Annotated in this window: 34 protein-coding genes and 1 riboswitch; of the genes, 24 read left to right on the forward strand and 10 right to left on the reverse strand. The window is 72.4% G+C overall.

Going from position 1 to position 44,729, the window contains the following annotated elements; translation table 11 throughout:
- Positions 1-241: 241 nt before the first annotated feature.
- The 5 genes from ACIP98_RS23480 (at position 242) to ACIP98_RS23500 (ending at position 6,500) form a co-directional block, all read left to right on the forward strand.
- Positions 242-1,219: a GNAT family N-acetyltransferase gene (locus ACIP98_RS23480; RefSeq protein WP_401977777.1), complete on the forward strand. Its 978-nt coding sequence runs from the start codon at positions 242-244 to the stop codon at positions 1,217-1,219.
- Between the two features lie 206 nt (positions 1,220-1,425).
- The gene (gene rlmN / locus ACIP98_RS23485; protein ID WP_319659698.1) at positions 1,426-2,532 is read left to right on the forward strand and encodes a 23S rRNA (adenine(2503)-C(2))-methyltransferase RlmN; all 1,107 of its coding nucleotides are present in this window, start codon (positions 1,426-1,428) and stop codon (positions 2,530-2,532) included.
- A gap of 73 nt (positions 2,533-2,605) precedes the next feature.
- Positions 2,606-2,710: riboswitch (TPP riboswitch) on the forward strand.
- Positions 2,702-3,781, forward strand: coding sequence for a thiamine ABC transporter substrate binding subunit (locus ACIP98_RS23490; RefSeq protein ID WP_401977778.1), 1,080 nt, complete (start codon positions 2,702-2,704; stop codon positions 3,779-3,781). It overlaps the preceding riboswitch by 9 nt.
- A 14-nt stretch (positions 3,782-3,795) precedes the next feature.
- On the forward strand, positions 3,796-5,472 hold the full coding sequence (locus ACIP98_RS23495) for an ABC transporter permease (protein ID WP_401977779.1): 1,677 nt from the start codon (positions 3,796-3,798) through the stop codon (positions 5,470-5,472).
- Positions 5,472-6,500, forward strand: a complete 1,029-nt coding sequence (locus ACIP98_RS23500) for an ABC transporter ATP-binding protein (protein ID WP_401977781.1) — start codon at positions 5,472-5,474, stop codon at positions 6,498-6,500. The genes ACIP98_RS23495 and ACIP98_RS23500 overlap by 1 nt, the downstream gene beginning before the upstream one ends.
- A gap of 178 nt (positions 6,501-6,678) precedes the next feature.
- Here the strand turns inward: ACIP98_RS23500 and ACIP98_RS23505 are convergent, their stop codons facing one another.
- From ACIP98_RS23505 to ACIP98_RS23525, 5 genes are all read right to left on the reverse strand, one after another.
- Positions 6,679-7,806 carry an LOG family protein gene (locus ACIP98_RS23505; RefSeq protein ID WP_401977783.1) on the reverse strand — a complete coding sequence of 376 codons (1,128 nt, stop codon included), beginning with the start codon at positions 7,804-7,806 and terminating at the stop codon, positions 6,679-6,681.
- A 130-nt stretch (positions 7,807-7,936) separates the two neighbouring features.
- Positions 7,937-9,091: a hypothetical protein gene (locus tag ACIP98_RS23510; RefSeq protein ID WP_401977785.1), complete on the reverse strand. Its 1,155-nt coding sequence runs from the start codon at positions 9,089-9,091 to the stop codon at positions 7,937-7,939.
- Positions 9,073-9,798: an ATP-binding cassette domain-containing protein gene (locus ACIP98_RS23515; RefSeq protein WP_319659693.1), complete on the reverse strand. Its 726-nt coding sequence runs from the start codon at positions 9,796-9,798 to the stop codon at positions 9,073-9,075. The genes ACIP98_RS23510 and ACIP98_RS23515 overlap by 19 nt, the downstream gene beginning before the upstream one ends.
- A 222-nt stretch (positions 9,799-10,020) precedes the next feature.
- Positions 10,021-11,382 carry an aspartate aminotransferase family protein gene (locus tag ACIP98_RS23520; protein ID WP_401977787.1) on the reverse strand — a complete coding sequence of 454 codons (1,362 nt, stop codon included), beginning with the start codon at positions 11,380-11,382 and terminating at the stop codon, positions 10,021-10,023.
- Positions 11,383-11,384: 2 nt separating this feature from the next.
- Complete coding sequence (locus tag ACIP98_RS23525) at positions 11,385-11,873, reverse strand: Lrp/AsnC family transcriptional regulator (RefSeq protein WP_319659691.1); 489 nt, start codon at positions 11,871-11,873, stop codon at positions 11,385-11,387.
- Between the two features lie 178 nt (positions 11,874-12,051).
- Between ACIP98_RS23525 and ACIP98_RS23530 the strand changes: the two genes are divergently transcribed.
- Together ACIP98_RS23530 and ACIP98_RS23535 are read left to right on the forward strand one after the other, a co-directional pair.
- Positions 12,052-13,503: a gamma-aminobutyraldehyde dehydrogenase gene (locus tag ACIP98_RS23530; protein WP_401977789.1), complete on the forward strand. Its 1,452-nt coding sequence runs from the start codon at positions 12,052-12,054 to the stop codon at positions 13,501-13,503.
- A gap of 84 nt (positions 13,504-13,587) precedes the next feature.
- Entirely contained in the window at positions 13,588-14,112 is a 525-nt protein-coding gene (locus tag ACIP98_RS23535; RefSeq protein WP_319659689.1) for a hypothetical protein, read from the forward strand.
- Between the two features lie 28 nt (positions 14,113-14,140).
- Here the strand turns inward: ACIP98_RS23535 and ACIP98_RS23540 are convergent, their stop codons facing one another.
- Both ACIP98_RS23540 and ACIP98_RS23545 read right to left on the reverse strand, forming a co-directional pair.
- Complete coding sequence (locus ACIP98_RS23540; RefSeq protein WP_401977791.1) at positions 14,141-14,824, reverse strand: glycerophosphodiester phosphodiesterase; 684 nt, start codon at positions 14,822-14,824, stop codon at positions 14,141-14,143.
- Entirely contained in the window at positions 14,812-15,846 is a 1,035-nt protein-coding gene (locus ACIP98_RS23545) for an adenosine deaminase (RefSeq protein WP_319659687.1), read from the reverse strand. The genes ACIP98_RS23540 and ACIP98_RS23545 overlap by 13 nt, the downstream gene beginning before the upstream one ends.
- 113 nt (positions 15,847-15,959) lie before the next feature.
- Here ACIP98_RS23545 and ACIP98_RS23550 point away from each other — a divergent pair, with 113 nt between their 5' ends.
- On the forward strand, positions 15,960-17,546 hold the full coding sequence (locus ACIP98_RS23550; protein ID WP_401977793.1) for a hypothetical protein: 1,587 nt from the start codon (positions 15,960-15,962) through the stop codon (positions 17,544-17,546).
- A 1-nt stretch (position 17,547) separates the two neighbouring features.
- On the opposite strand, the gene ACIP98_RS23555 is transcribed toward ACIP98_RS23550, so the two are convergent.
- On the reverse strand, positions 17,548-19,242 hold the full coding sequence (locus ACIP98_RS23555) for a PucR family transcriptional regulator (protein ID WP_401977795.1): 1,695 nt from the start codon (positions 19,240-19,242) through the stop codon (positions 17,548-17,550).
- A 312-nt stretch (positions 19,243-19,554) separates the two neighbouring features.
- Here ACIP98_RS23555 and ACIP98_RS23560 point away from each other — a divergent pair, with 312 nt between their 5' ends.
- The 9 genes from ACIP98_RS23560 (at position 19,555) to ACIP98_RS23600 (ending at position 29,810) form a co-directional block, all read left to right on the forward strand.
- Positions 19,555-21,072 carry a gamma-aminobutyraldehyde dehydrogenase gene (locus ACIP98_RS23560; protein ID WP_319659684.1) on the forward strand — a complete coding sequence of 506 codons (1,518 nt, stop codon included), beginning with the start codon at positions 19,555-19,557 and terminating at the stop codon, positions 21,070-21,072.
- A gap of 81 nt (positions 21,073-21,153) precedes the next feature.
- A complete protein-coding gene (locus ACIP98_RS23565) occupies positions 21,154-22,383 on the forward strand; it encodes a spermidine/putrescine ABC transporter substrate-binding protein (RefSeq protein ID WP_319659683.1) in 1,230 nt (409 codons plus the stop codon).
- Positions 22,384-22,411: 28 nt separating this feature from the next.
- Complete coding sequence (locus ACIP98_RS23570) at positions 22,412-23,593, forward strand: ABC transporter ATP-binding protein (protein ID WP_319659682.1); 1,182 nt, start codon at positions 22,412-22,414, stop codon at positions 23,591-23,593.
- Positions 23,593-24,528, forward strand: a complete 936-nt coding sequence (locus ACIP98_RS23575; RefSeq protein WP_319659681.1) for an ABC transporter permease — start codon at positions 23,593-23,595, stop codon at positions 24,526-24,528. Before ACIP98_RS23570 ends, ACIP98_RS23575 begins: the two co-directional genes overlap by 1 nt.
- On the forward strand, positions 24,528-25,328 hold the full coding sequence (locus tag ACIP98_RS23580) for an ABC transporter permease (RefSeq protein WP_319659680.1): 801 nt from the start codon (positions 24,528-24,530) through the stop codon (positions 25,326-25,328). The genes ACIP98_RS23575 and ACIP98_RS23580 overlap by 1 nt, the downstream gene beginning before the upstream one ends.
- A 55-nt stretch (positions 25,329-25,383) precedes the next feature.
- Complete coding sequence (locus ACIP98_RS23585; protein ID WP_401977798.1) at positions 25,384-26,778, forward strand: NAD(P)/FAD-dependent oxidoreductase; 1,395 nt, start codon at positions 25,384-25,386, stop codon at positions 26,776-26,778.
- Between the two features lie 158 nt (positions 26,779-26,936).
- Positions 26,937-27,407 carry a hypothetical protein gene (locus tag ACIP98_RS23590; RefSeq protein WP_401977799.1) on the forward strand — a complete coding sequence of 157 codons (471 nt, stop codon included), beginning with the start codon at positions 26,937-26,939 and terminating at the stop codon, positions 27,405-27,407.
- 103 nt (positions 27,408-27,510) lie between these two features.
- A complete protein-coding gene (locus tag ACIP98_RS23595; protein WP_319659677.1) occupies positions 27,511-28,203 on the forward strand; it encodes a hypothetical protein in 693 nt (230 codons plus the stop codon).
- Positions 28,204-28,304: 101 nt separating this feature from the next.
- A complete protein-coding gene (locus tag ACIP98_RS23600; RefSeq protein ID WP_401977801.1) occupies positions 28,305-29,810 on the forward strand; it encodes a CoA-acylating methylmalonate-semialdehyde dehydrogenase in 1,506 nt (501 codons plus the stop codon).
- Here ACIP98_RS23600 and ACIP98_RS23605 read toward each other — a convergent pair.
- Both ACIP98_RS23605 and gabT read right to left on the reverse strand, forming a co-directional pair.
- A complete protein-coding gene (locus ACIP98_RS23605) occupies positions 29,782-30,402 on the reverse strand; it encodes a phosphatase PAP2 family protein (RefSeq protein WP_401977802.1) in 621 nt (206 codons plus the stop codon). The genes ACIP98_RS23600 and ACIP98_RS23605 overlap by 29 nt on opposite strands.
- 355 nt (positions 30,403-30,757) lie before the next feature.
- Positions 30,758-32,089, reverse strand: a complete 1,332-nt coding sequence (gene gabT, locus ACIP98_RS23610; RefSeq protein WP_401977804.1) for a 4-aminobutyrate--2-oxoglutarate transaminase — start codon at positions 32,087-32,089, stop codon at positions 30,758-30,760.
- A 191-nt stretch (positions 32,090-32,280) separates the two neighbouring features.
- Between gabT and ACIP98_RS23615 the strand changes: the two genes are divergently transcribed.
- The 7 genes from ACIP98_RS23615 to ACIP98_RS23645 form a co-directional block, all read left to right on the forward strand.
- Positions 32,281-34,632 (forward strand): ATP-binding protein, encoded by a 2,352-nt coding sequence (locus tag ACIP98_RS23615; RefSeq protein ID WP_401977806.1) that lies wholly within the window; start codon positions 32,281-32,283, stop codon positions 34,630-34,632.
- A gap of 1,094 nt (positions 34,633-35,726) precedes the next feature.
- The gene (locus ACIP98_RS23620; RefSeq protein ID WP_319665383.1) at positions 35,727-37,265 is read left to right on the forward strand and encodes a PucR family transcriptional regulator; all 1,539 of its coding nucleotides are present in this window, start codon (positions 35,727-35,729) and stop codon (positions 37,263-37,265) included.
- Between the two features lie 88 nt (positions 37,266-37,353).
- Positions 37,354-38,799: an aldehyde dehydrogenase family protein gene (locus tag ACIP98_RS23625; RefSeq protein WP_401977808.1), complete on the forward strand. Its 1,446-nt coding sequence runs from the start codon at positions 37,354-37,356 to the stop codon at positions 38,797-38,799.
- A gap of 499 nt (positions 38,800-39,298) precedes the next feature.
- On the forward strand, positions 39,299-41,236 hold the full coding sequence (locus tag ACIP98_RS23630; RefSeq protein WP_319665381.1) for an acyl-CoA dehydrogenase family protein: 1,938 nt from the start codon (positions 39,299-39,301) through the stop codon (positions 41,234-41,236).
- A gap of 77 nt (positions 41,237-41,313) precedes the next feature.
- A complete protein-coding gene (gene dxr / locus ACIP98_RS23635) occupies positions 41,314-42,591 on the forward strand; it encodes a 1-deoxy-D-xylulose-5-phosphate reductoisomerase (protein ID WP_319665380.1) in 1,278 nt (425 codons plus the stop codon).
- Positions 42,588-43,913 carry a site-2 protease family protein gene (locus ACIP98_RS23640; RefSeq protein WP_319665379.1) on the forward strand — a complete coding sequence of 442 codons (1,326 nt, stop codon included), beginning with the start codon at positions 42,588-42,590 and terminating at the stop codon, positions 43,911-43,913. Before dxr ends, ACIP98_RS23640 begins: the two co-directional genes overlap by 4 nt.
- A gap of 101 nt (positions 43,914-44,014) precedes the next feature.
- On the forward strand, positions 44,015-44,729 hold a 715-nt coding region (locus ACIP98_RS23645), incomplete at its 3' end, for a flavodoxin-dependent (E)-4-hydroxy-3-methylbut-2-enyl-diphosphate synthase (RefSeq protein WP_401977810.1).

Genomic DNA, 44,729 nt, shown 5'->3' on the forward strand with positions numbered 1-44,729 from the left:
AATCGAAGTACATGCGAGCATATGGCGGGCCGCCCGGCGGGCCGCGACCGGGCCGGTACGGGTCCGAACGCCGCCCGGTCCTGGCATGCATCACGGCTCTGCCGTGCCCGGCCCGACGACGGCGGTGAGGGCCGTCGCGTCGCCGGCCGGAGCAGGGTCCCGGGAGTGTGCCACCGCGCCTCCGGTCCTCGTCACGAAAACCGAGCGACACCGTGCGGTGGGTGTCACTACCGTCGGCCGGATGGACGAGGAATCCACCAACCTGACGTGGCGACCGCTCACCATCGGGGACGCGAAGGCGTCGGCCGACCTCCTCAAGGCCATGGAGGCCGCAGACAGGACCGGCGAGCACTACGACGAGGAGGACACTCTCCAGGAACTGGTGGATCCCTACGCGGACCTGGAGCGCGCGAGCCTCGCCGCCTTCGACGGCGACGTGATGGTCGGCTACACGAAGGCCGTGTACAAGCCGACCGCCGAGGGGACACACCGGGTCATGGTCGACGGCGGGGTGCACCCGGACTACCGTCGCCAGGGCATCGGCACCGTGTTGCTGAAGGCCGGGACGGCGGGCGCGAAGGCGTTGCACGCGCTGCATCACCCGACGCTGAAGCTCGTGGTGGAGGCCCAGCAGTGCGAGCACATCCCCGGCGCGGCCGAGCTCTTCCGCTCCCAGGGGTTCGCGCCGGCCCGCTACTACCAGTCCATGGAGCACCCGCTGCGCGGCGAGATCCCGGACACGGCGATCCCCGACGGGCTGCGGGTCGAGCCGTGGTCGGAGCAGAACGACGAGGAGTTCCGGATGATCCGGAACGAGGCGTTCAAGGACCACTGGGGTACCGTCCCGGTGCCCGCGGACGCCTGGAAAAACAAGATCACCAACCACAGCTTCCGGCCCGAGGTCAGCTTCCTGCTCCGGGACGTGGCGAACGGAGCCCCGGCGGGCATGCTGGTGACCATGTCGTGGGACGCCGACACAGCGGCCACCGGCGTGCGCGAGGCCTACTTCATGCTCATCGGGACGCTCCGGGAGTACCGCAGACGCGGCGTCGCCGGCGGGCTGATCGGTCACGCGCTGCGCCGCGCCGCCGACCAGGGCTACGGGAAGGCGAGCCTGAGCGTGGACTCGGCGAATCCCAGCGGGGCGTTCGGGATCTACGAGAAGGCCGGGTTCGAGCCCAAGGACCGGTACGTACGGTGGGCGCTCGACGTCCGGTGACCGGGAAGGCTCGGTGTCGCCGGGATTGTCGCCCGTCGGCCTCCGGCGACACGTCTTCCGGCGCGCCGCACGCAGTCACCAGGTGAAGGCCGGACTCGACGTCCGGACGAGGCGCCGCCCCGGCGGAGGAGGGACGCCCGAGGGTGACGGGGGCCTCACCAGGCCGAACCGGGCGGCCCCAAACGATCTGCGACACTGGACGCACCATGCCTGCACCCGGAGAACTCACCTTCGTCGCGCCGCGCGCCGCCAAGAAGCCGCCGCGGCACCTTGCCGACCTCACGCCCGACGAGCGGCGGGAGGTGGTCGCGGAGCTGGGGGAGAAGCCGTTCCGGGCCAAGCAGCTGTCGCAGCACTACTTCGCGCGGTACACGGACGATCCGGCCGCGTGGACGGACATTCCGGCGGCGGCGCGCGGGAAGCTGGCGGAAGGGCTGCTGCCGGACCTGATGTCGGTCGTGCGGCACAGCAGCACGGACAACGACACGACGCGCAAGACGCTGTGGCGGCTGTTCGACGGGACGCTGGTCGAGTCGGTGCTGATGCGCTACCCGGACCGCGTGACGATGTGCATCAGCTCCCAGGCCGGTTGCGGCATGAACTGCCCGTTCTGCGCGACCGGGCAGGCCGGGCTGGACCGGAACCTGTCCACCGGCGAGATCGTGCACCAGATCGTGGCGGGCATGCGCGCGCTGCGCGACGGGGAGATCCCGGGCGGGCCGGCGCGGCTGTCGAACATCGTCTTCATGGGCATGGGCGAGCCGCTGGCGAACTACAAGCGGGTGGTGGGTGCCATCCGCCGGCTGACCGACCCCGAGCCGGACGGGCTGGGGCTGTCGCAGCGCGGCATCACCGTCTCCACGGTCGGCCTGGTGCCGGCGATGCTCCGGTTCGCGGACGAGGGCTTCAAGTGCCGTCTCGCGGTGTCGCTGCACGCGCCCGACGACGAGCTCCGCGACACCCTGGTGCCGGTGAACACGCGCTGGAAGGTGCGTGAGGTGCTGGACGCCGCATGGCACTACGCGGACGTGTCCGGGCGGCGCGTCTCCATCGAGTACGCGCTGATCCGGGACATCAACGACCAGGCCTGGCGCGCCGATCTGCTGGGCCGGCTGCTCAAGGGCAAGCGCGTGCACGTCAACCTGATCCCGCTCAACCCGACGCCGGGCTCGAAGTGGACGGCGTCGCGGCCCGAGGACGAGCGGGCGTTCGTCGCGGCGCTGGAGGCGCACGGCGTGCCGGTGACCGTGCGGGACACCCGGGGTCAGGAGATCGACGGGGCCTGCGGGCAGCTGGCGGCTTCCGAGCGCTGAGAGGCGCTTGCTAGGGTGGCGGTCGATTGCGGCGGTTTGCCGTGAACGGCCCTGAACGGTCGGTCGACAAGAGAACATCCGACAGGGGAGCGCACACAGCGCTGAGAGTGCGGCACGGCCGCAGACCCTCGAACCTGATCCGGGTCATACCGGCGTAGGGAGTCACTTGATGAGCACCATCCGTCGGCGTGCCGCCGGCACCGCCCTCGTCGTCGCGCTGGGCGCGGCGTCCCTCGCGGCCTGCGGCGGAGGCGACGATGACGCCTCCCGCGGCGGTTCCAAGACCGTCACTCTGGTCAGCCACGACTCCTTCGCCGCCTCGAAGGCCGTGCTGAAGGCCTTCACCCAGCAGACCGGTTACACGGTGAAGGTCCTGCGCGGCGGCGACGCGGGCGCGGCGGTCAACCAGGCCGTCCTCTCCAAGGGCAACCCGCAGGGCGACGTCTTCTTCGGCGTCGACAACACCCTGCTCTCCCGCGCCCTGGACAACGGCCTGTTCACGCCGTACGAGGCGAAGGACCTGGACAAGGTCCCCGCCGCCCTCCAGCTCGACGGCGCCGAGCACCGGGTCACGCCCGTCGACTTCGGCGACGTGTGCGTCAACTACGACCGCGCCTGGTTCGCCGCGCACAAGGTGCCCGTCCCGCAGACCTTCGACGACCTGGTCAAGCCGGCGTACAAGGACCTGCTGGTCACGGAGAACGCCGCGACCTCCTCCCCGGGGCTGGCCTTCCTGCTGGCGACCACCGCGAAGTACGGCGACGGGGGCTGGCAGGACTACTGGACCAAGCTCAAGGCCAACGGCGTCCAGGTCGTCGACGGCTGGGAGCAGGCCTACTACGACGACTTCTCGGGCGCCGGCGGCGGCAAGGGCGACAAGCCGCTGGTCGTGTCGTACGCGTCCAGCCCGCCCGCCGAGGTGCTCGCGCTCAAGGAGCAGCCCAAGGAGAGCCCGACCGGCGTGGCGACGGCCACCTGCTTCCGGCAGATCGAGTTCGCCGGGCTGCTGGACGGTGCGAAGAACACCGAGGGCGGCAAGGCGCTCGTCGACTTCCTGCTGAGCCGCACCTTCCAGGAGGACATGCCGCTCAGCATGTTCGTCAACCCCGTCCGGGACGATGCGAAGCTGCCCGAGGTCTTCACCAAGTACGCGCCGGTGATCAGCGGTTCCGCCACCGTCGAGCCGAAGAGGATCGCGGCGAACCGTGAGCAGTGGGTCAAGACGTGGTCCTCGCTCGTGCTGAAGTGACCGGAACGAGCCCGATGCGTACGGCCGCCCTGCGGCCGTACGCCGTGCGGCTCGGCCTGATGGCGCTGCCGGCCGCCTTCTTCGCGGTGTTCTTCGGCTATCCGGTCGCCGCCATCGTCACCCGCGGGCTCCGCGAGGGCGGCCGGTGGCGGCTCGGCCGGTTCGCCGACGTGCTGGGCGACCCCGACATCCTGCACGTGCTGTGGTTCACCTGCTGGCAGGCCGCGGCCTCGACCGCGCTCACCCTGGCGATCGCCCTGCCCGGCGCCTATGTGTTCGCGCGCTTCGACTTCCCAGGGCGGCAACTGCTGCGCGCGGTGGTGACCGTGCCCTTCGTACTGCCGACGGTGGTCGTCGGCTCGGCGTTCCTGGCGCTGCTGGGCCGGGGCGGGCTGCTGGACGAGCTGTGGGGGGTGCGCCTGGACACCACGGTGTGGGCGATCCTGCTGGCGCACGTCTTCTTCAACTACGCCGTGGTCGTACGGACCGTGGGCGGCCTGTGGTCGCAGCTCGACCCGCGGCAGGAGGAGGCCGCGCGGGTGCTGGGCGCCGGGCGGTCGGCGGCGTGGCGGCGCGTGACGCTGCCCGCGCTCGCGCCGTCCGTGGCGGCGGCCGCGGTCATGGTGTTCCTCTTCACCTTCACCTCCTTCGGGGTCGTGCAGATCCTCGGCGGGCCCACCTACTCCACCCTGGAGGTGGAGATCTACCGGGAGACCGCCCAGCTGCTGGACCTGCCGACGGCCGCCGTGCTGACGATCGTCCAGTTCGCCGCCGTCGTCGGGATCCTGGCCGTGCACGCCCGGACCGTACGCCGCCGCGAGAGCGCGCTGCGCCTGGTCGACCCGGCCGGAACGGCGCGGCGGCCGCGCGGCGCGGGCGAGTGGGCGCTGCTGACCGGGACGCTCGCAGTGGCCGCGCTGCTGATCCTGGTGCCGCTCGGCGTGCTGGTCGAACGGTCGCTGGACGGCCCCGACGGCTACGGCCTGGACTTCTACCGCGCGCTCGGCTCGGCGGGCGCGGGCGGCGGCACCTTCGGGGTCGCGCCGGTGGGCGCGGTGTGGAACTCACTGGAGTACGCCGCCGCGGCGACCGGGATCGCCCTGGTCATCGGCGGTCTGGCGGCGGCCGCGCTCACCCGGCGCGCCGGCCGGCTCGTCCGCGGCTTCGACGCACTGCTCATGCTGCCGCTGGGCACCTCCGCCGTCACCATCGGCTTCGGTTTCCTGATCACCCTCGACGAGCCCCCGCTGGACCTGCGGTCCTCGTGGATCCTGGTACCGCTCGCCCAGGCGCTGGTCGGTGTGCCCTTCGTGGTGCGCACCATGCTGCCGGTACTGCGTGCCGTGGACGAGCGGCTGCGCGAGGCGGCCGCGGTGCTCGGCGCGTCGCCGCTGCGCGCGTGGCGCGAGGTGGACCTGCCGCTCGTGCGGCGGTCCCTGCTGGTGGCGGCGGGCTTCGCTTTCGCCGTCTCCCTGGGCGAGTTCGGGGCGACGGTCTTCATCGCGCGGCCCGACAACCCCACACTGCCGGTCGCGGTGGCCCGGCTGCTGGGCCGGGCCGGCGAGCTCAACCACGGGCAGGCGATGGCGCTGAGCACCGTGCTGATGCTGGTGTGCGCGGGCGCGCTGCTGGCGCTGGAACGTATCCGCATTCAGGGCGTGCACGGCGCCGACGGTTCGGGGGAGTTCTGATGGCCCTGCTGCAACTGGACGGCGCCACGGTGCGCTTCGGCGGACGGGCCGCCCTGGACGCCGTGGACCTGGAGGTGGCCGAGCACGAGACGGTGTGCGTGCTGGGGCCCAGCGGCGGCGGCAAATCCACGATGCTGCGCGCCGTGGCCGGCCTGCAGCCGCTCGACGCCGGGCGCGTACTGCTCGGCGGCCGCGACCAGACGGGCGTACCGGTGCACCGGCGCGGGGTCGGCCTGATGTTCCAGGACCACCAGCTCTTCCCGCAGCACGACGTCGCGGGCAACGTCGGCTTCGGCCTGCGCATGCGCGGCGCGCGACGGGCCGAACGAGAGCGCGCCGTGGGGGAGTTGCTGGAGTTGGTCGGGCTCCCCGGCGCGCAGCGGCGCGCCGTGGCGTCCCTGTCCGGCGGTGAGCAGCAGCGGGTCGCGCTGGCCCGCGCGCTCGCGCCCGAGCCGCGACTGCTCATGCTGGACGAGCCGCTCGGTCAGCTCGACCGCGGGCTGCGTGAACGCCTCGTGGTCGAACTGCGCGAACTCTTCCGCCGGCTGGGCACGACCGTGCTCGCCGTCACCCACGACCAGGGCGAGGCCTTCGCGCTCGCCGACCGCGTCGTCGTCATGCGCGACGGGCGTGTCGAACAGGCCGGCACGCCGCTGGAGGTCTGGCGGCGGCCCGCGTCGGAGTTCGTGGCCCGCTTCCTCGGGTTCGGCAACGTGCCGGCCGCGACCGTCACCGGCGACGCCGCCGCCACCCCCTGGGGCGAGATCCCCGTCCCGCCCGGGTCACCGCAGGGGCCCGGCCGGCTCCTGGTGCGCCCCGCCGCGGTGCGGCTCGTACCCGCCGAACAGGGGCTGCCCTGCACGGTGGTCGCCCGCACCTTCCGCGGCGACCAGGTCACCCTCGTGCTGGAGCCCGCCGGCGGGCCGCGCCTGGAGGCCTCGTGCGCCCTGCGCGACGCGCCCGCCGAGGGGGAGACGGTCGGCGTCGCCTTCGCCGCCGACGAGGTCGTGGTCCTCGGGGCCTCCTGAGGTCCGGGCGGCGCCTCCGGTAGCACGCCCCCGCGTTCGCGCACCGGCCTGGCGGACGCCTCGGTCGGCGCACAGTGGTGGTCGTCTGCGGCGCCGTGAGCGCGTTCCGGCTGCCGACCCGGTCCACGTCCGACCGGGGAAGTCCCGGCCCCCGCACCGCGAGGGCCGGGACGCCGGTCTACTGGGCCGCGTCCGCCGACAGGCGTGCCAGCGCCCTGGGGGCGTCCTCGATGGAGTCCACCAGGGCGATGCGCGGCGCCATGCTGCGGCCCTCGGCGAGGGACTGGAGGAGGGGCCAGGCCGGGAGACGGGTCGTCCAGTGCTCCTCGTCGACCAGCACCATGGGGCGCGGGGCGCCGTTCGACTCGTAGTAGTTGGGCGTGGTGTTGTCGAAGATCTCCTGCACGGTGCCGGCCGCGCCCGGGAGGAAGACCACGCCCGCGGTGCAGCGGGCCAGCAGGCCGTCCTCGCGGGTGGCGTTGGCGAAGTACTTGGCGATGTGCGCGGCGAAGGCGTTCGGCGGCTCGTGACCGTAGAACCAGGTCGGCACGCCGACGGACGCGCCGCCACCGGGGTAGCGGTCGCGCACGGCGAAGACGGCGCGGGCCCAGTCGGTGATGGAGGGCCGGAAGGAGGGGACCTGCGCGAGCGTGTCCAGCGCGTCCTTGAGCATCGCGTCGTCGAAGGGAGCGGCGTACGCCCCGAGGTTGGCCGCCTCCATGGCGCCGGGGCCGCCGCCGGTGGCCACCGTCAGGCCCTCGCGGGCCAGCGCACGGCCGAGGCGGGCCGCGCCCGCGTAGGCGTCGGTGCCGCGGGCCATGGCGTGGCCGCCCATGACACCGACGACACGGGCCCCGGTGAGGAGTTCGTCGAAGGCGTCGGAGACGGCGTCGTCGTGGATGCTGCGGAGCATCGAGCCGAAGATGTCGCCTGTGGCGCGGGTGCGCAGGAACCACTGGTACGCGTGCGCGTCGGGCGTCGCGTCGTACCCGTCGGGGCCGGTCAGGCCCTCGTACAGGGCGTCCGGGGTGTAGAGCGAGCCCCGGTACGGGTCGAAGGGCAGCTCAGGGACGGGCGGGAAGACCAGGGCGCCCGTGGCGCGGACGTGCGCGGCGGCCTCCGGCTCCATAGGGCACCCCAGGAACACGGCCTCGGCGGTGTCCGCGGAGAGCAGGGCGAAGGTACGGGTCGTCAGATCGACCGACTGCACGCGGTGTCCGCGCAGGGAGCCCGACGCGGCGACGCGGTCGAACTCGTCCAGGGTCTCGATCTCGATGTCGCGGGGCGGCTGTTGCACGCCCGCCACGATAGCGAGCGCCCGCGGGCGGGTCCGTCGCGGGTCGCACGATCGGGGGATGAGGGGCGCCCGGTTCGAGGAGGGGAATCGGGCGCCCCGGTCCATCGCGGGGCCCGGACGGTGCCGGGCCCGGGGCCCACTACGGCAGCGGGAGGGCGCCGAGGTGGGAGACCAGCCAGGTGACCGGGGCCACCAGGACGAGCGCGGTGGTCGTACGCAGGGTGGCGGCGGACCGCAGCAGGGAGGCGGGCGCGCCGAGGCGGGTGAGGGCCGACGTCGAGGGGCGCCGGGCCCGCTTGGCGTCGACGGTCGCGGTGAGCGCGGTGGCGGCGGCCGCGACCGCGACCAGCGTGGCGCCGAGGACGGTCAGCGGGCCGAGCGGCTCGGCGCCCGCGTCGAGCCGGGCCGTCGTGGCCAGCCCGGCGGCGCACACCGCGCAGAGCACACCGAGGGGCCGTCCGACGCGGGGGGCCTCCTCCTGCAGGGCGCGCCCGGCGAGCAGGCGCAGCGCGGTCGGACGGCAGGAGGCCAGGAGGCGGCCGCACTCGTGGAGCAGACCCGGCATGGCCAGGACCAGGCCGATGGCGATGAGGATCCAGCCGCCCGCGACGGCCGGGGCGACCCCGCCGAGGCCGCCGGGCAGCGGGAAGAGGGTGCCGGTCGCGGTCCTGCGCGCGTCGTGGGCGGCGGTGATCTCGATGGCCAGGCCGATCGTGGTGAGCGCCGCACCCCAGGGCAGTCCGGTGGGCGGCGTGCGGACGACCGTCTCGTCGGTGGCCGCCGCGCGCGCCGCCCGCAGGCAGTACGCGGTCGCCACGGCGGAGACCACCGGCACCAGGGCGAGCAGCGTGAGCGCGCCCACCACCGGCAGCGGGCGGTCCGCGCCGAGCGGTCCGGCGGCGGCGCCGCTCAGTGGCGAGCCGGGCAGGTCGCCGCGCAGGTGGAGGAAGGCCAGCAGCGCGAGCAGGACTCCGAGCCCGGTGCTGAGCGCCGTGCTCGCCGCCCCCAGGAGGGGCAGCCCGTGCCGCCCGAGCCCGGCCGCGGACAGGCCGGCGTGCAGGCGCCCGCTGGGCTCCGTCCGCGCCACGAACACCGACAGGTGGACGGTGGCGGCGAACGGCACGGCGCACCACGCGAGCCGGATCAGCCCGCGGGCGGTGTCCCCGGTGTGGGTCAGGGCGTGGCCCAGGGTGGCGAGCAGCAGGAAACCGGTGCCCGCGGCCGCCGCCACGACCAGCAGCCGGCGTGCGAGGACGTCCGGCCGCGAGCCGAGCGCTACACGGAGGCTGAGCACGAGTCGGCGCCCTCCCGGTCCTGCTGCGGCATGCCCGCGACGGGGCGTCCGTCGATGAGGGTGACGACCCGGTCGGCGAGCGAGACGACCTCGGGTTCGTTGGACGCCAGGACGACCGTGATGCCGTGCGAGCGCGCGGCGCTGGTCAGCATGCGCAGCACCTGGGAGCGGTCGGCGCGGTGCAGCGGGGCGGTCGGTTCGTCCGCGAACACCACGGCGGGCCGGTTGACCAGGGCCCGGGCGATCGCCACGCGCTGGCGTTCGGCCTGGAGCAACTGGCCGGGGCGCTTGCGAGCGGCGCCGCCGATGTCGAGGCGGTCCAGCCAGTCCTGGGCGGCGGCGCGGGCGGTGCGGTAGGGGATGCCGGCCAGCAGCAGCGGCAGCGCGGCGTTCTCACGGACCGTCAGTTCGGGCAGCAGTTGCGGGGTGCTCTCGACCCAGCCGAACCGCTCGCGGCGCAGCCGTTCGCGCGCGGCGCTGCCGAGGGTGTGCACGGGTGCGCTGTTGAACCACACCTCGCCCTGCTCCGGCAGCAGTTCGCCGGACAGGCAGCGCAGCAGAGTCGTCTTCCCGGCGCCGTGCGGGCCGAGGATGCCGAGGATCTCGCCCTCCCGCACGCCCAGGGACACACCGAGCAGGGCGGGTGAGCGGTCGTGCGTGTGGCGCAGGCCGCGGGCCCACAGCACGTCGTTGTCGGGTGGGTTCACGTTGGCCTCTAACGAACGCGGGGAGTCCGGGTCACTGGGGCACGCTACGCGCCCGGGGCCCCCGCGCCGCGGTTGCCGTGGGGCATCCGGCGCGCGGCCACCCGTGCGGCCTAGCTGTTGTGACCCGGCGGGCTTGCGGCGAGAAGGCCGAAGGAGCCCCCGGCCGGTGTCCGCACACCGGCCGGGGGCTCCTTCGGAGGCGAACCGGCCCCCGGCGCGACGTCAGAGCTTGGTCCAGGCCTCCGTCAGCACCGTGCGCAGAACGCCCTCGATCTCGTCGAAGGTCGACTGGTCGGCGATCAGCGGCGGGGCCAGCTGGACGACCGGGTCACCGCGGTCGTCGGCGCGGCAGTAGAGGCCGTTCTCGAAGAGCGCCTTGCTGAGGAAGCCGTACAGGACGCGCTCGGTCTCCTCGTCGGTGAAGGTCTCCTTGGTGGCCTTGTCCTTGACCAGTTCGATGCCGTAGAAGAAGCCGTTGCCGCGGACGTCGCCGACGATCGGCAGGTCGTGGAGCTTCTCCAGGGTGGCGCGGAAGGCGCCCTCGTTGTCGAGCACGTGCTGGTTGAGCTGCTCGCGCTCGAAGATGTCGAAGTTGGCCAGCGCGACCGCGGACGACACCGGGTGGCCGCCGAAGGTGTAGCCGTGCAGGAAGGTGTTCTCACCCTTGTAGAAGGGCTCGGCGATGCGGTCGGAGATGATGCACGCGCCGATGGGGGAGTAGCCCGACGTCATGCCCTTGGCGCAGGTGATCATGTCCGGGACGTAGCCGAACTTGTCGCACGCGAACATGGTGCCGAGCCGCCCGAAGGCGCAGATGACCTCGTCGGAGACGAGCAGCACGTCGTACTGGTCGCAGATCTCGCGGACCCGCTGGAAGTAGCCGGGCGGCGGCGGGAAGCAGCCGCCGGCGTTCTGCACGGGCTCCAGGAAGACGGCCGCGACGGTGTCGGGGCCCTCGAAGAGGATCTGCTGCTCGATCTGGTCGGCCGCCCAGCGGCCGAAGGCCTCGGGGTCGTCGCCGAAGATCGGGGCGCGGTAGATGTTGGTGTTGGGCACCTTGAACGCGCCGGGGACCAGCGGCTCGAAGGGGGCCTTCAGGCCCGGCAGGCCCGTGATGGACAGGGCGCCCTGCGGGGTGCCGTGGTAGGCGACGGCGCGCGAGATGACCTTGTACTTGGTCGGCTTGCCCTTGAGCTTGAAGTACTGCTTGGCCAGCTTCCAGGCGGTCTCGACCGCCTCACCGCCGCCGGTGGTGAAGAAGACCTTGTTCAGGTCGCCGGGGGCGTAGTTCGCCAGCCGCTCGGCCAGCTCCACGGCCTTGGGGTGGGCGTAGCTCCAGACCGGGAAGAAGGCCAGCTCCTGGGCCTGCTTGTAGGCGGTCTCGGCGAGTTCGGCCCGGCCGTGACCGGCGTTGACCACGAACAGGCCCGCGAGCCCGTCGAGGTACCGCTTGCCCTTGTCGTCGTAGATGTACGTGCCCTCGCCGCGCACGATGGTCGGCACAGGGGCGTTCTCGTACGACGACATGCGGGTGAAGTGCATCCACAGGTGGTCGTACGCGGTCTTGGAAAGGTCCGCGCTCATGGCTATCTGGTTCCCCAGGTGTAGGTCTGCTTCCGGAGCTTGAGGTAGACGAAGCTCTCGGTGGACCGCACGCCGGGCAGCGTGCGGATCCGCTTGTTGATCATCTCCAGGAGATGGTCGTCGTCCTCGCAGACGATCTCGATCAGCAGATCGAAGGAGCCGGCGGTGACGACGACGTACTCGACCTCCGTCATCGAGGCGAGCGCGTCGGCGACGGGTTCGATGTCGCCGTCGACGTTGATGCCGACCATCGCCTGCCGCCGGAATCCCACGGTGAGCGGGTCGGTGACGGCGACGATCTGCATGACGCCCTGGTCGAGCAGCTTCTGGACGCGCTGCCGCACCGCCGCCTCGGACAGGCCAACGGCCTTGCCGATGGCGGCGTACGGACGCCTGCCGTCCTCCTGGAGCTGTTCGATGATCGCCTTGGAGACGGAGTCGATCACAAAGGCGCCGTTGGCGCCCCTGGGATCCGGAGTACGAGTGGCCACGGACCACACTGTGCATGAGAGGTCAGCAGTCGCGCAACCCCTGATCAATGAAATCCGCAGTTTTGGAGCTCTAAACGCGCGGAATCCATTGTCGCGGAGTTTCGGCTATGTCGAATACGGCAGTGGTGTGGGTACTCTGGGGGCGTCTCACACATCGGACAGGACAGGGAGAGGTGCAGTGAGCGAGCTCCGTATCTTGCGCAACTACATCAACGGAGAATTCCGCGACGCCGCAGACGGGCGCACCACGGACGTGGTGAACCCGGTCACCGGCGAGGCCTATGCGACCGCCCCGCTGTCCGGTGCCGCCGACGTCGACGCCGCCATGGCGGCGGCCGCGGCCGCCTTCCCGGTCTGGCGCGACAAGACGCCCTCCGAGCGCCAGAAGGCGCTGCTGAAGATCGCCGACGCCTTCGAGGCGCGCGCCGACGAGCTGGTGGCCGTCGAGAGCGAGAACACCGGCAAGCCGATCGGGCTGACCGCGAGCGAGGAAATCCCGCCGATGGTCGACCAGATCCGCTTCTTCGCAGGCGCCGCCCGCATGCTGGAGGGCCGCTCCGCCGGCGAGTACATGGACGGGATGACCTCCATCGTCCGCCGTGAGCCGGTCGGCGTCTGCGCCCAGGTGGCGCCGTGGAACTACCCGATGATGATGGCCGTGTGGAAGTTCGCCCCGGCGATCGCCGCGGGCAACACCGTCGTCCTGAAGCCCTCGGACACCACTCCCGCCTCGACCGTGCTGATCGCCGAGATCATCGGCGGCGTCCTCGCCGAACTGGACCTGCCCAAGGGCATCTTCAACGTCGTCTGCGGCGACCGCGACACCGGCCGGCTGATGGTCGAGCACGCCACCCCCGCCATGGCCTCCATCACCGGCTCCGTACGGGCCGGCATGCAGGTCGCGGCCAGCGCCGCCAAGGACGTCAAGCGGGTCCACCTGGAGCTGGGCGGCAAGGCCCCGGTCGTGGTCTTCCAGGACACCGACATCGCCAAGGCCGTCGAGGACATCGCCGTCGCCGGCTACTTCAACGCCGGCCAGGACTGCACCGCCGCCACCCGCGTGCTCGTCCACGAGTCCATCCACGACGAGTTCGTCGCCCAGCTCGCCAAGGCCGCCGCCGACACCAAGACCGGCGCCCCGGACGACGAGGACGTGCTCTACGGCCCGCTCAACAACGCCAACCAGCTCGCCCAGGTCACCGGCTTCATCGAGCGCCTGCCCGCGCACGCCAAGGTCGAGACCGGCGGCCACCGGGTCGGCGACAAGGGCTACTTCTACGCCCCGACCGTGGTGTCCGGCCTCAAGCAGGACGACGAGATCATCCAGAACGAGGTCTTCGGCCCGGTCATCACCGTCCAGTCCTTCACCGACGAGGACCAGGCCGTCACCTGGGCCAACGGCGTCGACTACGCGCTGGCGTCCTCGGTGTGGACCAAGGACCACGCACGCGCGATGCGCATGTCCAAGCGCCTCGACTTCGGCTGCGTGTGGATCAACACGCACATCCCGCTGGTCGCCGAGATGCCGCACGGCGGCTTCAAGAAGTCCGGCTACGGCAAGGACCTGTCGGGCTACGGCTTCGAGGACTACACCCGCGTCAAGCACGTCATGACCTCGCTGGACGGCTGACCCCGCCGCCCCCCGCGGGCACAGCGCCGGCCCCGGGCACCCCCTGTGCCCGGGGCCGTGGCATGTCCGCGTACGCTCCGGATCATGGAGGAACGAAGAGCGCTCGAACAGCGCATCCGCGGGTGGCTGGTCGTCTTTGTGGTGTGCCTGGTGCTGAGCGGTGTGACGGCGTTCCCGCTGGTCCACGAGGTGCGCTGGGTGGACGGATGGGGTCTGCCCGGGTTCGTGGGCGACTGGATCTCCCACGTGCGGGAAGGGGCGGACGCCACCGACGCCCAGTACCCGTTCCTGTTCTACGGAACGGACTGGCTCGCCTTCGCCCACCTGGTGATCGCCGTCGCCTTCTACGGTGTCTGGCGCGACGCGGTGCGCAACATCTGGATCGTGGAGTGGGCCATGATCGCGTGCGCCGGGGTCATCCCGCTCGCCGCGATCTGCATCCCGATCCGGGGCCTGCCGCTGTGGTGGATGCCGGTCGACATGGCGTTCGGCGTGTTCGGTGTCGTCCCGCTGCTGATCCTGCGCCGCATGATCAAGCGGCTGGAGGCGATGCCGGCGGCGACCGCCGCCCCGGCTGAGCCGGTGTCAGGCGCGGGCGCCGCGGCCTGAGGCGGCCGTGCCGGGCGCGCGCCCGCCGTCAGGGCCGGGCGGGAGGGGCCGGCCGGCCGCCGAGCTCGCCGAGCAGCACCTCGATGCGGTTGGAGGTGATGGCGTCCACGCCCAGCCGCTCCAGCCGGCGCATCGTACGCCGCAGGTCCGCCGTCCACGCCCCCACCAGCAGGCCCTCGCCGCGCGCCCAGGCCACCAGGGGGCTGCGCACCAGGCCGAAGCGCAGATTGATCCACCGCGGCCGCAACTCCGTGAGCAGCAGCGGGGGTACCGGTGCCGCGGTCTTCCAGGTCAGCGCGATCTCCGCGGCCGGGTCGCGGTCCCGGACCGCGAGCATCGCCGCGGCCTCGCCGCAGTAGTACGTCCGGTCCTCCGCCCCCGCGTCCCGCACCGCGGCCAGCACCGCGGGCGCCGACTCGGGCACGGTCATGTCGACCAGCGCCCGGCAGCCCTCCACGGCGCCCAGTGCCTCGTACAGCGTCGGGACCCCCGGCGGCAGGGCGGCCGACGGCAGCTCCGCGAGGGCGGCGTCCAGGCCCCACAGCCGCGTCAGGGTGGGATCGTGCAGCAGCACCGGCACGCCGTCACGGGTCACCCGCACGTCCACCTCCACCGCGTCCGCCCCCGCGCGCAGCGCGCTGCGCAGCGAGGGCAGGGTGTTCTCGCGGTGGCGGTACGGGTCGCCGCGATGGGCGACGGCTAGCGCTGCCATCCGGCCAGGTGTGCGTCGATCTCGGCGGACAGCCGGGCCTTGCCGTCGGTGTCGAGGAAGGACGCCTCGACGGCGTTCCTGGCCAGCGCGGCCACGCCCGCCTCGTCCAGCTCCAGCAGACGGGCGGCGACCGCGTATTCGGAGTTCAGGTCGGTGCCGAACATCGGCGGGTCGTCGCTGTTGATCGTGACCAGCACGCCCGCGGCGGCCATCTGCTTGATCGGGTGCTCGTCGAGCGTGGCCACCGCGCGGGTGGCGATGTTGGAGGTCGGGCAGACCTCCAGCGGGATGCGGTGCTCGGCCAAGTGCTCCAGCAGCCGCGGGTCCTGAGTGGCGCTGGTGCCGTGGCCGATCCGCTCGGCGCCCAGCTCGTTCAGCGCGTCCCAGATGGTCTGCGGGCCGGTGGTCTCGCCCGCGTGCGGCACGCTGTGCAGGCCGGCCGCGCGGGCACGGTCGAAGTACGGCTTGAACTGCGGGCGGGGCACGCCGATCTCCGGGCCGCCGAGGCCGAAGCTCACCAGGCCCTCCGGGCGCAGTTCGGTGGCGATGCGCGCGGTCTCCTCCGCGGAGGCCAGGCCGGCCTCGCCGGGGATGTCGAAGCACCAGCGCAGCACGATGCCGAGCTCCTTCTCGGCCGCCGTGCGCGCGTCCTCGATGGCCTCCACGAACGCCCGGTCCGGGATGCCGCGCCGCACCGAGCTGTACGGGGTCACGGTCAGCTCGGCGTAGCGGATGTTCTGCCGTGCCATGTCCCGGGCGACCTCGTACGTGAGCAGGCGCACGTCCTCCGCGTCGCGGATCAGGTCGACGACGGACAGGTAGACCTCGATGAAGTGCGCGAAGTCCCGGAAGCTGAAGTACTCGGCGAGTGCGGCGGGGTCGGAGGGCACCTTCGAATCCGGGTGCCGCGCTGCCAGCTCGGCGACGATGCGGGGCGAGGCGGAACCCACGTGGTGGACGTGGAGTTCGGCCTTCGGCAGCCCCGCGATGAAGGCGTCGAGGGCGGGCGCGGTGTCGGACATGCGGTGATCCTCCTGAGGCTCGGCGGCAACGGCCATGGTAGACGCGAAATTGTTGCGGTCCGCAGTCTTCGCAGGCCATAGCATTGCCCGACGTAGCCAGGAGGAAGCCAGCGATGTCCGACGACCGCGACACCCCGGGGCCCCACGACGCCTCCCCCGCCAGACCCCCCGTCCCGCCGCCGGACGACACCCCCGACGACCGCACCCGCGCCTTCCGCCGGTCCCCGGCGGACGCGCCCGAGGACGCGGCGGCCGCCGCTGCGGCTCCGGAAGGTGACGACGCGGTGGAGACCGTCCCCGCGGCCGCCGAACCGGTCGAGGACACGGCACCGGCCGACGCCGCCCCGGACGAGGACGTCCGTACCCGGACGTTCGGCACGGTGAAGCCCGACGCGCCGGTGGCGCCCGTACCGCCGCCCGCGCCGGAGCCGGTGACGGTGCCGGCGGACGGGGCCGGGTCCGTGGCGACGCCGGACGGGGACGTCCCTGTGCGGGAGTTCGGGGCGGTGCCGCCGCAGGTGCCGGAACCGGAGCGACCGGCGGACCACCGGGCCGCCGAGGTGGCGCGGGATCCGTGGGCGGCGCCGGTGTCCGGGTCCGGATACGGCGCCGCACCGCAGCCGCAGCCGCAGGGGAATCCGTGGGCGCCGCCGCAGCCGGCCCCGTGGGGGTATCCCGCGGCCGCCGTGCCGCCTCAGGCGCAGGCGGACTCCCCGGCGCCGGGGGACCCGTGGGTCCCGCCGCCCATACCGCAGGCGCCCGGTGTGGAGATGACGAAGCGGCCGGTGCCCGCCGACGCTCCGGCGCCGCAGCCGCAGACCCAGGCACCGACCCAGCCGTACCCGTACAGCCCGTGGGGTGCCGTTCCCCCGCAGGGGCAGCATCCGGGGTACCCCGGTTACCCGGGCTACCCCGGCTACCCCGGATACCCCGAGAACCCGGGCTACCCGGGACTCCCCCATTACCCCGGGGGCCCGTACGGGGCCTGGGGGCAGCCCGCGCCGCGCAACGGGTTCGGGGTCACCGCGATGGTGCTCGGCATCATCGGCACCATCCTCGGCATCGCGTGCTTCGGGGCGTTCCTCGGCCTTCCGATGGGGCTGGCCGCGCTCGCCTTCGGCATCGTGGGGCTGCGCATCGCGGGCCGCGGCGAGGCGACCAACCGCGGCCAGGCGCTCACCGGCCTGATCCTCGGCATCCTGTCCGTGGTGGTCTCCGGCGCGATGATCGCGCTGGTGGTCGGCGGGATCAACGGCGGCTGGTTCGACCCGGCGGACGACGAGCTCATCAGTGCGGACGGCGCCGAGTACGGCATGCCGGCGGACGCCGAGAGCCCCGTGACCTACGACGACGGCGTGGTGGTGACCGTCTCCGCCGCGCGGGTGGCCGACGACGTGCCCGCGGGGGCGGCCTCCGACGGCACCGCGGTGACGTTCACCGTGACCGTGGAGAACACCGGCGACGGGACCGCCGACACATCCGAATCCGAGGCCAACGCCTATGCCGAGGAGGAGGACGAGGACACCCTGGAGGACGTCTCGCAGAGCGGCCTGCTGCCAGGGGAACTGCGCTCCGGTGCGACGTCGTCGTCCGAGGTCACCGTGATCGTGCCGGACGACGACCCGGACGGCAGGTTCCAGGTCGAGATCGCCCCGGGCTTCGCCTACGACTACACCTACTGGGAGTTGTCGCTGCCGTGACCTACCGCCGCACCGCCTCCAGCGCGAGCAGCGCCACGTGCAGCGACAGGCAGGACTCCACCTGGTCCAGGTCGACGCCGAGGACGCGCTCGACGCGGTGCAGCCGGTCGTAGAAGGACGGCCGTGACAGGTGCGCGGCGTCCGCCGCCGCGGACTTGTTGCGGCCGCTCTCCAGGTAGACGGCGAGGATGCGCACCAGGTCCGTGCCGTGCTCGGCGTCGTGTGCCAGCAACGGGCCGAGTTCGCGCTCGACGTAGGTCTGCAGGCGGGCGTCGTCGCGCAGCAGGTGCAGGAGCCCGCGCAGCCGCACGTCCGGCAGTCGGTAGTAGGCCCGCCCGCCGCCCGCCGCCCGTGTGTCGGAGGGCTGCGCCCTGCCCCCCTCCTTCCGGGCCCCGTGCAGCGCGGCGTCCGCGACCTGGGCGGCCTCCAGCAGGGTCCGGCGGGCGTCGCGCAGCGATCCGACGGACGAGCCGGCGGCCATGACGAAGGCGGGGCCGCCGTCCGGGGCGGTCTCGGTGAGCCGGGTGAGCGCCGCGGCGAAGCCCTCCAGCGCGGTGTGCTCGTCGTCGGTGGGGCCGAGGGAGACCAGGACGCCGACCGCGCCGTCGTCGAGGGCGCCGGTGAGCGCGGTGAGTCCGCGGTCGCGCACGGCCTGGGCGGCGGTCTCGGTGAAGTCCCGCAGCCTGGCCTGCGCCTCCAGTGCCGCGGCGACGCCCGCGCCGCGCAGCCGCAGCATGACGCCCACGAGCCGGCGCCCTTCCAGGGGCACGCCGATCGCCCGGGCGCGCAGGGCGACGTCGGAGACGGTGAGGGCGTGGGTGAGGACTCCGGACAGCAGTGTGCGGTGGGTCTGTCGCTCCAGCGATTCGCGGTCGCGTTCCAGCAGGCGGTTCAGGGCCAGGGTGGCGGCGCCGCGTTCCAGGAGGACAGTGTGCGGGTGCGGGCGTGCGTCGGGCGCGGCCGCGGAGTCCGGCACGGGTTCGCCGACGACGACCAGCCGCCCCCAGTCGCGGCCGCGGGCGCCGACGCCGGTGACCAGCCAGCCGGTGCGGGGGTCGTGGCCGGTGCGGCCGGCCGGGGCGACGCCGCGGCTGCGGCGTTCCCAGCCGTCGAGCAGCGCCTGCGGGTCGTGCCCGGCCGGGTCGAAGGCGAGCACTTGGTGGGAGAGGTTCTCCAGGACGACGGGCGCGCCCGCGATGCGCGCGACCTCGCGGACGATCTCGTCGGCCTCGGCGCCCTCGACGGACAGCTCGTTGAAGGTCTGGTGGACTGCCTCGGAGGCCCGCAACTCGCTGAGCTGGGCGTCCACGACGTGCGCGTGCACGGCCTCGGTGACGGCGACGAACCGCACCTCGTTGCGGAGCGCGACGAGCGTCAGCCCGCGCCGTTCGGCGGCCCGCACCAGGGGCCGCGGCAGGGTGTCGGCGTACCGGCGGCCGAGTTCGACGACCAGACCCGCGGCGCCGACGTCGGCGAGGTCGTCGATGTACCGGGCCAGCGGCTCCTTGTCGTCGGGGAGCATGACACCCGTGGTCAGCACCAGTTCGCCGCCGTGCAGCATGCCGGCGATGTCGGCGAGCTCGCTGACGTGCACCCAGCGCACCGGCCGGTTGAGCCCCTCCGCGCCGGCGACGACCTGCGGCGACCCGCGCCGGAGCGCGTCGAGCTGCAGGACCTCGGCGACGGTGGGGAACACGGTGCGACCTCCGGGGGAGGGACGGGCGGGTCGGACGGTCGGGCGGGCAAGGCCGCGGGCGGCACCGCCACCGTAGCCCGCAGGGTGTAAGGGCGGCCGGGGCACGGCATGCGATGTGTCGGTTGCCGGGCGCGGGCCGCTTTCGGCATTGTCCACCGTGGCGATCCGCTGATCGTCGCCGGTTAAGACAGATTTCGTCGCGTAACCAAAAGGCAACAACGGAATCACTTGTTGGGGCGAGCCTACTCTGTCAGGATCGTCCACCAATCCAGGCTTTGGCCACGCAGCCCGAGCGGATCCGAGGAGAAGACGATGGCCCTCAGTGCGCATGGCGCGTTCGATGTGCAGGAACGGTTCGCCGAGGGGGCCCAGTACATCGCCGGAGGACTCCGCCCCGGCACGTCGGGCCAGGACCACACCGTGACCGACCCCGCCACCGGCGAGGCCGTGCACCGGTACGCGCTGGCCGGCACCGCTGACGTGGACGCGGCCGTCGCCGCCGCCAAGGCCGCCCTCCCCGGCTGGGCGGGCGCCACCCCCGGCGCCCGCTCCGACGCCATGCACCGTTTCGCGGCCGTGCTGACCGAACGGGCGGCGGAGTTCGCCTGGGCCGAGTCCCTGCAGTGCGGCAAGCCGCTGCGGCTGACCACCGAGTTCGACGTCCCCGGCACGATCGACAACACCGCCTTCTTCGCCGGGGCCGCCCGCCACCTGGAGGGCAGGGCCGCGGGCGAGTACTCCGGCGACCACACGTCCTACGTGCGCCGCGAGCCGGTCGGTGTCGTCGGCTCCGTCGCGCCCTGGAACTACCCGCTGCAGATGGCCGCCTGGAAGATCCTGCCGGCCATCGCCGCGGGCAACACCATCGTGCTCAAGCCCGCCGAGCTGACGCCGCTGACCTCGCTGATGTTCGCCCAGGCGGCGGGCGAGGCCGGCATCCCGGACGGCGTGGTCAACATCGTCGCCGGTGCCGGCCGGCCCGCGGGGGAGCACCTGGTGGGCCACCCCGACGTCGCGATGACCTCCTTCACCGGCTCCACCGCCGTCGGCAGGCGCGTCGCCGAGATCGCGACCGCCACGGTCAAGCGCCTGCACCTGGAGCTCGGGGGCAAGGCGCCGTTCGTCGTCTTCGACGACGCCGACCTGGAGGCGGCCGTGCACGGCGCCGTCGCCGGTGCCCTGATCAACACCGGTCAGGACTGCACGGCGGCGACCCGCGCCTATGTGCAGCGCCCGCTGTACGACGCCTTCGTCACCTCGGTCGCCGACCTCTTCGCCGGCATCCGCGTGGGCGACCCCTTCGACGCCAAGACCGACCTCGGGCCGCTGATCTCGCACGCCCAGCGCGACCGTGTCGCCGGTTTCGTGGAGCGCGCCCGCTCCTACGCCACCGTCGTCACCGGCGGCGAGGCCCCCGCGGCCCCGGGCGCCTTCTACCGGCCGACGCTGATCACCGGCGCCGCCCAGGACAGCGAGATCGTCCAGTCCGAGATCTTCGGTCCGGTACTGGTCGTGCTGCCGTTCGACAGCGATGATGAGGGTCTGGACCTGGCCAACGACACGCCGTACGGCCTGGCGGCGTCCGCCTGGACCCGGGACGTCTTCCGCGCCGGCCGCGCCACCCGCGAGATCAAGGCGGGGTGCGTCTGGGTGAACGACCACATCCCGATCATCAGCGAGATGCCGCACGGCGGCGCCAAGGCCTCCGGCTACGGCAAGGACATGTCCGCGTACTCCTTCGACGAGTACACCCAGGTCAAGCACGTGATGTACGACAACACCGCGGTGGCCCGCAAGGAGTGGCACCGCACCGTCTTCGGCGACCGCTGACCCGGCCGCCCCCCGGACCGCCCCCACCGGCCCGTACGCCCGTCCGTCCCACGCAATACCGCCCCTGGAGGCAGCACCGCCATGGAGATGTTCGAGGGTCTGTCCGAGCCCGTGCGCAACGCGTGGGAACGCAGCCTGACCAGCGGGAGGGCCTCGCTCAGCCGGCGCCGGGTGCTCGGCGCCGGTCTCGGTGTCGCGGGCGCCGGGGCGCTGAGCGCGTGCGGCATCCCGGCCGCCACCAACAACCAGGGCGGGGTCAAGAGCGACGACCTGTCCGACAAGGACAAGTCGCTGGTCTTCTCCAACTGGCAGCTCTACATCGACATGAGCGACGACGAGAAGCACATGCCGACCCTGGAGGCCTTCGAGAAGAAGACCGGGATCAAGGTCAAGTACACCGACGACATCACCGACAACGTCGAGTTCTTCGCCAAGATCAAGCCGCAGCTCGCGGCCGGTCAGTCCACCGGCCGCGACCTGGTCGTCCTCACCGACTGGATGGCCGCCCGGATGATCCGCCTGGGCTGGGCCCAGCCGCTGGACCCCACCTACCTGCCGAACGCCTACACCAACCTGGAGCAGCGTTTCCGCAACCCCGACTGGGACCCCGGGCGCGCCCACTCCTACCCCTGGCAGGGCATCGCCACGGTCATCGCGTACAACGAGAAGGCCACCAAGGGGAAGAAGGTCGCCAGCGTCTCCCAGCTGCTGGACGACCCCGCGCTCAAGGGCCGGGTCGCGATGCTGAGCGAGATGCGCGACACCATCGGCATGACGCTGCTGGACCTCGGCAAGAAGCCGGAGTCCTTCACCGCCGACGACTTCGACGCCGCCGTGGCCAGGGTTCAGAAGGCCGTGGACAGCAAGCAGATCCGCCAGTTCACCGGCAACGAGTACACCGACGGCCTGGCCTCGGGGAACATCGCGGCGTGCGTGGCCTGGGCCGGTGACCTGGTCCAGCTGCAGGCCGACAACCCCGAGATCAAGTTCGTGATCCCCGACGTCGGCTACATCTACTCGACGGACAACATGCTGGTCCCGGCGGGCTCCAAGCACCGCAAGAACGCCGAGCGGCTCATGGACTGGTACTACCAGCCCGCGATCGCCGCCGAACTGTCGGCATGGGTCAACTACATCACGCCCTGCGCCGGCGTGTACGAGGAGCTGCTCAAGATCGACAAGGACGTGGCCGGCAACCCGCTGATCATCCCCAATGAGGAGATGAAGGCGAAGGCCCATCCCTTCCGGTCCCTCTCCGCCGACGAGGAGACCGCCTTCGAGGGCAAGTTCGCCAAGCTCATCGGCGCCTGACCGGCCACGCAGACAGGGATCTGACGACATGACCCAGCAGACCGCACCGCTCACCGACGGACCGGCCGGCCCCGGCGGCCCCGCCGGCGGCGCCGTGACACTGACCGGCCTCGGCAAGACCTACGGCGACTTCACCGCTGTGCACCCGCTCGACCTGACCATCCCGGAAGGCTCCTTCTTCGCCCTGCTCGGCGCCTCCGGCTGCGGCAAGACCACCACCTTGCGCATGGTCGCCGGACTGGAGGACCCGACTTCCGGCAGCGTCCGGATCGGTGACCAGGACGTCACCGGACTGCCGCCCTACAAGCGCCCGGTGAACACCGTCTTCCAGAACTACGCGCTCTTCCCGCACCTGGACATCTACGAGAACGTCGCCTTCGGCCTGCGCCGCCGCGGCATCAAGTCCGTCAAGGGCCAGGTCGGGGACATGCTCGACCTCGTCGAGCTGGGCCACCTCGCCCGCCGCAAGCCGCACCAGCTCTCCGGCGGCCAGCAGCAGCGCGTCGCCGTCGCCCGCGCCCTGATCAACCACCCCAAGGTGCTGCTGCTCGACGAGCCGCTGGGCGCCCTGGACCTGAAGCTGCGCCGCCAGATGCAACTGGAGCTCAAGCGCATCCAGACCGAGGTCGGCATCACCTTCGTGCACGTCACGCACGACCAGGAGGAGGCCATGACCATGGCCGACACCATCGCGGTGATGAACGCCGGCCGCATCGAGCAACTCGGCGCCCCCACCGACCTGTACGAGAACCCGCGCACCACCTTCGTCGCCAACTTCCTCGGCCAGTCCAACCTGATCGAGGCCCAGGTGTCCGGCACCAGCGGCGACGACCTGCTGCTCAGCGTCGGCGACCGGCGGCTGGTCATGCCCGCCGCGCGCTGCGCCGCCAAGAGCGCGCAGACCGGCGACAAGGTCCTCGCCGGGGTGCGGCCCGAGAAGATCACCATCGTGCACGCCGACGACGCCGGTGACATCCCCGGCGGCCGCAACTCGATGACCGGCCGGATCGTGGACGCCAGCTTCATCGGGGTCTCCACCCAGTACGTCGTCAACAGCCCCTGGTGCCCCGAACTCGCCGTCTTCGCGCAGAACGTGGAACGCGACGGCCGCCTGGTGCCCGGCGCCGACGTCGTCCTGCACTGGAGCCCGGCCCACACCTTCGGCCTCGACGCCGCCCAGGACATCGAGGCCGGGGAGGTCAGCGCGTAATGGCCGCCCTCTCCCCGGCGCCCGCGGGCGCGCCCGCGCAGACCACGCCGGCGCCGCCCGGCGCGGCCGCCAGACGCCGCAAACTCGTGCCGTACTGGCTGCTGCTGCCCGGCATCCTGTGGCTGCTGGTCTTCTTCGTCGCCCCGATGGTCTACCAGGCCTCGACCTCCGTGCAGACCGGCTCCCTGGAGACCGGCTACCGGGTCACCTGGCACTTCGCGACCTACTGGGACGCGTTCAAGGAATACGACGTCTTCTACCTGCGGTCGCTGATCTACGCGGGCATCGCCACCGTGCTGTGCCTGGCGATCGGCTACCCGCTCGCCTACACCATCGCCTTCAAGGCCGGCCGCTGGCGCAACGTGCTGCTGGTGATGGTCATCGCGCCCTTCTTCACCAGCTTCCTGATCCGCACCCTGGCGTGGAAGACGATCCTGGCCGACGACGGCGTCGTGGTCTCGGCGCTGGACAAGCTCCACATCCTGAACGTCACTGCCGCGCTCGGCCTGACCGCCGACGACCGCGTACTGGCCACCCCGCTGGCCGTGGTGTGCGGTCTGACGTACAACTTCCTGCCCTTCATGATCCTGCCGCTCTACACGTCGCTGGAGCGCATCGACCCGCGGCTGCACGAGGCGGCCGGCGACCTGTACGCCCGCCCCTTCACCACCTTCCGCAAGGTGACGTTCCCGATCTCGCTGCCCGGCGTCGTGGCCGGCACGCTCCTCACCTTCATCCCGGCCTCCGGCGACTACATCAACGCCGAACTGCTGGGCAGCCCGAGCGAGCAGATGATCGGCAACGTCATCCAGTCGAAGTTCCTGACGGTGCTCGACTACCCGACGGCCGCCGCGCTGTCGTTCATGCTCATGGCCGTGATCCTGGTGATCGTCTCGGTGTACATCCGCAAGGCGGGAACGGAGGAACTGGTCTGATGCCCGTTCTCACCTGGGTGCGCCGCCACCTGGTCGTCTTCGCGGGAGTCGCCGCCCTGGCGTACATGATCCTCCCCAACGTCGTCGTCCTGATCTTCTCCTTCAACCAGCCCAAGGGCCGCTTCAACTACTCCTGGAACCACTTCTCGCTCGACGCCTGGCAGAACCCCTGCGGCGTCGGCGACATGTGCGACTCGGTGTCGCTGTCCCTGGAGATCGCCGTCCTCGCCACGATCGGCGCCACGGTCCTCGGCACCATGGTCGCCTTCGCGCTCGCCCGCCACCGCTTCCGCGGCCGCGGACCGGTCACCGGGCTGATCTGGCTGCCGATGGCGATGCCCGAGATCGTCATGGGCGCCTCGCTCGGCACCCTCTTCCTCAACATGCGCATCCAGTTCGGCTTCTGGACCATCCTCATCGCGCACATCATGTTCTGCCTCAGCTTCGTGGTGACGGCGGTCAAGGCGCGCGTGATGAGCATGGACCCCCGGCTGGAGCAGGCCGCCCAGGACCTCTACGCCACACCGTGGTCCACGTTCTGGCGGATCACCTTCCCGATCGCCGCGCCCGGCATCGCGGCCGGCGCCCTGCTCAGCTTCGCCATCTCCATCGACGACTTCATCATCACGCAGTTCAACGCGGGACCCACCACGGTCACCTTCCCGATGTTCGTCTGGGGTGCCGCCCAGAAGGGACTGCCCGTCCAGGTCAACGTCATCGGCACGCTGATGTTCGTGGTGGCCGTGCTCTGCGTCGTCGTCGGACAGCTGCTCGGGCGCCGCAGGAAAGCCCATACGTAGACCGGACACGACACGTTCCGGTCCCGACCCCGCATCCCCAAAGGTGTGAGAACCCATGGATCCAGCCCGTTCGCTCGCCGACGCGCAGCCGACACCGTACTGGCTGGAGGACCCCGGCAGGCCGCGGGCCGGATCGGCGCTCGTCGGCGACGAGCACTGCGACCTGCTGGTGGTCGGCGGCGGGTACACGGGGCTGTGGACCGCGCTGCTGGCCAAGGAGCGCGACCCGAGGCGCGACGTCGTTCTCGTCGAGGGCAAGGAGGTGGGCTGGGCGGCGTCCGGCCGCAACGGCGGCTTCTGCGCCGCCAGCCTCACCCATGGCCCGGCCAACGGACTCGCCCGCTGGCCGGGCGAGTTCGCCGCCCTGGAGGAGCTCGGCAACCGCAACCTCGACGGCATCGAGGAGGCGGTCGCCCGCTACTCCATCGACTGCGACTTCGAGCGCACCGGCGAGATCGACGTCGCCACCGAGCCCTACCAGTTCGACGCCCTGCGCGCCGCGGCCGAGGAGGCCGCCCGGCACGGCGTCGAACTGGAGGTGCTCGACCGCGACCAGGTGCGCGCCGAGGTCGACTCGCCCACCTTCGTCGGCGGCCTGTGGGACCGCACCGGCGTCGCCATGCTCCATCCGGCCAAGCTGGCCTGGGGCCTCAAGCGCGCCTGCGAGGACCTGGGCGTACGGATCTACGAGCACACCCGCGCCACCGGGCTCGCCCGCAACGGCTCCGGCATGGCCGTCCGCACCCCGTACGGACGGATCTTCGCCCGGCACGTCGCGCTCGGCACCAACGTCTTCCCCTCACTGGTCAAACGCGTGCGCCACTACGTCGTCCCCGTGTACGACTACGCCCTGATGACCGAGCCGCTGACGGCCGGTCAGCTGGGCGCGATCGGCTGGAAGAGGCGCCAGGGCCTCGGCGACAGCGCCAACCAGTTCCACTACTTCCGGCTGACGGCGGACCACCGCATCCTGTGGGGCGGCTACGACGCCGTCTACCCCTACGGCGGGCGCCTGGACGCCGCGCGCGACGAGCGCCCGGAGACCTATCTCAAGCTCGCCCGGCACTTCTTCCGCTGCTTCCCGCAGTTGGAGGGTGTCCGCTTCACGCACGCCTGGGGCGGCGCGATCGACACCTGCTCGCGCTTCTCCGCCTTCTTCGGCACGGCCCACGACGGCCGGGTCTCCTACGCCGCCGGCTACACCGGCCTCGGCGTCGGCGCGACCCGCTTCGGCGCCGACGTGATGCTCGACCTGCTGGCCGGGGAGTCCACCGCGCGCACCGCGCTGGAGATGGTGCGCAGCAAGCCGATGCCCTTTCCGCCCGAGCCGCTGGCCTGGGCCGGGATCGGGCTGACCAAGTGGTCGCTGGGCCGAGCGGACCGCAACGCGGGCCGGCGCAACCTGTGGCTGAAGACGATGGACCGGCTCGGGCTCGGCTTCGACAGCTGAGGCCTGAGGGGCGAAGCCGCCCTTCCCGGGGCCCTTCCGGCCGCATGTGACGGCAATCACCGGCGAAAGATCGTGAAAACTCGCGTAATGATCGGCCCTCGCGCCCCTCTCACCGTGTGACAGGTATGAACGCACACACACGGAACGGAGGAACCGGCATGGTGGGCACCGGCGCGCGCGGCGCGGTCGAATGGCTGGTTTCCGTGGCACCCGATCCCGAGACCACCCGGTGGGAATGGGAGCGCAACCCCCTCGGGGTGACGCTCCTGCCCGCCGGGCGGCTGTGGGACGTCCTCATCCTCACCGGGGAACTCGGCTACCCCACCCTCGACGTGCTGACCCGGCTCGTCGACCGGCCGGGACCCGTCCTGGCCGACTTCGGCGACTCCCGCACGGGCTTCCTCGTGCCGCCCGGCACCGCCGCCCGCTGGATCGGCACGGGGGTGCGCACCGCCGGCAACGGCACGTGGATCGTCGTGCCCTACCCCGGCCGCGCCACCGGCGGCGTGCGCTGGCTCGTCCCGCCGGACGGCACCGGCCACCTCACCGACCCCGGCGTCCTCGAGCTCGCCATGCACGAGGCGGCCGCCCAGCTCGCGGTGCGCCGCCCCCGCGACACGGACGAGTGAGGCGGCCGGCCGAGGCTGCCGGTGCGCGACACTGGTTCCATGATCCCGACGGAACGCGACCGGGCCACGACCCGTTCCGCATACCCGGCGGCGGCGGTCTGACGTGGGACTCCCGCCCGGCCACGCCGCGTTCGCCGAGACCGTGCTGCCCGTCTGCGAGCCGTACGGTCTGGTGTTCGCCGGCAGTCACGCGGTCCATGCCCACGGGCTGCGCGGCGCGCCCTCCCGCCACCTGGACCTGGTGACCTTCAGCTCCACTTCCGTCGGGCGGATCGCCGCGGCGCTGGAGGCCGCGTGCACCGCCGCCGGCTACGAGGTCGCCGACCTGCCCCGCACCCCGCTGTCCGCGCAGTTCACCGCAGCGCTCCCGGGCGCGCTCGCCTACACCGTCCATGTCGCCAAGGAACCGCTGTCCCACCCGCCGGTCCTGCTCGGCCTGGGCCTGTCCCGTCCGGTGCCCGTCGTCGCGCTGGAGGATTGCGCGGCGCTGAAGGTGGCGGCGCTCGTCGACCGCGCCCTGCCGGGCGACCTCGTCGACGTCCGGGCCATGTCCGCCTGGTTCGCCCCCGGCGAGCTGCTGTCCATGGCCGTGCGCCGCGACGAGGACTTCGAGCCCGCCGCGCTCGCCGACCGCCTGGACAAGCTGGTCGGGGCCGACGACCGCCTCTTCGCCGCCCGCGGACTGGAGCCCGGGGAGGTCGCCGAGCTCAAACGCTGGGCCTTCGCATGGGCCCAGGACATCCGTCTCGACCTCATGGAGGGGATGGAGCACCCCGACGATCTGTACGACATGTAAAGGCGACGCCCCGGTCGCCGACATGTTGGTGCTTGAGGCCCGCCGCCCGTCCTGGTGACACTGGCGGGAGAGGACGCGAGGGACCGACAGGGAGAGCAGCCGTGACTGACAAGCACATCACGCACTGGATCGCCGGGCAGGCGTGGGCCGGTACCGCGGAGCGCCATGGCGAGGTGTACGACCCGGCGACCGGCGCTGTCACCGGGCGGGTGGACTTCGCGGCGATCGCCGAGGTCGACCAGGCCGTCGGCGCGGCCGCCGCGGCGTTCAAGGAGTGGCGCAACGCCTCGGTCGCCAAGCGCACGGCGGTGCTGTTCGCGTTCCGGGAGCTGCTGAACGCCCAGCGCGACGAGCTGGCCGCCGTCATCGTCTCCGAGCACGGCAAGGTGCACTCCGACGCCCTCGGCGAGATCGCCCGCGGCATCGAGGTCGTCGAGTACGCCTGCGGTATCCCGCAGTTGATCAAGGGCGGTTTCACCGAGCAGGCCTCGACCGGCATCGACGTCTACTCCATCCGCCAGCCGCTCGGCCCGGTCGCGATCATCTCGCCGTTCAACTTCCCGGCCATGGTGCCGATGTGGTTCTTCCCGATCGCCATCGCCGCGGGCAACACGGTCGTCGTCAAGCCCTCCGAGAAGGACCCGTCCGCCGCCAACTTCCTCGCGGAGCTGTGGAAGCGCGCCGGGCTGCCCGACGGCGTCTTCAACGTCGTGCACGGTGACAAGGTCGCCGTCGACCGCCTCCTGGAGCACCCGGACATCAAGTCGGTCTCCTTCGTCGGCTCCACCCCCATCGCCCGCTACGTCTACGAGACCGGCACCCGCTACGGCAAGCGCGTCCAGGCCCTCGGCGGTGCCAAGAACCACATGCTGGTGCTGCCCGACGCGGACCTGGACCTGGCCGCCGACGCGGCCGTCAACGCCGGCTTCGGCGCGGCCGGCGAGCGCTGCATGGCCGTCTCCGTCCTGGTCGCGGTCGACCCGATCGGCGACGAGCTGGTCGGGAAGATCAAGGAGCGGATGGCCACGCTCACCGTCGGCCCCGGCTGCAACGCCACGTCCGAGATGGGCCCCCTGGTCACCGGTGCCCACCGCGACAAGGTGACGTCCTACCTCGACGCGGGCCTCGCGGACGGCGCGACCCTCGCCGTCGACGGCCGCACGCACGCCGTCAGCGGCGACGACACCGCGAACGGCTTCTGGCTCGGCCCGACCCTCTTCGACGACGTGAAGCCCGGCATGTCCGTCTACAACGACGAGATCTTCGGCCCGGTCCTGTCCGTGGTCCGCGTGGGCTCGTACGACGAGGGCCTGGAGCTGATCAACTCCAACCCGTACGGCAACGGCACGGCCATCTTCACCAACGACGGCGGCGCCGCCCGCCGCTTCCAGCACGACGTCGAGGTCGGCATGGTCGGCATCAACGTGCCGATCCCGGTGCCGGTGGCCTACTACTCCTTCGGCGGCTGGAAGGCCTCGCTCTTCGGCGACACCCACGCGTACGGCCCCGACGGCGTCCACTTCTTCACCCGCGGCAAGGCGGTCACCCAGCGGTGGCTCGACCCGAGCCACGGCGGCATCAACCTCGGTTTCCCGACCAACAACTGACCGCGAGGGCGGCGCCCGCCAGCAGGGCGCCGCACAGCAGCCAGCTCCCCACGACGTCCAGCGGCCAGTGGTAGCCGCAGCGCACCAGGGAGACCCCCACCGCGACGTTCAGCAGCACGGCGGCCGCACCCAGCAGCCGCCGTGCCGCCGCGCGCAGCGAGAGGTGCGCCAGCAGCAGCGCGGCGCCCCCGTACGCCACGGCGGCGGTGGCGGCGTGGCCCGAGGGGTAGAGCCCCGGGTAGCCGGGGGAGAGGGTGAGCGAACCGGGACCCGCGCGGCCGATCAGCGGCTTGAGCAGACTCACCAGCCCGGGTACCGCGGCCATCGCCAGGGTGTACGCGAGCGCCGGCAGCCACCAGCGGGACACCCCGGCCCGCCGGAGCCGCCACATGGTGTAGACCATTGCGGTCGCCAGTACCGGTACGGCGACAGGCGCGTCGCCCAGGTCGGCGAGCAGCTGCATGAAGAAGGAGCGCCCGGCCGGGCGTACGGAGGGACCCGCGATCGCGGAGCGCACCGGCCCGTCCAGCGCCAGCAGGCGCCCGCGAACCGCCTCCTGCCAGGTCAGCAGTCCGAAGAGCGCCGTGCACACGGCGATCAGCAGAGAAGTTGGCCGCCCCGGAACAGGGGGGAGAGTTCCGGGGCGGCCAGAACGATCGCCGTACCGCCGGCCCCGGGGGGTTTGGGGCAAGCGGCCGACCGATCGGCGAGGATTGCCGGAGCCTGCGGCTTCGGCGGTGTGCGCGAGGGCACTGCTGTACCGGTGATGGGGAGTCACCGGCAAAGTGTCGCCCGCGGACTTCCGCAGACGGGGTGTTTCTTCCATCTGCGGAAACCGTACGTCACCGGCGGGGCGTCAGACAGGGGTTGCACCCTCCCGCCATCAGGCCCGCACACCTTCTTCACCGTGTGTGCCGGGCGTTCGCCTGCACCGGAGAAATGCCTGGTCACAGGCGGGTGAACGCGCTCTCGATGATGTCCAGGCCCTCGTTCAGGAGGTCCTCGCCGATCACCAGCGGGGGCAGGAAGCGCAGCACGTTGCCGTAGGTGCCACAGGTCAGGACCACCAGGCCCTCGGCGTGGCACGCCTTGGCCAGGGCGGCGGTGGCGGCGGGGTTCGGGTTCTTGCTCCCGGGTTCCACCAGCTCCACCGCGATCATGGCGCCGCGGCCCCGGACCTCGCCGATGACCTCGAACTTCTCCTGCATGCCGCGCAGCCGCCCCAGCATGATCTCGCCGATGCGGCGGGCCCTGGCGTTGAGGTCCAGCTCCTTCATCGTCTCGATGGCGCCGAGCGCGGCCGCGCATGCCACCGGGTTGCCGCCGTAGGTGCCGCCGAGGCCGCCCGAGTGCGCGGCGTCCATGATCTCCGCGCGGCCCGTCACGGCGGCCAGCGGCAGGCCGCCGGCGATGCCCTTGGCGGTGGTGATCAGGTCCGGGACGATGCCTTCGTCCTCGCAGGCGAACCACTGTCCGGTGCGGCAGAAGCCGGTCTGGATCTCGTCCGCGACGAAGACGATGCCGTTCTCGCGCGCGAACTCCACGATCTTCGGCAGGAAGCCCTTGGCGGGCTCGATGAAGCCGCCCTCGCCCTGGATCGGCTCGATCACGATCGCGGCGACGTTCTCCGGGCCGACCTGCTTGGTGATCATGTCGATCACCTGGGCGGCCGCCTCCTGCGCGCAGTTCTCCGGGCCGGTCAGCCAGCGGAACGGGTAGGCCAGCGGCACCCGGTAGACCTCGGGCGCGAAGGGGCCGAACGAGTGCTTGTACGGCATGTTCTTCGCCGTCAGCGCCATCGTCAGGTTGGTCCGCCCGTGATAGCCGTGGTCGAAGACGACGACGGCCTGGCGCTTGGTGTACGCGCGGGCGATCTTCACCGCGTTCTCGACGGCCTCGGCACCGGAGTTGAACAGCGCGGTGCGCTTCTCGTGGTCGCCCGGGGTCAGTTCGTTGAGGGCCTCGGCGACCTCCACGTAGCCCTCGTACGGCGTGACCATGAAGCAGGTGTGGGTGAAGTCGGCGAGCTGCGCCGAGGCGCGGCGCACGACCGCCTCCGCACTGTTGCCGACCGAGGTCACCGCGATACCGGAACCGAAGTCGATCAGCGAGTTGCCGTCCACGTCCTCCAGCACGGCGCCGCCGGCCCGGGTGACGAAGACGGGCAGGGTCACACCGACGCCGTTCGCGACCGCAGCAGCCTTGCGCGCCAGCAGCTCCTGCGACTTGGGGCCGGGGATCGGGGTGACGAGGCGGCGCTCCTGGGCCAGATCGGTCATGGCGGGCGTACTCCTTCGAACCGGTGTCCTTTCCCGCAGGCTAAGCCCGTACGGCGGTACCCCGCACACTCCGCAGGGGCGCACTGTACGAGGACTCTTCGACGTGACGGACATGAGCGTGCCAAGATCCTTCGGACCCGGGTGGCCGCTCGACTACATTGAGTGCGGACCTGCGAGGGGTGGCACACGCGATGGACATCGACGGTACGCACGGGAGGCCTGCGGCGCCTCCGCCCGGCGGTACGGGCCCGGGCACACCGCCTGTTCCGGGCGCCCGGCCGGTGCCGGGCGTCCCACCCGTGCCCGCGGGACCGCCCCCGGTCCCCGGCGCGCGGCCCGGACCCGGCGACCCCGGCGGCCGTTCCCCGGCCGCCGCCCACGACACTGACGGCGACCCCGCGGCGGGCACCGGCCGCAAGGGGCGCCCCGGCACGCCCCCGCCACCCACCTCCGCGCCGGGCGCCCGCCCGGCCCCCGGCACCTGGCCCGCGCCCCCGGGCGCCACCGCGCCCGCCGGCCCCGACGGCGCCGGGTTCGTCGCCTGGCTGCGCGCGCCGCGCCCCACCGCGGAGCCCGGCGTGTGGCGCGAGGGCCACCGCCCGCGACCCGCGGACGACCCCGAGGCTGTGCCGGGCCGCCAGCTCGTCAGCGGCGCCGTCATCGCCTTCCTCGGCGGCTGGCTCCTGTGGTCCCTGCTGTGGAACGGCTACCTCGGCAGCTACTGGCTGTGGCCCCTGCTCGCCGTCACCCCCGACTCCTGGCGCCATGCCGGCGGCAACCAGACCGCCTACGCCTGGGCCTCGTACCTCTACTACGCGATCGTCGGCGGCGCGCTGCTGATCTTCTTCGCCCGGCTCGGCCGCTGGCCCGAGATGTGGCGCCGCTACATCACCGCCCCCCTCCAGCGGGCCCGCGAGGAGGACCCGGCCGCCTCCGGCCGGCCGCCCGCCGACCCGCGGCAGGACCCGGCGGAATTCCCCGCGCTGCGCGACGGCGGCGCCGCCGACGCCGCGGACCGGCTCGCCGGTGACGCGCGCGACGGGCGAATGAACGACGTCGACTTCGCCCGGCTGACCCGCGCCTGGCAGTCGGTGCGGTCCGAGCCCGGCCGGCTCCCCGCCTTCACCGACACCGTGCTCCGCTACGGCGCCGCCGCCTGCGCCCACCCCAGCGGCGCCCGCGACCTGCCGGTGCGCGCCGCCCGGCACGACCTGTCCGCAGGACAGGTCCGCATCGGCACCGCCGCCGAGGACGAGCGCAACCCCCGCACCCACCGCGGCGCCGGGTTCGCCCTGGACACCTCCGTGCTCGGCACCTCCCTGCTCGCCGTGGGACCACCCGGCTCCGGCAAGACCGTGCGCATCGTGCGGCCGGTCCTGGAGTTCATGTGCCTGCAGGCCCTCGCCGGGCGGGCGGCCGTCGTCGCCGTCGGCACGGACGGGGCGCGGCTCGCCCCGGACGAGTCCTTCGACGTCGTCGTCAAGATCGGCCGTCCCGACTCCGCGTACGACCTCGACCTCTACGGCGGCGCCGGCGACCCCGACGAGGCCGCGGGCTTCCTCGCCGAAGCCCTGGTCGGCGACCTCGCCGCCGCCCTCCCCGGCGGTGACAGCCGGCGCGCCGCCACCGCGCTCGCCCAGCTGCTCGGGCCCTTCCACGCCGCCCACGGCCGCTTCCCCTCCGTCCCCGAACTGCGCGAACTCCTCGACGGCACACCCGCGGCGCTGGCCGCGCTGCGCGCCGCGCTCCAGGACCGCGGCCCCGTCGCCCAGGCCCAGCTGCGCGAACTCGACGCCCGCGAACGTCAGTCCGCCCGCCCCGGCGACGCGGGACCGCTGCTCGCCGACCGCATCGCCCTCCTCGACCGCCCCGCGTTCGCCGGCTTCTTCGACACCACCGGCGGCAGCCACCCCTTCTCCCTGCGCGGCCTGGAACACCCCCTCCGGGTCCGCATCGACCTCCCCGAACGCGGCCACGCCGAGGTCTCCCGCATCCTCGCGCGGCTGGTCCTCGCCCAGTTCGCGGAGTGCGCCGTGGCCCGGCAGGACCGTTCCCTCTTCGCCTGCCTCGTCCTCGACGACGCCTCCCACACCGTCACCGCCGAGTCGGTGCGCGGCCTCCAGCGCATGCGGTCCGCCAACGCCGGGGCCGTCCTCACCCTGCGCACCCTCGACGACGTCCCCGAGCCCCTGCGCGCCGCCCTCCTCGGCGCCGTGGGCTGCCGCGCCGCGCTCTCCGGGGTCACCGCCTGGGACGGGGCCCGGTTCGCGGAGGTCTGGGGCAAGGAATGGGTCGACGTCCAGGACGTCACCAACCGCCAGATCATCGCGGACGAGCCGCTCACGCGGGTGCTGCACACCGTGCGGCGGCTCGTCACGGGCAAGGCGGTCACGGCGGAGTCCGTCACGGTGCGCAAGGTCGAACGGGAGCGGTGGTCCGCGTCGGACCTGGCCCACGTTGTCCCTGCGGGGCACGCGGTGCTGTCGCTCACGGCGGCGAGCGGGGAGCACGCCCCGCCCGTCCTGGTCGACCTCCGGTCGTAGGTTTTTCCCCCGCCCGCCCTCCCGTGTGCCCCAGGAAGTCTGGGCGCCCCGACGCGCGTGCGGGGTGGGCCGGGTGCGGGGCCTCCGGGGCTGGCCATTCTGGACAGCACATTTAGGTGCCTCAGGCACGATTTGTTGATCACCCCGGTCATGCACCCAAATATGCTCCACAGTCCAGAACACCCACCCCTACGACCCCGCCCCCTCGGTTTCGTCATGCGCCTGATCCCCGGTGGGGGGTATAGAGGCGGTCCGGGTGACCCCGGTTGCCCGGCTCCACCCCCACCAGCGGCCGTCGCGAGGGCCAGGGGGTCCGGGCCTGTTCCCCCGTAGGGGTACGGGGGCGGTTCGGGGTGCCGTGGTTGTCCGGCTCCACCTCCACCAGCGGTTGTCGCGGGGGCGGGGGGTTCTTCCGGTATCCCCGCCCCTTCCGTGTGTGTTCGTGCCTGATCCCCGGTGGGGTACGGGGGGCGGTCCGGGTGACCTCGGTTGCCCGGCTCTACCCCCACTATTGGCCGTCGTGAGGGCCAGGGGGTTCGGGTCTGTTCTCCGGTGGGGGTACGGGGGCGGTTCGGGGTGCCGTGGTTGTCCGGCTCCACCTTCACCAGCGGCTGTCGCGAGGGCCGGGGGTCCTCCGGTGGCCTGTCCAGGTCGTGACCTTCGCCCCTCACGCGTGCCGGGGCGGGCCCCGCCCCTCTCCCGGTGTGGGCGCGATGTGACGGCTGCCCGGGCAGCTGGCGTGCGTTGCGCCGACGGAGGCCCCGGGCACGGTGCCGTCCATACCCCCCACCGGGGATCAGGCGCGATACGAAACGGAGGGGGCGGGGTCGGAGGGGTGGGCGTTCTGGACTGTGGAGCATATTTGGGTGCATGACCCGGGGTGATCAGTTGAGGGTGCCGGAGGCACCTAAATGTGCTGTCCAGAATGGCCAGCCCCGGAGGCCCCGACCCCGGCACCCCACGAAACGCGCGTCGGGGCGCCCAGACTTCACAGGGCACACGGGAGGGCGGGCGGGGGAAAAACCTGGCGGCGCCGCAGGTATACGGTGAGGCAGAATCGGAAGAGACCGTACTCCGCGATGGAGAAAAAGACCGTGCCGCCAACCCTCGCCTCACTCCTGCGGAACCCCGCCCTGAAGCTGACCGCCCTCGCCGCAGGCGACCACGCGGACGCGGCGACCGTCCGCTGGGTGCACACCAGCGAGCTGGACGACCCCGCGCCGTACCTGGAGGGCGGGGAACTGCTGCTCACGACCGGCCTGAAGCTGGACAGCGGGGCACCGGACGCGCTCGCGCAGTACGTGACCCGGCTGGCACGGGCCGGCGTCGTGGGGCTCGGCTTCGGCGTGGGCCTGAGCCACGACACCGTGCCGGAGGCGCTCGTGGAGGCCGCGGAGACGCACGGGCTGCCGCTGCTGGAGGTGCCGCGCAAGACGCCGTTCATCGCCATCAGCAAGGCCGTGTCGGCGGCGATAGCCGCGGAGCAGTACCAGGCGGTGACGGCCGGCTTCGAGGCGCAGCGGGAGCTGACCCGGGCCGCGCTGGCGCCGGACGGGACGAGCGCGCTGCTGGCCCGGCTCGCGGCGCACCTGAACGGCTGGGCGGCGCTGTACGACGCGTCCGGCGCGGTGGTGGCCGCCGCCCCGGACTGGGCGGGCCGCCGTGCCGCACGGCTGGCCGGCGAGGTGGACCGGCTGCGCGGGAAGCCGGCGCCGGCGAGCGCGGCCGTGGCGGGCCCGGCGGGCACGGAGGACCGGGTGCAGTTGCAGTCGCTCGGCACGGGCCGCCGCCCGCGCGGCTTCCTCGCGGTGGGGACGGAGGAGCGGCTGGACACCTCCGCCCGCTACATCGTGCACGCGGCCGTGGCCCTGCTGACGCTGTCCCTGGAGCAGTCCCGCACGTTGCAGGACACCGAGCAGCGCCTCGGCGGCGCGCTGCTGCGGATGCTGCTCGTGGGGGAGGCCGAGCACGCCCGTACGGTGGCGGGCCGGCTGTACGGCGGGCTGCTGGAGGCGCCCGTGCGCGTGCTGGTGGCCGAGCCGGCGGAGGCCGCCGTCGAGGCCGTGGGTCTGCTGGCCGAGCGGGTGGAGGCGGCGGCGCTGCGCTCGGCGGAGCCGGTGCTGGCGGTGCGTGACGGGGACCGGTTGACCGTCCTGGCCTCGGCGGAAGGCGCTGTGCTGGCCGCGTGCCTGGCGGCGCTCGACAGCGACGACGACCTCGTGGCGGGACTGTCCGCCGCGGTCGGTTCCGCGGCCGTGCCCGCCGCCCATGAGCAGGCCGGACGGGCGCTGGCGGTCGCGCGCCGACGCGGCCGCAGCGTGGTCGAGCACGACGAGGTCGGCTCCGGTTCGGTGCTGCCGCTGCTGAGCGAGGACGCCGTGCGGGCGTTCTCGGACGGGCTGCTGCGTCCGCTGCGGGAGCACGACGCCACCGCCCGCGGCGACCTCACGGCCTCTCTGCAGGCCTGGCTGTCCCGGCACGGCCAGTGGGACGCCGCCGCGGCCGACCTCGGGGTGCACCGGCACACGTTGCGCTACCGGATGCGGCGCGTGGAGGAGATCCTGGGCCGCTCGCTGGACGACCCGGACGTGCGGATGGAGCTCTGGCTCGCCCTGAAGGCCGCCGGCCGCTGACGGCACGTGCCGAAACGGCGCATCGCCCCAGGGCCGTACTCCTCCGTGGACAAGCCCGTCCGGGTGCCGCCCGTCCTACCGTGTCCGCATGAGCACCCCCACCGCCTTCTGGCTCGCCGGCCGCCCGGTCACCGGCGAGGACAGCTTCGATGTCGTGAACCCGTACGACGGCAGCGTCGTCGCCTCGGTCGGCGTGCCGACCGAGGACCAGGTCGAGGAGGCGGTCGCGGCCGCCAAGGCCGTCGAGGCTGAGTTCGCCGCCACCCCCGCGCATGTGCGCGCCGCCGCGCTGGACCACGTGTCCAAGCGGCTGGCCGAGCGCGCCGAGGAGATCGCGCGCCTGATCACCGCCGAGAACGGCAAGCCGATCAAGTGGGCGCGCGGCGAGGTCGGCCGCGCCGTCTCGGTGTTCCGCTGGGCCGCGGAGGAGGCGCGCCGCTTCAACAGCGGTGAGGCGCAGCGCCTGGACACCGACGCGGGCGGCGTGGGCCGTCTGGCGCTGACCCGCCGGTTCCCGCGCGGCAGCGTGCTCGGCATCGCGCCCTTCAATTTCCCGCTCAACCTGGTGGCGCACAAGGTCGCCCCGGCGATCGCCGTCGGCACGCCGATCATCCTCAAGCCGGCACCGTCCACCCCGCTCTCGGCCCTGGTGCTGGGCGAGATCCTGGCCGAGACCGAGCTGCCGGCCGGTTCCTGGAGCGTGCTGACCGTTCCCAACGACCGGATGCCCGCGCTGGTCCAGGACGAGCGCCTGCCCGTCGTCTCCTTCACCGGCTCCGACCGGGTGGGCTACCAGATCATGGACTCGGTGCCGCGCAAGCACATCACCTTGGAGCTGGGCGGCAACGCCGCCGCCGTCGTGCTCGCGGACTGGTCGTCCGAGGAGGACCTGGAGTGGGCCGCGAGCCGCATCGCGACCTTCGCCAACTACCAGGGCGGCCAGTCCTGCATCTCCGTGCAGCGGGTCGTCGCGGACGCGGCGGTGTACGACCGGCTGGTGGAGAAGGTCGTGGCCAAGGTCAGGGCCCAGGTCACCGGGGACCCGTCGGACGAGGCGACCGACGTCGGCCCGCTGGTCGACGAGAACGCCGCCCGGCGCGTCGAATCCTGGGTCGAGGACGCCGTGGCCAAGGGTGCCAAGCTGCTGACCGGCGGCGCGCGCGACGGTGCCGCCTACGAGCCCACCGTGCTGGCCGACCTGCCCGCCGACGCGATCATCGCCACCGAGGAGGTCTTCGGCCCGGTGCTGTCGCTGCACAGGGTCGAGGGCACCGACGAGGCGTTCGCCGTGGTCAACGACTCCAAGTTCGGCCTGCAGAGCGGTGTCTTCACGCACGACCTGCAGACCGCCTTCCGTGCCCACCGGGAGCTGGAGGTCGGCGGGGTCATCATCGGCGACGCGCCCTCGTACCGCGCCGACCAGATGCCCTACGGCGGCGTCAAGGACTCCGGCGTCGGGCGTGAGGGCGTCAAGTACGCGATGGACGACTACACCTACGAGCGCGTTCTCGTGCTGACCGGGCTCGCCCTGTAGGCCATCCCTCCAGCGGCCGGGGCGCATGTGCGGTGCGCCCCGGCCGCGTTGTTCTCCCCGACTCTCCGTGAGGCGCTGGCCCTTGGCGTCCGGCCGGCGGGGCGGCCCGGGCGTTCACCCGGGTGGAGCCGGGCGCCGAGGCGAATCCCCCGGAACCGGCGCGGCCGCCCCGGGGCACTCCCGCTCCGGTGCCGTACGGGAGGTGCCCGCGGGTGTCGCGGACGGGTGTCCCAGGAGCCCGCCACGGTCGTCGGGGCCTCGAAGAACGCCCCGCGGAGATCGTGTTGACACCGCGTCAGTCACGGCCCGCTCGCCGCCGCCCCCCGCCACCGCGGCGCTCGCCGCCGACGTCGGGCGCGCCCCGGCCGCCGTGCCGCCCGAGGCGGCCGCAGGGCACCGCGGGCCCGGCCCGCGGTGCGCGAGGGCTGGTGACCATGCCGGAACCGGGGTACTAACGAACACGTAGCACCGGTCGGTAACGACGCGAGGTGATGCTCCCATGTCCGCAAGTTCAGCCCGCCCCACCGTCTCGGAACGCGAAGCACGCCAGGTCGCCGAGGCAGCCCGTGAACAGGAATGGCGCAAGCCCAGCTTCGCCAAGGAACTGTTCCTGGGACGCTTCCGGCTCGACCTGATCCACCCCCACCCCACACCGTCGACCGAACAGGTCCAGCGTGGCGAGGAGTTCCTGGCCAAGCTCCGCGACTTCGTCGAGACGAAGGTGGACGGCGCGCTGATCGAACGCGAGGCGCGCATCCCCGACGAGGTCATCGACGGGCTCAAGGAGCTCGGCGCCCTCGGCATGAAGATCGACCCCAAATACGGCGGCCTCGGTCTCACGCAGGTCTACTACAACAAGGCGCTGGCCCTGGTCGGGTCCGCCAGTCCCGCCGTCGGCGTGCTGCTCTCCGCGCACCAGTCGATCGGCGTGCCCCAGCCGCTCAAGATGTTCGGCACCCCGGAGCAGAAGGAGCGGTTCCTGCCGCGCTGCGCCCGTACCGACATCTCCGCCTTCCTGCTCACCGAGCCCGACGTGGGCTCCGACCCGGCGCGCCTGGCCACCACGGCGGTTCCGGACGGGGACTCCTACGTCCTCGACGGCGTCAAGCTGTGGACCACCAACGGCGTGGTGGCCGATCTGCTGGTCGTCATGGCCCGGGTGCCGAGGAGCGAGGGCCACAAGGGCGGCATCACCGCCTTCGTGGTCGAGGCGGGCTCGGAGGGCATCACCGTCGAGAACCGCAACTCCTTCATGGGTCTGCGCGGTATCGAGAACGGCGTCACCCGCTTCCACCGGGTGCGGGTCCCCGCCGCGAACCGCATCGGCCCCGAGGGATCCGGTCTGAAGATCGCCCTGACCACCCTCAACACCGGCCGCCTGTCGCTGCCCGCGTCCTGCGTCGCGGCCGGCAAGTGGTGCCTGAAGATCGCCCGCGAGTGGTCGGTGGCCCGTGAGCAGTGGGGCAAGCCGATCGCCGAGCACGAGGCCGTCGGATCGAAGATCGCCTTCATCGCGGCGACGACGTTCGCCCTCGAGGCCGTCATGGAGCTCTCCAGCCAGATGGCCGACGAGAACCGCAACGACATCCGCATCGAGGGCGCGCTCGCCAAGCTCTTCGCGTCCGAGATGGGCTGGGTCATGGCCGACGAGCTCGTCCAGATCCGCGGCGGCCGCGGCTTCGAGACCGCCGAGTCGCTCGCCGCACGCGGCGAACGGGCCGTACCGGCCGAGCAGTTGCTGCGCGACCTGCGCATCAACCGGATCTTCGAGGGCTCGACGGAGATCATGCACCTGCTGATCGCCCGCGAGGCCGTCGACGCCCACCTGTCGGTGGCCGGCGACCTCATCGACCCCGACAAGGCCCTCGGCGACAAGGCCAAGGCGGGCATGAAGGCCGGCGGCTTCTACGCCCGCTGGCTGCCGAAGCTGGTCGCGGGCCCCGGCCAGCTGCCGGTGTCCTACGGCGCCTTCCACCCGTCGGGCCACCCCGACCTCGCCGTGCACCTGCGGTACGTGGAGCGCAGCGCGCGCAAGCTCGCCCGCTCGACCTTCTACGCGATGTCCCGCTGGCAGGGCCGGATGGAGACCAAACAGGGCTTCCTCGGCCGTGTGGTGGACATCGGCGCCGAACTGTTCGCGATGAGCGCGGCCTGCGTCCGCGCCGAGATGCTGCGCAGCCGCGGCGAGAACGGGCGCGAGGCCTACCAGCTCGCCGACGCCTTCTGCCGCCAGTCGCGGCTGCGGGTGGAGGAGCTGTTCGGGCGCCTGTGGGCCAACACCGACACCATCGACCGCAAGGTGGTCACCGGCGTCCTCGGCGGCGCCTACACCTGGCTCGAATCCGGCATCGTCGATCCCTCGGGCGACGGCCCGTGGATCGCCGCGACCGACCCCGGACCCTCCGGCAAGGAGAACGTCCACCGGCCGATCCGCTGAACGGCCGGCCGCAGCCGAGGGCACCGCTTCCCGGAGGCGGTGCCCTCGGCGTGCCGCGGACCCGACACAATGGAGGGATGACCGACTCTCTCGCCGACCCGCACCTGCGGCCGACCGGACCGGACACGGCCACCGCCGCCCACGACGGCCCCCGCGACATCGTGATCCTCGGCTCGACCGGATCGATCGGCACCCAGGCCATCGACGTCGTGCTGCGCAACCCCGACCGCTTCCGGGTGGTCGCGCTGTCCGCGGCCGGCGGCCGGGTCGGACTGCTCGCTGACCAGGCGCTGCAGCTGGGCGTCGAGGCGGTCGCCGTCGCCGACGAGAAGGCCGCGGGCCCGCTCCGCGAGGCCCTGGCCGAGCGGTACGGGAGCGACCCGCAGCCCGAGGTGCTCGTGGGCCCGGACGCGGCGACCGAGCTGGCCCGCAGGCCCTGCCACTCGGTGCTGAACGGCATCACCGGCTCGATCGGGCTGCGCCCGACGCTGGCCGCCCTGGAGGCGGGCCGCGTGCTGATCCTCGCCAACAAGGAGTCGCTGATCGTCGGCGGCCCTCTGGTGAAGGCGGTGGCCAAGCCCGGCCAGATCGTGCCCGTGGACTCGGAGCACTCCGCGCTCTTCCAGGCCCTGATGGGCGGCGCCCGCTCCGAGGTGCGCAAGCTCGTCGTCACGGCCTCCGGCGGCCCCTTCCGGGGACGGACCAAGGAGGAGCTGGCCGGGGTCACCCCGCAGCAGGCGCTGGCCCACCCCACCTGGGACATGGGACCGGTGGTGACCATCAACTCCGCCACCCTGGTCAACAAGGGGCTGGAGGTCATCGAGGCCCACCTGCTCTTCGACATTCCCTTCGACCGCATTGAGGTCGTCGTCCACCCGCAGTCGTATGTCCACTCGATGGTGGAGTTCACGGACGGTTCGACCCTGGCCCAGGCCAGCCCTCCGGACATGCGGATGCCGATCTCGCTGGGCCTCGGCTGGCCCGAGCGGGTGCCCGACGCCGCGCCGGGCTGCGACTGGACGAAGGCCGCGACCTGGACCTTCTTCCCGCTCGACGACGAGGCGTTCCCGGCGGTGGCGCTCGCGCGCCGCGTCGGTAGCCTCGGGGGTACCGCCCCCGCGGTGTTCAACGCGGCCAACGAGGAGTGCGTGGCCGCGTTCCTCGCGGGCACGCTGCCCTTCACCGGCATCGTGGACACTGTCGCGCGGGTGGTGGAGGAACACGGCACCCCCGCGGCGGGAACTTCTCTCACGGTCGAGGACGTCCTCGAAGCGGAAAGCTGGGCACGGGCCCGTGCCCGGGAACTGGCTGCGGAACAAGCGGAGCAGGCGACAACGGAGGCGGCACGCGTATGACGGCACTCATGTGGGTCCTGGGGCTCGCGGTGTTTTTCGTGGGTCTGCTGGTCTCCATCGCCTGGCACGAACTCGGCCACCTCTCCACCGCCAAGCTCTTCAAGATCCGCGTTCCCCAGTACATGGTCGGCTTCGGGCCGACCATCTGGTCCCGGCACAAGGGCGAGACCGAGTACGGCGTCAAGGCCGTCCCGCTCGGCGGCTACATCCGCATGATCGGCATGTTCCCGCCCGGTGACGACGGCCGGATCACCGCCCGGTCCACCTCGCCCTTCCGCGGGATGATCGAGGACGCCCGCTCGGCGGCGTACGAGGAACTGCAGCCGGGCGACGAGACCCGGATGTTCTACACGCGCAAGCCGTGGAAGCGCGTGATCGTGATGTTCGCCGGGCCCTTCATGAACCTGATCCTGGCCTTCGGGCTCTTCCTGATGCTGTTCATGGTCTTCGGCCTCCAGACCCAGACCACGACGGTCGGCTCGGTCTCCGACTGCGTCATCCCGGCGTCCGACACCAAGGCCCTGGACGCCAAGGACCCCTGCGCGCAGGGCACGTACCCGGCGGCGCCCGCCAAGGCGGCCGGACTGCAGAAGCGCGACCGGATCGTGGCCCTGAACGGGGTCAAGGTCGACGACAGCCAGTGGTCGGTGCTGCAGCAGGAGATCCGCAAGACGATCGGCCCCGCCACCATCACCGTGGTGCGCGACGGCAAGACCGTCGACCTGCACGCGAACCTGATCGCCAACAAGGTCGTCAAGACCGACAGCCAGGGCCTCGTGGTCAAGGGCCAGTACGTCCAGGCCGGTTTCCTCGGCTTCACGCCCGCCAACGGGGTGGTGCGGCTGGGCTTCGGCCAGTCGGTCGACCACATGGCCACGACGGCGGAGGACGGGGTCCGGTCGCTCGGCGCGCTCCCCGGCAAGATCCCCGCGCTGTGGAACTCGGTCTTCAACGGCGCCGAGCGCCAGCCCGACTCCCCGGTCGGCATGATCGGCGCGGCCCGCCTGGGCGGTGACGTCTTCTCTCTGCCCCTGCCGGCCACGCAGAAGATCGCCCTGATGGTGAACCTGCTCGCCGGTGTCAACCTGGCCCTGTTCCTGTTCAACATGCTGCCGCTGCTCCCGCTGGACGGCGGCCACATCGCGGGCGCCCTGTGGGAGTCGCTGCGGCGCAACCTCGCCCGCGTCTTCCGCCGCCCCGACCCGGGCCCGTTCGACGTGGCGAAGCTGATGCCGGTCGCCTATGTGATCGCCGGCGTCTTCATCTGCTTCACGGCCCTGGTCATGGCCGCGGATCTCATCAATCCGGTGCGTTTGACCTAGGCGCGATGTCCTCGGCGTGGGTGGGGTGACGTAGTCTCGTTCAACGGAGCCCGCCCACGCCGCCGGGACCTCGATCCGCGTACTTTGGGGATGCCACGCACATGACCGCGATTTCGCTCGGGATGCCGTCCGTTCCGATCAAGCTCGCCGACCGCCGCAAGAGCCGCCAGATCCAGGTCGGATCCGTGGCCGTCGGCGGCGACGCACCGGTCTCCGTCCAGTCCATGACCACCACCGTCACCGCGGACATCGGCGCCACGCTGCAGCAGATCGCCGAGCTCACCGCCTCCGGTTGCCAGATCGTGCGGGTCGCCTGCCCCTCGCAGGACGACGCCGACGCCCTCGCCACCATCGCGAGGAAGTCGCAGATCCCGGTGATCGCGGACATCCACTTCCAGCCGAAGTACGTGTTCGCGGCGATCGACGCGGGGTGTGCGGCGGTGCGGGTGAACCCGGGCAACATCCGGCAGTTCGACGACAAGGTGAAGGAGATCGCCAAGGCGGCCTCCGACGCCGGTACCCCGATCCGGATCGGGGTGAACGCCGGGTCGCTGGACAAGCGCCTGCTGGAGAAGTACGGCAAGGCCACGCCGGAGGCGCTGGTGGAGTCGGCGCTGTGGGAGTGCTCGCTGTTCGAGGAGCACGGTTTCCGTGACATCAAGATCTCGGTGAAGCACAACGACCCGGTGGTGATGGTCAACGCGTACCGTCTGCTGGCGCAGCAGTGCGACTATCCGCTGCACCTGGGGGTGACCGAGGCGGGTCCGGCGTTCCAGGGCACGATCAAGTCGGCGGTGGCGTTCGGTGCGCTGCTGA

The organism is Streptomyces sp. NPDC088354 (genome assembly GCF_044753585.1).
Classification (GTDB): Bacteria; Actinomycetota; Actinomycetes; order Streptomycetales; family Streptomycetaceae; genus Actinacidiphila.

Coding starts and splice junctions, on each gene's coding strand:
- ACIP98_RS23560 (WP_319659684.1), top strand. CDS start 19,555: ATGGCCCTCAGTGCGCATGGCGCGTTCGATGTGCAGGAACGGTTCGCC.
- ACIP98_RS23590 (WP_401977799.1), top strand. CDS start 26,937: ATGGTGGGCACCGGCGCGCGCGGCGCGGTCGAATGGCTGGTTTCCGTG.
- rlmN (WP_319659698.1), top strand. CDS start 1,426: ATGCCTGCACCCGGAGAACTCACCTTCGTCGCGCCGCGCGCCGCCAAG.
- ACIP98_RS23545 (WP_319659687.1), bottom strand. CDS start 15,846: ATGTCCGACACCGCGCCCGCCCTCGACGCCTTCATCGCGGGGCTGCCG.
- ACIP98_RS23490 (WP_401977778.1), top strand. CDS start 2,702: ATGAGCACCATCCGTCGGCGTGCCGCCGGCACCGCCCTCGTCGTCGCG.
- ACIP98_RS23640 (WP_319665379.1), top strand. CDS start 42,588: ATGACGGCACTCATGTGGGTCCTGGGGCTCGCGGTGTTTTTCGTGGGT.
- ACIP98_RS23520 (WP_401977787.1), bottom strand. CDS start 11,382: ATGAGCGCGGACCTTTCCAAGACCGCGTACGACCACCTGTGGATGCAC.
- dxr (WP_319665380.1), top strand. CDS start 41,314: ATGACCGACTCTCTCGCCGACCCGCACCTGCGGCCGACCGGACCGGAC.
- ACIP98_RS23625 (WP_401977808.1), top strand. CDS start 37,354: ATGAGCACCCCCACCGCCTTCTGGCTCGCCGGCCGCCCGGTCACCGGC.
- ACIP98_RS23615 (WP_401977806.1), top strand. CDS start 32,281: ATGGACATCGACGGTACGCACGGGAGGCCTGCGGCGCCTCCGCCCGGC.
- ACIP98_RS23540 (WP_401977791.1), bottom strand. CDS start 14,824: ATGGCAGCGCTAGCCGTCGCCCATCGCGGCGACCCGTACCGCCACCGC.
- ACIP98_RS23480 (WP_401977777.1), top strand. CDS start 242: ATGGACGAGGAATCCACCAACCTGACGTGGCGACCGCTCACCATCGGG.
- ACIP98_RS23585 (WP_401977798.1), top strand. CDS start 25,384: ATGGATCCAGCCCGTTCGCTCGCCGACGCGCAGCCGACACCGTACTGG.
- ACIP98_RS23570 (WP_319659682.1), top strand. CDS start 22,412: ATGACCCAGCAGACCGCACCGCTCACCGACGGACCGGCCGGCCCCGGC.
- ACIP98_RS23565 (WP_319659683.1), top strand. CDS start 21,154: ATGGAGATGTTCGAGGGTCTGTCCGAGCCCGTGCGCAACGCGTGGGAA.
- ACIP98_RS23495 (WP_401977779.1), top strand. CDS start 3,796: ATGCGTACGGCCGCCCTGCGGCCGTACGCCGTGCGGCTCGGCCTGATG.
- ACIP98_RS23575 (WP_319659681.1), top strand. CDS start 23,593: ATGGCCGCCCTCTCCCCGGCGCCCGCGGGCGCGCCCGCGCAGACCACG.
- ACIP98_RS23500 (WP_401977781.1), top strand. CDS start 5,472: ATGGCCCTGCTGCAACTGGACGGCGCCACGGTGCGCTTCGGCGGACGG.
- ACIP98_RS23550 (WP_401977793.1), top strand. CDS start 15,960: ATGTCCGACGACCGCGACACCCCGGGGCCCCACGACGCCTCCCCCGCC.
- ACIP98_RS23630 (WP_319665381.1), top strand. CDS start 39,299: ATGTCCGCAAGTTCAGCCCGCCCCACCGTCTCGGAACGCGAAGCACGC.
- ACIP98_RS23535 (WP_319659689.1), top strand. CDS start 13,588: ATGGAGGAACGAAGAGCGCTCGAACAGCGCATCCGCGGGTGGCTGGTC.
- ACIP98_RS23580 (WP_319659680.1), top strand. CDS start 24,528: ATGCCCGTTCTCACCTGGGTGCGCCGCCACCTGGTCGTCTTCGCGGGA.
- gabT (WP_401977804.1), bottom strand. CDS start 32,089: ATGACCGATCTGGCCCAGGAGCGCCGCCTCGTCACCCCGATCCCCGGC.